The following is a 49,207-nucleotide window of genomic DNA, read 5'->3' on the forward strand; positions in this document are numbered from 1 at the left end:
GCACATTTCTTTGGTTATCTCCCTTAAAATAGTAACTTTGCAATAATCAAGCACATACACGTGTGATAAATATTAGTTAACTAAATCTTGAACAATAATGGATAAATACAGTTGCTATATGCCCCAGTGCCCACGCCGTGAGAGTTGCACGCTTTGGCACATCGCCCAACAGGAGATAGCGGAGGAATACGTATTTCTAAGCGTGACAAATCCCCTACTCATTGAGCAGGCTGGCGGCTATTCGCAATGCCCGAAGTATTATGAATGGAAGTTGAGACGCTTTGCTCGTGGTATGCGTTGGCGTTATGGGACGCTCACGGGCAATGCAGAGGCGGAGATTCATGAGCGGTTGAAGGACGCTTTTGGCTTTACGCAAATAGGGAGAATGCGCCGTGGCGATGTGGTTATATCGCCTGAGGAGCAAGCACAAATACGTGAGATATTTGAAGAGGTAGCCCCTGGTGCAGAACCAGAATTTATAGCTTTCGAGGAACATTATATTAAGCCTCCACGCCGCAAGTAAGGGCTGCGGAGTATTGTCCCCACGCTGGAACACGGATGTTCCCACACTGGAACTTTCATGTTCCAACGCCGGAACATGAATATTCCGCCGCTGGGAACATTTCAATTCTAATGGATGGTGACGACCGACAGACGTACTTGGTGAGGTCTACCCTACCCTTATTATAGACGAACCGCAGAGCATACTAGATGCCGACAGAAAGAATAAGACAAGGCAGCTCCCACGCTGTTCGATCCAATTCTCACCTTATTAATTATATAGTACCACGAACAACAAAGTATACTGGATGCCGACAGAAAGAATAAGACAAGGCAGCTCCCACGCTGTTCAATCCAATTCTCACCTTGTTATATAGTACCAAGAACCGCAGAGTATGCTAGATGCCGACAGAAAGAATAAGACAAGGCTGGTCTCACGCTGTTTAATCCAATTCCCACCTTATTATATAGTACCACGAACCGCAGAGTATGCTGGATGCCGATAGAAAGAATAAGACAAGGCAGGTTCCACGCTGTTCAATCCAATTCTCACCTTATTATATAGTACCAAGAACCGCAGAGCGATGTTTACAACCAGGTGTATCATCTCGATGCGATAAATGTCTTCAACAACCGACTGGTGAAGAAAATTGAGATGAAGGGTGTGAAACAGGTTGGTACGACCTCAACAAATAGTTATCTTTACCTCTATATCTTGTCAAAGAAGAAAAGCAGGACACCACGTGCCCGTATCAACTTTGACGCTACAAATAAGACAAGTTTGTGCATTCAATCCAGCTAAATTAGGAAATAACAAAGCTATCTTCCACCTTTTATACACATATATTGAAAAAAAAATGTCTATTTGTTTTGTAGTTAAAGAAATTATTCTTAACTTTGCACTCGCTTTCGACAAGGAAGCAGGTTGACTACAAAGTAACCTTCTGGAGAGATGGTAGAGTGGTCGATTACAACGGTCTTGAAAACCGTCGTACCGAGAGGTACCGGGGGTTCGAATCCCTCTCTCTCCGCAAACAAGGGTGTAAATCAACGGGTTATGTGATTTACACCCTTTATTACACCCGAATTTTCCATTACCTAAGAAAACTTATAGCATTTCCTTTATTACAATATCCGTTTGTTTTTGTGAAAGTAATAATTATCACATATACAATTATGATTTACGGATATATCAGAGTTAGCAGCGATAAGCAAACAGTAGAGAATCAACGCTTCGAGATTAGTAACTTTTGTAAACATCAAAATCTTTCAATTGACGATTGGATAGAGGAAACTATCAGTGGCACAAAAAACTATAGCAAGCGAGAACTTGGCAGATTACTTAAAAAGGTAAGAAAGGACGATATTATCATTTGCAGTGAATTGTCCCGCCTGGGTCGTAACCTTTTTATGATTATGGAAATTCTGAACATTTGTATGAGTAAGGAGTGTCGTGTGTGGACAATTAAGGACAACTATCGTTTAGGTGATGATATCCAGAGTAAGGTGCTTGCCTTTGCTTTCGGCTTATCAGCAGAGATTGAACGTAATCTTATTAGCCAGCGCACAAAGGAGGCATTGGCACGAAAACGATCAGAAGGAGTGGTCCTCGGACGTCCGAAAGGTAGAAGAAGTTCGCCAGATAAGTATAAATTATCAGGCAAAGAGATTCTTATATCAGAACTCTTAAAAAACGGTATATCTCATCGAAAGATAGCAAAGATTTGCAAGGTAGATAGGAATACCCTTAGCCGTTTTATAACATTGAAGTGTTTGGCTGTAAACTAAGGAGGTATTAAAGGAAAGTTGAACATCTTTGAGACACCCGAGATTGACGAGAATAATCTACCACCAGCTCATAAGCTGGTGCGTCGTGCACCACGCTTAGAGGGTGATTGCCTTGTTGTTCCACTAACAGAAAGCAGTTTGGACGATATCATCGAAGATGAAATGCTACATTTAAGTGTTACTGATGAGGTCGTTGCTTTACTGCAAAAATCAATTGATGAGCAAACGACAGCAGAAGATATGTTCAAGGAGGTTTTTACTGTACGCCTTGAATCGCCTACTCGAACAATGACCTTCGAGGTAGCAGAGATGGGGTATGGGACCTATCAATTAGAAGATGGTTCATCTTTGACAGCTATCAATCGGTACATGGAGGAAATCAATTACTTTGATATGGTCTTCAGGCTAAAGAAGTAAACTTCTGCTATAATAGATGGATAGAAGTCATGAAAAAGAATAGAACTCTTGTGTGAACGTTTGATATCATACGAACATACAGTCTATGAACATCTATGTTGTCAAATAGTCACGTGACTTCTTCCACCTGTTTCAAATTTAATATTAGACTGCATTTGTTAGATTTGTATCTCTATTATAGTGTCTTCTGACTCCACTATTACGTCTTATTTTGCGAGACACTGTACTTGGACTTACATTTATTGTTTGGCAATCTCTTTTTGTTTCGTTCTATTTTGGAGCAGCACAGAAATTGTGAACCTTTGCTCCGAGGTTAATTGTTTGATAAACTAAGAACTGTCGAGAATAAACTCGACCAGCTACTTGTCCTGCAAGAGCAATCCGTCGATACAACTGTCCGTCCACCTTTGAAACCGGAATATCTGGATATCATAGATGTTTCTAGAATCTTGAAAGTTGAGCAAAAGACTATCTATAACTGGGTTTGGGCGGGTAAGATCCCATTTCTCAAAGCTAATGGTAGGCTGCTATTTCTTCGTGAAGAGATTGATAGTATACTGCGTAAGCGAGAGTGTAGGTAAATTCTCTCAAAAATTAGATTCTTTCAATATTCTTCTATTGTTCACTATTATTGAACAAAATTAATTTATTGAACAAAATATTTGGTGTCTTCGTGTTTGTTCATTATCTTTGCAGTGTTCAATATTGTTGAACAAGTAATAAAGAATGAACAAGTATGGGAGAAGTACATATTATAGAACAGGCAGTAAGTGCAATGAAGCAACAATGGGGAGAAAGTGGACTCAATATCACCTATGATTTAACTCCACAAAGTAATCCTATACTTAAGGGACGAGTTAACATTATAGGAATAGACTTTCCTTGTCTTGTAGAAAACGAGGTGAATAGTATCAACATTGGCCGCATTCAGGATTTGATAAAGGGGTGTGCTGAACTACAAAAGATACCTATTTTGCTTATAGCACGATATGTTCAACCAGGTGTTTATAACATTTTACGAACGGCAGGCATTAATTTTGTAGACACTGTTGGTAACTATCAAATCCTATATACAAAAGGTAAGAAGCTGATTTTTCAACTTTCTCACACAGGTGAAAAAGCACCTATAGCGCTTAACAAGGCTTATCCAATCTTTCAAGAAGCGGGCTTAAAAGTCATTTTTTATTTGTTGCAAGATGTAAACAATGTGGGTAAAACTTTTAGGGAAATCAAAGAACAGTGCGATGTTTCGTTAGGTACTATAAAAAATGTACTTGATGAATTAGAAGCTCGAAAGTTTGTATTGACTGCTAAAAGAAAGCGTATACTGAAAGACAAACGCAGGTTGCTTGATCTATGGGTGGAAAACTATCATCATGTTCTTAAGCCAAAACTTTTGGTGAAGCATTTTGCCTTTCGAGATGAACAGTCTAAAGCACAATGGGATAAAATAGTGTTGCCCGAAGGAATATGCTGGGGTGGAGAATGTGCTGCTTATCAAGTAAACGGATATTTAACTCCACAAAAGTTTGAAATATATACCGATGTAGCTTGGGGTAATCTGATGAAAACAGGTGCCATGCGTGCTACAGAAGGAGAAATTACAATGTATCAGAAGTTTTGGAAAGGCAGTACAATGCCAATAATTCTTATTTATGCAGACTTATTAGGTGATGGCAATAGTCGTTCGATAGAAGCTGCAAACAAAATATTGAATGATGAGCTTTCAAATTTCAAGTAATAAGATAGACAATCCACTTTTGGTTGAACTATTAAGAACCGCCAGCGAATGTTTTAAAGAGGTAGGACAAGACTTCTTTGTTATTGGTGCAACTGCACGTGATATACTGATACAGCAATTAGTAGGCATAAGCTCTGGTCGAAAAACGAGAGATTTAGATTTAGCTATTGCTATTCCTAATTGGGAAGCCTTTGACGAAATAAAGCAGATGCTTTTGGCGCATGGTTTCACTAAGGATGAGAAAATGTATCAACGCTTCTATTATGGGGTTTATGAAATGGATATTGTTCCTTACGGAGATGTTGCAAAAGAAGATGGATATATTTATTGGCCACCAGAAGAAGATATTGCCATGTCTGTAAAAGGTTATGAGGAAGTACTAAAAGATGCTATAACCATAAGTATTGATAATGAATTTGACATCAAGCTAGCATCACTTCACGGACTTTTTATCCTAAAATTTAATGCTTGGTTAGATCGTAACCTGCAAACAAATAAAGATGCTGATGATATGGGGTTTATCATTGAGAACTACTTCATAGCCAACTTAAATAGGAGTGTGTACCAAGAAGTTTTTGAATGGGACGATTTTGATGAGTTTATTGTCGGTGCATATTGGCTTGCCAATGACATTGTAGGTTTTCTCCCCATAAAGTATTTATCCTATTATGAAAAATGCCTACAAAAGGAAATCGCAAAAGAAGAGGATAGTAGGCTTCTTCAACAAATACTGGACAGTAACTCAGTTCTTCAGTATGAGCAAGTTTTATATGCATTCCAAAAAATGATAGAAGTTTTTAATAAGTTTACCCGATGAAAATATGTATTGCTTTTCAAAGCATAGCTGCTAACGAAATGAATGGAGACTTTATTCTTCAGAAGAAAATAGCAGGCGGAACTTTGGTTTTACTTGCTGATGGTATGGGAGGATTAGATTTTCCTGAACAGGCATCGAAAATCGTTTGTGAAGCAATCCTTGATTACTTTGAAAGTTACAATGCGTCTGATCCCTCAAAGATTATTCAAGAGAGCTTAGAATATGCCGATAAAACCTTAGGCAAGGCATGCTACCAAAGAAAGTGTAAGATGGGTACTGCCCTCACGCTTGTGTATCTGACGGATAGCTTTCTCTATTATACTTCATTGGGGGATGTTCGTCTATATCATGAACACATTAATGGGACAATCACACTGCTGACGTCCGATGATGTAATCAACATTGGAGGTGAGAGTTACCTTACGGTCTGTATTAATGGAAGAGGGTACAGAACTCCAATAGAAGTATATCAAATGTCAGTACAAACAGGAGATCGCTTCATACTTTGTAGCGATGGCTTTTACAAACAATATGATGTAAGTGAGTACTTGCAACAGAGAACTTCACCACCTTTACAATGCACGGAAGATGACTGTTCTGTGGTTGATATTAATATAAAATAAAATGTTAGATTTCGACAGCAATATATATACTACCGAAATCTAATCTTCTATATATTGGAGAATTAGTGCCTCCATTTTGGACGAAAACCTTGTGAACGACCATCCTCACTGTCTTCATGTATCTTAGATTGTTTATTATTTATTTGGTTAGGTAGTCCACTTATGGATATGGAATTGTCTTGTTCTATATCTCCTTTTGCCTCTTTATTGGTAGAAATTGTCAATGCAATCTTTCTGTCCAATTCTGCAGCTTCACTTTTAAGTGAGCGAAGCTCGTCCTCTTTTTTCCAAGAACTGTTGGCAATGTTGGTGTAAACATCTTTATTGGCTACAACCTTTGCCATTTCCTTCTCATGCGACTCTATTACCTTTGGAATACGCTCCAAGGCATTAACGAAGTTCTGACACGCAAGTTTCGGGTCTGTTGCCAACTTGCCATTATTGTAAGTGTAGTAGATTGACTCCTGTCCTTTCACAAAAAAGCGATTCACCGAACAGTCAAACAAGTCTTTTGAAGTGCTCTCTGTCTTGACCATGATGGAAAACCCATAAATCTCACCGATTTTGTTGTACTCGCCTTTGGTGCGTGCTTTTTCGTCTATCTCCTGCAGACGGGCAGCAATGGCCTTGATATCGGTGCTGTCTTCTACACCTTTGATTGTCAGTTTATTTATAGGTGTACCTTCATCATCACGCTCCACACGCTGCTCAAATAGAGTGAGGTCAGATTGTGCCTCCTTGATTTTGTCCGTATGGAAGGATACAGAACTTTCAATCTCTGCCAACTTCCCCGTTGCGGCATCACGCTCACGGAGAAAGTTCTTACGTTCTGATTCCAAGGTGGTAATCTTCTTATCCAATCTTGCTTTCTCTAAAAGGTCGGTATTACCCGAAAGCACTGCTACGTATTCTCAGAAGTTCATGCCGCTGTCCTCATCCATCGATCCCTCATCAATGGTACGACTGCCAAGCGTATTCGTCTTCAGCTGATTGATGAACAGCTGCTTGTTGTGTAGCAGGTTAAACTTATAATTGTCCAGCGACCGCTCTACGGGGTAGAAATAAAGTCGTCCTACATACCATATTCTTAAATAAAAAGGATGCGTTAAGGATTTTTCTTTCTAAAGCAAAGAACTCAACTCATCCATCGAACAACCTGCATTCATAAAAATATTAAAGACATAATCCCAGTCACTACTATCCGTATTTACAGCAAACCAAAAACAACTCTTGAATACCAAATGCAGTATACTTCTATCTCCAACCAAAGTAAGCCTTTTTGATATTGAAGTTTCCTCTAAAAGGTGGTTATTCACTCTGTCTTCTACAAACTTTTCTGTAAAACCTAAGTCAATCGCTATCACGATTAAAGCTTGCATAGCTTTTGCATAGAATGATGTTCCTTTTGCTTTCTGTACACAATAACACTGAACATCTAATAATGCAAGTCTACTATCAGAACTAATATTTCTCCAGCGTTCTCCAACTTTAGGTGGATAAGGCTCTTCATCTATATTTCCAATCCGTAATGAAGAATCAAAATCGTTAGTTTTAAGTTCTTCTTGTTTTTCCACCAGTCTAATATATTTAATGCACTCTGATTCCAGCTTATTTATTTCTTCTTCAGAATAAACGGCTGTATAAGTTTCATTCTTTTTATAAAAAGCAAGAGGAGATTTATGTACATCAGGCTCAAACATAAAAGTATAACCTTGCGCTTTAAGTTCGAGCAAAGTCGACATTGGAGTACTATTATAAAAATTTTTTAAGTTAGTCGTACTTTTGAAATATGAACCAACAGGCCACTCTCTTCTCTTTCCTGTTCCACTTTCAATATATTGATTCTTCTCTGCCAATTCTTTAGATTCTTTCATTAGTTCATTATGCTTATGTGCAATATAAACGAAGAGAATTACAGCTGCAACTATGATAAAAATTAAATATCCCATTATAATTTGTTTTAAATATATTTTAGTTGTTAAAAGTCATTGTCCTTCAAAGCACAATCAAACCTTATATCTTCACAAATCTGCTCAATTACAGGAGTACACTCATGTTTCAAAGCTAATATATCTGTAACTTCAGGTAAATGTTGATTAAGTTCATGTATGAAGTTATCATACTCTCTCATAAGATTGTCTTCCACTAAATGGTAATTATGTGTTATTTCTGCCTGACAAACAGTTTTACAGAAAAGTAAAAGCTGATTACCTGCATGCTTTCGTGCAGCATCTGGCAAATAATGAGCAATATCCGATATAATAAAAAAAGCAACAAATTTGATGTATTATTGAGTAAATGTGCAATGGCTGTATACCTTTTTATCAATCCTATCAAGAGTTCATGACGATTTCCGTATTATGATACAAATCTTACTATTAACTATTAACAAGATTAAAGCATTTAAACTTGGTAAAGAGTCGCCCGTATTAGTAAAGCTGATGATGCAGACCATCTATCAGAATGACAGACGCAGCATTAAGCACATCGGTACACAGCAGTTCGGTATGAAGTTCCTGCTTCGTGTTCTGTACGCCCATAACGGTTTGCTGTTTTTCTACATTCGTATGGAAAACGGCACGAATATGCCGTACTCAGTGGACTTTATCACGTTTAAGGTGGTGGATAAGAAGATGGCAAAGCGCACTGCTATACAAGAGCAGGTATTGCAGCCGCTTCGTGCCTATCATCAGGTGATGCAAGTGTGGGGTATGAACAGTGAACATGCAGTGTTTGCGCTCGAGCAGTTTTCTCTTGCAGAAGACAAGCAGCTTGAAGTGACGCTCTATGAAAGAAATGGCGGTCGTACGCTGACTTTTCATGTAACGGCAGAAGACCTGCAGCTGGCAAAGAACTGCGTACACCTATGGCTTGTAAAACCTTGGCTTCATCTTCACGTTTGCTAAGCATATAATTGACAACTCCACTGAAGTTTGTTCCTTTGATAATTTTTGCAATCATGGTTTCAAGCGTTTCATAAGTTCGTGAATAAGTTGTTTCAGAGCTTTCAGATCTTCATTGAGTGCAGAGATTCCGAAAGCATTGAGTCGATGGGCAATCTGATTAAGATTGTTTGCCATGCCTGACACCGTGCGAATGAGTTGCATCTCTTCGGGTTTGATGTGTGCCTTAACTTCTGCTTTTGCAATGAGCCGACGCAGAAACTCGGTACGAGTGATGGAGGCTTCTCTCGCTTTGCCCAACAAAGTATAGTACTCCATCGTATTAAGCCGAAGAAGCACTTGATATTTCCGCTTCTCTGATAATGTCTTGGTGGGTCGCCCACCTTTATTCTTCTGTTCCATATTTTTATTTTTTGATGAGACCAACGGGATTTTTACCTCCCAATGGTGGGAGCAAGTAGGTTTTGAGATACTCAAAACACAAACTTGCTTCCCAGATAAACTCTATCTTCTGATACCACGCTTCGTGGTCGGTAATAATGTCAGCTTCTTTTTGATTTTGGATTGAGCAACGAGCCATTCGTTGAGGTCTTTATACTCTTGGTAGCGTACAGAACCGTCTATAATGTGTGGACAAAACTGCTTCAAAATTTCAAACGATTTTCGCCCCGCATCGTCACTGTCCAGAAAACTCTCCACTTGTTTGTAGCCTTTTATCTTCTCTTGAATATGTGGCAAAAGAGCCAGAGAATTGAGAACAATAGCATCACAAGTTGAGGATGAATTTAGTGTTTGCCACGAGAGAAAATCCATGAAGCCCTCAAAGATTTGCAAATGGTTTGTACCCTTACTGACAGTTGTAATGGCTTTCGGAGCTATACAACCTTTTAAAATAAGGACTACGGATTTCCCATCCGCCAGCATCGTTTGCAAAGCCAATAGCATAGTATGTCCGATTGGTATTATTGTATCGAATTTCAGAACAGAATCTATTGGCGATGCTGAGAGGTATTCCTCGTTCTGCGATGTAACGTAACAAATAAGGATTGGTAAGCGATTGCACAGATATGATTTCTAATTTGTGCTTAGAGGCTTTTCTTTCACCGCCAAAAGAAAAATCTTGTTGCACTATTTGTTTTGAACTGGTTAGAAGTTCAATGGCTTCGTTCATGGTACAATGCTGTAAAATACATACAAGGTCTATAATATCTCCATGTTCGCCAGTTCCGAAGTCATACCATTGGTTGCGCTCTGTATTTACTTTGAATGATGGCGTACCTTCGTTGCGTAGCGGAGAGCAGTACCAATAGTGAATGCCTTGTACTCGCGTAGGGGTATAGCACTGCTGTTGCAAATAATCTGTAATTGGGATTTGCTTGATATGTTGTATATCCATTGTGATTTTGTTTTGATGTTTGAAATGAATGATGGTCAACCTTTTTCTTTTGGAGGCTGGTTGATTTTTGTTTGGTCAGTTGGTCGTACACTATAGGCACCCTTTTGCGACCGACCAAACTTGTTTCTCTTTGGTCGGGTTGGTTCAGGTATATATAGCCTGCGTCCGACCGACCAAAGGTTTTAGGGCTGATAATCTTTGTTGAGCCGATATTTCCCTCGCTCTTCTTTTATCAGCAAACCTTTGTTGAGCAGAAATAGCAGAAGTTCTTTGAGTTTAGTTTGCCCATACGCTTGTCCTACAACCTCTGCATAAGCCTTTTTGAGTGCTGCAATGATTTCTCCATAGGACAAGACTTCACTTGTAACAAAGGTTTGCTTCAAAGCGTTTCTATGTTCCGTGTCGCTTAGTTCATGATAGGAATAGCGGTGAGACTTGCACTCATTGTCCGAATACGAGTGGTCTATTTCGGGAACACACATCCCATCTTCCATTTCCTTGAGCTGAAAAGCAAATTTGTCAAAAGGCTTGGAACGAATAATGGCAGGAGCAACGATGCTTCGCTCGGGCAGCGTGTTGTCCTTTGTGACTTGTAGGACAGTTTCTGCCTTGTTGTTAAGTTCGGTGCCAATATGTCCTCGTGCATTGTCGTCGCCTTTGTTGAGGTGAAGCACGGTTTGAATGTGGATGTTTTGCTCGCTCGTCCACTGCATCAGGTCACCCACCAATTTAGTCGCCTCCGTTGAGTTATTGATATCAAGCATTAAATCACGAATACCGTCAATGACCACCAAGCCCACGTTGGGTGTATGGTAGATGGCGTAGCGGATTATTTCTCTGCGCTCATTTGGGTCGGCAATGGCTCTGAGGTGGCTGAACTTCAAATGCTCTGGCTCTCTATCAGTCGGCAATCCTGCCAATCGCAGAATGCGTTGCATCACGAGTTGGCAATGATAAGGGCTTTGCTCAGTGTCAATGTAGAGGATAGTGCGCTTGCTCTCGGGAAATGACGCCCGATACTCCAGAACTTGCCCATTGACAAGGGCTGCTGCAACGATGGCACTCACATTGAAAGTTTTCTTTGCTTTGGCTTTACCTGTTAACACACTGAAGTTGCCCAATGTGCCAATTATGGCTTCACCTGCTTGCAGTACAACTGGAGGAAGCGCAAACTCGTCCGTAACATGGATAAGCGATGCTTGCCAAATGTTTTCATAGTTAGTTGTATTCATCCTCGCCCTCCCGTCTTTCGTCCTGCCAGTTCCAGCGCAAGGTCGGCATCCACAATAATCTTGCGACCGATTTGTGTAATGGCACGATTGATTTTGCCACTCTGTTTGATACGGTTGGCTGTGGGCAAGCTGCATCCAAAAAGACATGCTATACCAGCCAATCCATACACATATCGTTTTTCTTCTTTGGAGGAAGAAGCCTTTGTTAATTCCCTGCTCGTGGATATATTACCGTGTTGTGCAAGGAAAAGCAATTCTTCACCAGTCATCTGCCAAACAGGCTTGTCTCGTAATTCATTTATCGTCATAATTCAATTGTTTTGAAATGAATAACTCACCCTTGCGCATAGGACATTCAGTCAGCTCTGAAAGTACAAAAGTAGAGGGCTTTTGATGTTATTCCAAGAGACTGGGATATAGCGGGAAGTATAGGAAAATGTAAGGAAATCAACAACTATCAAAAACGCTCAATACATACTCAAAAAGTGGATGGTTTCGGACAAAGGCATATTCATTTCCAATCATCATTAACTACTTAATAAATTACTTTTGGGTCTTCACACAAGAAAAAATCATTTGAATTGCATTAAAGCTCTATTTTTCTTCGTTTTATTCATTATAAGTTCATATCTTTGTAACTAATATTGAGATATACAATCATCTAATGGGACAGAAGAAAGAACATAGCAACCTCATTAAGGAACATTTGAAGAAGCGAGGTATCACCCAAACATGGCTCGCCAAAGAGTTGGGTATGAGTTTCAGCATCACCAACGCCTACGTTTGTAACCGCAAGCAGCCTAATCTTGCTACCATCTTCAAGGTAGCAGACCTGCTCGGCGTGTCCCCCAAAGAATTAGTGAAATAGGAGTTTATGAAAACAACAATATAGATATTCTCAGTGCAATTTCTAAAACTATATTAGAAGTAAACATGAATAATCTATATACGAATAAGAATATATGAATACAATTCAGCAGCCCAATTCCCACATCTTTACCAACAGGAATGGGAATACGCTAATGAAAGAATTTGAGGGTGTATTACAGCACAATCCTCAAATCAGAAACCTTGATGCTGTTGTAGGCTTTCTTCGTGCATCTGGCTACTTCTCCTTACGCCCTTTCCTTGATAATATTGGAAAGGTGAGAGTACTGATAGGCATAGATGTAGACAAATATATCGCTAAAGCGGCACAGCAAGGAAAACTATTTTTTGGCGCAGAAGAAGAGGTTAAAGAAGAGTATCTCAGAAAGATAAGAACTGACATAGAAACTTCCAACTATCGTAAGGATATAGAAGATGGAATGTATTTAATGGTACAAGACCTTCTTGACAAAAAACTTGAATTACGCGCTCATCCTTCTAAAAAGATTCATGCAAAGATATATGTGCTATATCCCGATAATTTTAATCAGTACTCTCAAAGTATGGCCATTACAGGTTCAAGTAATTTATCAGGGAATGGATTAGGAATAACACAGGACAAGCAATATGAGTTCAATGTAAAGTTGGACCGATATGATGATGTGAAATTTGCAAAAGATGAATTCGAGCAGTTATGGAAAGAAGCTGAAGGTTGTGAAATAACTTCTGAAGATATAAAAGCAGCCATTGACAGGACCTATCTTAAAGGGGATGTTCCTCCTTATGATCTTTACATTAAGATGCTAATGGAGTATTATGCTGACCGTGTACTTGAGACCGACAGTACTGATCCCTTTGATATGCCAGAGGGCTATACGAAATATGATTATCAGATGGATGCCGTCATAGAAGGCTATCAAAAGCTTATTCGCTACGATGGATTCTTTCTCTCGGATGTGGTTGGCTTGGGTAAGACCATTGTTGCAACCATGATTGCAAAGAAATTCCTTATAGAGAATGGTTATGAGCACACCAAGATTCTTGTAGTATACCCTCCAGCAGTAGAACAGAACTGGAAGTCTACTTTCAAAGATTTTGGTATAGACAAATACGCCAAGTTCATTACAAACGGTAGCTTAAGCAAGGTTCTTGATGAAGAGGATTATAATTATTGGAATGCAGAAGAATATGATCTCATACTTGTAGATGAGGCTCATAAATTCCGTAGTCATACCACATCAGCTTTTGAGCAACTTCAAGAAATTTGCAAGATGCCACGCTTAGAAGCAGGTAATATTCCTGGTTACAAAAAGAAGGTCATGCTTATTTCCGCAACTCCTATGAACAATTCTCCAGCTGATATCTATACGGAGATATTACTTTTCCAAGACCCTCGTCATTGTACCATTGATGGAGTTAGCAACCTTACTGCATTCTTTTCTCCATTGATAAAAGAATTCAAGAGACTACGAAAAAATAACAATACAAGTATTGAGGATTTTAAACGATTAGCAGAGAAGGTAAGAGACCGTATCATTAAACCATTAACTGTGCGTCGTACCCGAACAGATATAGAAAGTATACCCCGATACAACAAGGATGTGAATGGATTTCCTAAAGTTGAACATCCAATTGAGAACCAGTATGAGCTAAATGAGCATTTAGCCAATCTCTTTGAACAGGCTATACAGATTCTTGATAAGCAGCTTACCTATGCACGTTATCAAGCTATTGCATACTTAAAACCAGAAGTAGCAAATGGTCTTTATGACAATGCAGAGTTGATAAGCCGTAGCCTTGCAGGTATTCGAAAGAATGGACTTGTAAAGCGTTTGGAAAGTAGTTTCTACGCATTTCAAGTTTCTATAGAGAATTTCCATCAAGCCAATCAGAATATGATTGACATGTTTGATAATGACAAGGTCTATATTGCACCAGACCTTGACATCAATCTGCTATTGGAGTCTGGATTATCCGAAGAAGAAATCGAAGAGAAACTTAACGCTAAAGCTTCTAACAATCCTAAGAACGCAATCTTTCATGCTGCTGATTTCCGTCCAGAGTTTATTGATATGTTACATAATGATCAAGCTATTCTTGAACAAATGTTAGCTGACTGGAAAGATATTTCTGATGAAGATGATTCTAAGTTTGCCAAGTTTAATGAGTTACTAAAACATGAACTTTTCAGAAGTGATCGAAACCCAGAGAAAAAGTTAGTTGTGTTCTCTGAGTCAGTTGATACTGTTGACTATCTAAAACGTAGAATCAATCGTAAGGACGTATTAGTAATCTCTGCACAGAATCGCAATAAACAATTTAAGACAATACGTGAGAACTTTGATGCTAACTACAAGCAGAAGTTCAACGAGTATAATATCATCCTGACGACAGACGTACTGGCAGAAGGTGTCAACTTACATCGTTCTAATGTGATTGTGAATTATGATACGCCGTGGAATTCGACAAGGCTGATGCAGCGTATTGGTCGTGTTAATCGTATTGGTTCTGCCTCAAAGCATATCTATAACTATGTTTTCTACCCTTCAAGGGAAGGTAATAAACAAATTAATCTGAACCAGATTGCATTAAGCAAAATCCAATCATTTCATAGTACATTTGGCGAGGACAATCAAATTTATTCTCAAGAAGAAATTATAGACCGTAACCTAAGTAAATTATTTGAAGAAGGAGTGAACGAGCAAAAGAAAGATATTAACAAGGAACTACCTTTCTATGAAGAGCTTCGTACTCTCTTTAAGACGAACCGACAGGAATACAACCGTATTGCTAAGATATCCTTGCGCAGTCGAACAGGGCGAGAGTCTAAAACTATTAATGGTGTTACGCTATCTGAAGACACACTGGTATTCTTAAAGACAAACTTCCGAAAAGTGTTCTTCCTTGTGTCGGAAAATGCTCAAGAAATTTCCGTTCTTGATGCACTTAATTACTTCAAAGCAACTAAGGATGAGAAACCTGTTACTCGTATAAGCAACCATCACAAGCATGTGGAGAAAGCCTTGACAAAGTTCCGTACTATTCAAGACGAGGAAATCCGTATACAAGAAACCTCGCAGAAAGATCTCTCTAATCTGGGTGCTCAGGTTAGTACGGCTATCAATCTGTTGAACAACTTTATGAATGAGATTGGAGACAATGACCTTTACATCAAAGTTGCACATCTGAAAACATTGGTAGAGCGTGGTGTTATCACCTATATTGCCAAGCGTTTACAACGTATCCAGAAAAACCTTCGACGTACTGGCGGTAAAGCTCGAATGACACATGATGAGGCCTTCAGCGAAATCATCACAATGGCGCAAAAGTATGCCCCTTATTATATTGCAGAAGAAACAATGTTGAATCAACAAGAAACAGACGCAGAAATTATACTTTCCGAAAGTTTCCAATAAATCAAATATCGAACAATGAATTACAAAGAGATTATTGAATCAAAATATAACCGTGAATCATGGCAGCAACTGCTTCATGACATATTCCTGAACAAGGTTACTTTTCATAATAGTCCAGGAAAGGTTCATGTAAGCAGTCATTTGGCTAAAGAAGCATTAAACTTGGGTTACATAAAATTGTCAGATGGTTTGACTATTGCCATTTACGAAGTAGAACTTGCAGACAATGTAGACATTGAGCGTAATCGGCGTGGCATTCGTGATATGCTCACCACGGACTGGCGCACCAATCATGCAGGTGCTTTTATGTTCTGCTATCGCAAGAATGAAAGCATACTACGTTTCTCCTATGTAAGCGAGACTTGGGGCTTCAACAAACAGGGAGAATATGAAAAAATATCTACTGATACAAAACGTTATACCTATTTGCTTGGAGAAGGACGTGGATGCCACACAGCTATAAAGCAGTTTGGCAAGTTGAAAGAAAGTAAGCAAGCTTTAACTGACATCACCGAAGCCTTTTCTGTTGAGACACTCACCAAACAATTCTACAAAGACTTGTTTGAGTGGTATCAGTGGGCTATAGACGACTCTACTCAGGTAACCTTCCCTAATAATATAACTACGGAAGATGATGATAGGGACGATGTAGAAAAGAAGGTTATACGTATGATAACCCGTATTATGTTTGTATGGTTTATCAAACAGAAGGAATTGGTACCAAACCGAATCTTTGATATTGAATATCTTTCAACAATACTGAAAGAGTTCGACCCATATAGCACGACTGTTGGAAACTACTACAATGCCATCCTTCAGAATCTTTTCTTTGCTACCTTGAATTGTGCCATTGAGGACGAGAAGGGCAATACACGTAAATTTGCCACTTCAACTAAACGAGATGTCAAGACATTATATAGATACGCTGAAATGTTCTCTATCAGCGAACAGGAAATTGTCAACCTCTTCTCAGAAGTTCCGTTCTTGAATGGAGGCCTCTTTGAGTGTTTAGATAAGACACGCTATATTGATGGTGTTGAACAATGCTATAATTTTGATGGGTTCAGTCGTAATGATGCTCGTTTTGCGGATGGTCGATACAAGCATCGTGCTGTAGTTCCGAACATTCTTTTCTTTGAACCAGAGAAAGGATTGCTCTCCATTCTGAGCCGATATAACTTTACTATTGAGGAGAACTCACCTGAGGAACAGCAGGTAGCACTTGACCCTGAACTATTAGGTAAAGTCTTCGAAAACTTGTTGGGTGCCTATAACCCAGAAACAAAAGAGACGGCACGCAACCAAAGTGGCTCATTCTATACACCACGTGAGATAGTCAATTATATGGTTGATGAAAGTCTCATTGCCTATTTGGGAAACAATGACTTTGTTCGTTCACTTTTCTCTTATGATTTCACTTTTGACAAAGCAAAGAGTAATGAATATCTAAAGATTGCTGACAAACTAAAGGCTGTCAAGATACTTGACCCTGCTTGTGGCTCTGGTGCTTTTCCTATGGGACTGCTCAACAGAATGATTGACATCCTTGAACGAATATCACCTAATGAAGATATTTATGAACTCAAACTGTCTGTTATAGAGAACTGCCTATACGGCAGTGATATACAGAGTATTGCAGCACAGATAACAAAACTGCGCTTCTTCATTTCCTTAATATGTAATTGTGAGAAAGATGCCTCTAAACCAAACTTCGGCATCCCAACATTGCCTAACCTTGAAACTAATTTTGTTTCAGCAAACTCACTTATTGCAAAGAAGAAGGAAGACCGTCAGTTAAACCTCTTTAAAAGTGAAGAGATAGAGTCAATAAAGAAAGAATTACATCAGATACGTCATCTACATTTTTCTGCTAAGTCGACTTCTACAAAACATCGCTTAAGAGAGAAGGATTTAGACTTACGCAAAAAACTAATAGAACTTTTATCTGATGAGAATAATTTTGCATCTGATGATGCCAAACAACTTGCAGAATGGAATCCATACGACCAAAATGCAGTTAGTCCGTTCTTTGATCCTGAATGGATGTTTGGCGTTAATAATGGATTCGATATTGTTATTGGCAATCCGCCATACATACAACTTCAAAACAATGGTGGAGAATTAGCGAAACTGTATGAAGGGTGTGGATATTCCACCTTTGACCGTAAAGGTGATATCTATTGTCTGTTCTATGAACGTGGATGGCAGCTATTGAAGAAGGATGGGCACTTATGCTATATTACGTCCAACAAATGGATGCGTGCAGGATATGGAGAGAAGACAAGAGACTTCTTTGCAAATAAGACAAACCCATTGCTACTTATAGACTTTGCTGGAGTGAAGATCTTTGAGAGTGCTACTGTTGACACAAATATCTTACTTTTCTCAAGGTCTAATAACCAGCATAAAACAACCTGTGCCATTACCAATAAGCAGAATAAAGATAGCGTAAAGAATTTGAGCGATTTTGTGCGGCAACAAGATACCATTTGTGACTTCTCAACATCGGATAGTTGGGTAATCTTGTCACCTATCGAGCAAAGCATCAAACGTAAGATAGAAGCAGTCGGTACACCATTAAAAGATTGGGATATCCAAATCAACTATGGCATAAAGACAGGATGTAACGAGGCTTTTATAATATCGACAGAGAAAAGGAAAGAAATCCTTGATAACTGTCAAACTGAGGACGAACGTAAAAGAACAGCTGAACTTATTCGACCAATTCTGCGCGGCAGGGATATAAAGAGATATGGCTATGTGGACAATGGATTATTCTTAATCAACACCCACAATGGCATTAGAAACAAACTCCCACGCATTGACATCAACGATTATCCTGCTGTAAAGACACATTTAGACCAATATTGGGACAGAATCTCCACTCGTGCGGATAAAGGTGACACTCCATATAATCTTCGTAACTGCGCTTATTTGGAGGATTTTTCTAAGCCAAAAGTTGTATACATGGAAATACAAACCGATAATCCAGAAGAAGGTTACCCATTCCCATGCTATTCTTATGATGACAATAGGTGTATTGTCTTAAATACTGCATACATAATGAGTAGTGAAACTACAGACCCAAGATATGTACTTGGTATACTTAACTCAAGACTAGGAAAGTTCCTTGTAAAGCTGTATGTAATCCAATTGCAAGAAAGGCAATTCAGGATGTTGTCTCAATATGTTATGAATTTTCCTATAGCACATCCAACAAAAGAACAAGAAAACGAAATGATACACCTTGTACAAGATGTATTAGTACACCAATCTTTGGCATCAGAAAAAAGAATTGATAACCTTGCATTTCAAATATACGGTCTTACAGAAATAGAGATTAAATCACTTATTAGCAGGTAGATTCAAAACTACCTGCTAATGGCTTAATCAAAGGTTTAAGGATTCCAAATAACTTATTTCTTCAATATCTAACCCATATATTGCATATATGCGCTCAGAAAGAATTCGCTTCAAGTTACTATTGGCTGGAGTACTGAGTAACTGTTCAACAATTTCTACAACCTCCTCATTTATGGTGGAGGGAATAGGAAAGAGTATAATGTTTTGTGCCCCAACTTGAGCATCACCGACTCCTGTTTTATTCATATTAGTAATTTCACTGTACCATATTAGGGGTGACGAATTTAAGAATCCTAAGATGTGTGCTAGATGATTGCCTGTTAGTAGATAGCAAGCATTGTTCAGCATTATACCATTGTTGTCTATTGCAAAAGCCAACCGGCTTCCAATAATCTTCCAAATAATTTTTGGCTTAGAAAAATCCTCCGATTTTGCGTGGCAGGGATATTAAGAGATATAGGTATGAGTGGGCTGAATTATGGCTTATTGCCACTTTCCCCTCACGCCATTACAATATTGATGAATACCCAGCTATCAAACAATATCTGCTTTCTTTCGGTATTGAAAGGTTGGAGCAAACAGGCAAAACGCATATTGTAAATGGTGAGAAAGTGAAAGCCCGAAAGAGAACCAGCAATAAGTGGTTTGAGACACAAGATAGCATTAGTTATTGGGTCGAATAAGTTCAGCCGTTCTTTTACGTTCGTCCTCAGTTTGACAGTTATTAAGGATTTCTTTCCTTTTCTCTGTCGATATTATAAAAGCCTCATTACAGCCAGTTTTAATGCCATAATTAATTTGGATATCCCAATCCTTTAATGGTGTTCCCACTGCCTCTATCTTGCGTTTGATACTTTGCTCAATAGGTGACAGTATTACCCAACTATCTGATGTGGAGAAATCGCACGCTGTATGCTGCTGCTGTACAAAATCGCTCTAATAGGTTCATCAAAGATATAGGCATCCTCTATATGCCATTGATGTTTCACTGGTACTGCCCAGACCGAAGTAGAGTCGTCGCAATCTCCATTTACTGTTACATAACCAATGATTGCTGAGTACTCCAGGTCTTCATACTCAGGGAAATTACCGAACATTTGTTCGTTCTCTATTTCATTGTTTACGTTAAAGATGGTGCGATCAGCGAAATTCTTTGGAGCTTTCGTCGATGAGACATGTATCAAGATGCGGCCCTTATAGTTGGGAGCCCACGTTCTGTTCTCTATGTCTTTCAGCCCGCTCACTAATAATGAGGCCCATGGCTGTCTTACGGATAATGTTTTCATCTTCTCAAGTATTTAATAGATAAGGATTCTACAGTAACGACACAACGCCTATTCCTCGTCGTCTGTGATTTCTACTGCTGCCTGTGCATTCCGAGCCTCATCAAACTTCGCCTTCATCGTTGGGTTATTAGTTGTGAGTCTACGAATGGTCAATTTCTCGGTATCCTTAGTAGCAAGGCGCAGGTTGTTTTCACTACTAACCAACTCCGCACGCACCTTTTGCAGTTTAGATATGGTAGCGTCTATATCCCTAATCGCATCATCAAACTTTCTTGTATAGAGCTCATAATGTCTACTAAACTTTTCTTTGAAGTCCTCCATCTTTGCCTCAAAGTTCGTTACATCCACCTCCTTACTCTGTGCTAAGATGAGTTGCTTCTTGTATTCCAAAGCGTTCTTCGATGCCTGCACCAACAGTGTGATGAAAGTCACAAAGAATTGTGGGCGAATAACATACATCTTCGGATAGACATGACTCTTATTTACGATACCACTGTTATATAGCTCACTGTCTGCCTCCAACAAACTGACCAACACGGCATACTCACATCCCTTCTTCTTTCTATCCTCATCTAACTTCTTCAAGAAGTCTTCGTTCTTATGTTTGGTGGCAGTAGTATCCATCTCGTTCTTCATCTCAAACATGATAGATAGGTATTCTGTCCCATCCTCACTATCTCGGAAGATGAAATCACCCTTCGTACCATCACTGGCATCATTGTCTTTTTCAAAATAAGCATTAGGCATCAGTGGACGCAGATAACGTTCGAACTCATCACTACAATGCTGCTCTAACGTCTCACCGACCATCTTTGTAGACATCTTCGACTTCAGTTCCTTGTAATAGTCTATCTGCTCTTGCTTCATCCGCAACTCTCTCTCATGTTGCTTCTGCAAGTCTGCTTCATGTAGCTGAGCCTTACTCCTCTCCTGCTCTATCTCGTTCTGCAGCATCACAATCTTGTTTTCTTTCTCTTGTGCTGCCTGCTGCGCCTTGTTACGCTCATCCATCACAGCCAACTGCAGTTTGTCACCACTCTGGCTGATCTCAGACTTTAACTCACTGATCGTCTTTTCCTTTTCAGCGAGTGCAATCTTCATTTCACTTGTCTTCTGCGACTCTATCCCTTCTAACCGTGCTTTAAGTTTAGCTATCTCCTCATTCATCTCCGACTTCTGTCGAGACAGCTCACTCTCTTTCTCACCTTTTAGTCGCTCTATCTCAGCCACCTTCTGACCTAATTCCTTCTCCTTTTCCGACAACTTATTTTGGAATGTCTGCTCGGTCTTCGTCGTAACCAACGCCAATTCTGCCTTGTTACGCTCGTCCATCTCAGTCATTCTTCTCTTCACCTCAGCTTCGATTTCCTTAGTCTTAACCTGGTTCAATATAGAAGCATAGTCGGCCTCATCCACCTTGAAGATATTTCCACACTTAGGGCATTTTAGTTCTTTCATAATCCTATTCTTTAAAGTTATTATTTATGTTACGTGTGCAAAGGTAATACACATGAGTGCAACCTTTCTGCATAGATAAAGATTTCTGCTTACCTTTATTATCTTTTTTATATATATAATGGAACGTCAATTAAATTGTAGGAACTTTCCTGTAACCACTTGCTTAGTACCATTCATATATATGATAACATGCAAGTTAGTCTTACTATAGCTTACTATCTGTTCGGAGTTTCTGTCCATCTGCAGCCTACTGTCAATCATCTTCTTCCTGAACCATTGCGCTCTTTGCAACAGTTCAGAAAGAAGACATCATATCACCATCAACGCCTACTTATCATCTGGACCGTCTTCTGCAACCCGACTATAACTTACAGCGTCGTTCTCTGGCAACTCATAAAGCGGACAATCTCTTCTTGCTTCCATGTCATGACCCACACTCTCAAGGTCGGTGATGGAGAATGCTGTCACATAGAGATACAGTGCCACAACAACTTTTATTGCGGCATCGACATCTGCAGCTGTATTGACAGGTGCATTATGCGCTTCATTGTTACGCCAATCTCTCAACATCTGCAAATAAGAAGAGAACTTCTTCCCATCTTCATCTGTAGCGTATTTCAGTTTCCATAGACACCTAAAGGCATGGACAGCATCTGCCAACATGGCGTCTCTTCCACCTTGTCCTTCTATCTCATCATCATTTATCAGATAGTATAATTTCTTTAAGTAAGATTCATACTTCTGAACCAACGAGTTAAAGAGAGAATACCTCATGACTGCATTTGGATGAGGGTCAGTAAAGATATTGTTTAGTCCTTCCTTTAGTAGGTCGTTGATACCATCTAACTTAGGTAGACTTACCGTGTTCAGTACAAAGAAGAAACAATCCACAATCTCTGGTAGTGCTCTCATCTTCTTGCAGACACCCACAAACTCTGGTTGCATCATTGCTATTATCTTGTCCTTCAGCACAGCCTCATCATAGATAAGATTTCTTGATGCTGATATCTGTAAGCCCAGATTATCCAGAATCTTATTAATCAACATCTGTTCAAGACCTTTCTCCTTCTCAAGTAATTCCTTAAGGTGGAAATACTTCTCTATTTGGTCTACGATGGTATCATCAAACTTCTGCCTACAGATATTCACCAACACATCACGAGAGTTATTGGCACGGATAGCATCGGCAAGCTCTGGGTTTCTCATCAGTTCTTCCAATATCTGTTTGATGATTTTATCATTCTCATTCAGAATACCCACAAACGGACTATTCACCATATTGAGTATTTCTGCAATGGTCTTCTTCTCGTCCTCTTGCTTCAATCCCACTTCACCAATACGGCTCGATTTTAGTTCTGTTGGTTCATCCTCTAACTTTATGCTTCCTTCGTAGGAGAGCTGTATGCGTAGTTTGTCAAGGTCTATCATGCTCGCTAACTCCATTGGTAGCGTCTCTTTCGTATAAGGCAAATACTTATAGAACACCTTACAGAACACATAGAATTTCTCCAAGTCGGGGTCGGTGAAGTCTATAACTTGTGCTAAGAAGCCATACTGTCTTACAAACCGATTAACCAACTTACGATACCTGTCTTTCTCTTCATCTGTTAAAGGGGCTACCCTCTCTCTCACAATGTCTAACAGGATTGACGGCACACTTGACACCTTCTTTGGGTCTATCAGTCGTTCGCATACCTCATTTACTTCCTCTTCACTGAACAAGTTCCATTGCTCTACATCCTCTTTCATCGTGTAGACACGCTGCGGGTCAATTTCTCCACTCAGTGTTGTAACGGTATAATACTGATTGAACGCTTTACGGACTGACTCTGTATCATTACGGAAATCTACTACCAACGTGTCTTCTTTATAAGGCCAATAAGTACGATTAAGACGTGAGAGCGTCTGTATACATTGTATGCCTCCCAACGAGCGATCAACAAACATTGTGTGCAGTAGCTTCTGATCGAAGCCTGTCTGGAACTTCTCTGCCACTATCAATATCTTATAATCGTCTTCCTTGAACTTCTCTGCAATGGCATTGTCTGTCACACCATCATCATTCATGTTGGCTTCTGTACATTTCTTACCGCTGCTGTCGGTCACCTCTCCTGAGAAAGCCACAAGGGTCTTTATCTCTCCTTTGTATTCCTCTGCGATAATCCTATCGATAATCTGTTTGTAGTCGGCAGCTGACTGTCGTGAGTCGCACACCACCATTGCCTTTGCCTGATGGTTTATCTTATTGATGGTGAACTTCATGAACTGGTCGACCATCATACTTGCCTTGCGCGACTTGATATACATATCTTTCCCCAACATTGCAGCTATCACCTTCAATGCCTTCTTCTTCTCAAACTGCACTTCAGCATCCTTGTCGGGGTCTTTCTCTATCAACTCAAACATCGTTTTATAGCTGATGTAGTTCTGTGTGACGTCAAGGATAAACTTCTCGTCGATGGCTTGTTTCATAGAGTAAAGGTCGTGGGCTTCCTTCCCATCCTTACCATATAGGGCATAGGTCTTATCCTTTGGCGTTGCGGTGAAAGCAAAATAAGAGATGTGCTTCATCATCTTACGGTAGTTCTGCTGCTGTGCCATCAACGCATCCAACGGACTTTCATAGTCGTCTGGGTTATAGTCTTCTATCTGGGCTAAGTCTTCCTGCGTCGAGAGTGCATTTACTAAGTCCTTTGCAGCCTCATTGCCTACTGCCGTGTGAGCCTCGTCAATGATGACGGCATACCGCTTCTGCTGTTCATGCTTCAGATAGTCTAAGGCGTATGCAAACTTCTGTACTGTAGAGATAATAATTCTGTTCTTGCCATTCAGTGCATCAGCCAAGGTCTTTGAACGCTTACGAATATCCATCACCGTACCAAGCGTTGTCTCGAAGTTAACAACGTCTTCTGCCATATTACGGTTTAGCACAATGCGGTCGGTCACCATGATGATACTATCAAAGACTGCTGCACCATTTGCGTCAATCATGTTCGTAAACTGATGTGCCAGCCATGCCATGGTCTTCGTCTTTCCACTTCCTGCCGAGTGTTGTATGAGGTAGTTATGTCCTACTCCCTCTTCTTCAACCAACCGACGCAGTTTGTGTACAGCTCTTAGTTGATGATAACGTGGAAAGATTACCACCGTGCGCCTCTTCATCTCCTTTGTGTTGCGGTCTTCATAACTTTCATCATAGCGTTTGATGAAGTGTAACAGTAGGTCGAGCAGGGAGTCGGCTTGCAGAATGTCTCTCCACATATAAGCTGTTGGATAGTCGCCTTCTATCGTCGGATTCACTGTCTCACGGTTGAAAGGCAGGAAGGTTGTTCCCTCTCCGTTCAGTTTGGTAGTCATAAAGACATACTGGTTATCCATCACAAAGTGCACCAGACAGTTTCTTAACATTCGGTTCTCGGCATTGCGTTGCGTGCGATACTGGGCTATACCGTGCGTGTAGTTCTGCCCTGTTCCTTCATTCTTTAGCTCGAAGGTGAAGAGGGGTATACCATTCAAGAGGATACACAGGTCCAGTTCGTTACCACTGTCAGCTCCCATGGAGTAGCGCATCTGGCGCACCACACTAAACCGATTGGCACGATAAAGTCTGTAGTTTTCTGTTCCTTCGCCTTCCAACGTAGGCTTAAACTGGCAGAACTTCACCTTCGCCCCACTCACCGTGAAGCCCTTGCGCATGATGTTCAAGATACTCTCTCCACGGTCTAATCGCTTGTTATACTCACGGATAACCGTCTCTGTCTCTCGCCCCGCAAAGTGTTGCGACAGCTTCTTCCACACGATGGGTTGTGCTCGTAAGAACTGTTCTAACATCTCGGCATCGCACAAGCGTTCGATGTCAAACTGTGCACTACTGCGCTGATTGTATAGGTCGCTATTTGCAAGATAGTTTGCAATATGCGCCTCAAAGGTTGTTTCGCTTAAAGGATTTAGCATATTTTGTTGTTGTTTATTGTCAATGTTTCGTTTCTCTTTCTTGTGTATATAACGTCTGCTACAGTTCTACTTTCATTAGGCAAAGGTCCACCCTTCTGACAGTTTCATACTTATGAAACTCAAGTTTCAGTCTACTGATATTAGAGTTTCAGTCAAGTGAAACTCAAGTTGCAGCCGAGTGAGACCTAAGTTGTAGCCCTTAGAACTGTCCTTAAACCCTTTCCAAGGGCTTTGCTCATTACGTGGTAAGCCCCTGTTTGGTTCTTACTCGGCATGTTGTCAGTTATCAGTTACCTTCCTTTTGCCCGTAACCACCTCCGTAATCAAGCTCTGCTTATACTCTTGTAGAAGGTCTATTTGGTGTTGGGCGTTGGAGATAGAGGTATCTATGGTAGCACATTTGTGGTCGAGGTAAGAGGCGATAGCGGCTTGCTCTTCTGCCATTGCTAAAGGAACTTTAATCTCATCAATAGTAGTTTTTGTTAACTGATTGATGGTTGTTGTAGAGAAATAGCCCTTGTATTGACCTATTGCTGTTTGAAAGAGATAGAATCCATACTTCTTTTCAATATTAGGAATATATCTCATCATAAAAGCTCCAAATGTCGCATTAAGTTCTTTATCAACAAAAGCAGATTTCCCTACTAATGCTGCACTACCATTCCTCGAACAGATTATAATATCACCCTTATTCACCAATAAATCTCTTGAAACTTTACTAACATAGACATTATCCTCAAAGGACAAGGAGGAATTCTGAATATTAGATGAACGTAATACCAAGATACCATTATCTACAACATCCTTAGGAGAATATGTCAAGCCATTACCAAACGTACCTGTAAACTTTAAAGGCATCACCTCCCAATGCTTTGGCACATCTCCTATCCACTCAACTCCCGACTGTTTCATTTCGACATTAGGGTTCAGTCCTTTCGTTACAGCATGAGTGATAACACTCTGTTTCAGTTCTTGGAGTAGAGCAATACGCTTTTGTTGAATAGAAATGAGGTTATCTATCTTTGCACAGTGTGTATCAAGATAGGTTGCAATAAAGACTTGTTCGTAATAAGGTGGCACAGGAAGAGTCTGTAATTCTAAATTTGATTGACTTAATTTAGGTTGTGCAGAACCTGTAATAAAAGTTGAGTAATCAGCAGCCTCTAATGTGTAGTACATATATCCATAATCGACATTCTTCATAGGTTTTAATATATGTGCGTGGTTATTTACCCAAAACTTTCCTTCTGCCTTATATATTAATGGTAGATTCCTAAATACGAGATTAGCTCCATCCTCTCCTATTAAGAGAACCCTATCATCAACATTATAATAATCAATCTTGTCTATTACACCAGATGCACCATAGTATTCATATTGAGGATTAGTTCGTTCTCTTTTATCCGCAGATATTGGTTCGCGAAGATTATCCAAATTATAAAACAACCATTTTAGCTGCTTCACCTCCCAATGCTTCGGCACATCCCCAATCCATGCCACTCCACTATCCTTATACTCATCGTATTTTTTCATACGTCTTAGTCCTCCTTTAGCTGTGAGAGTTCGTTGTTGAGTGCACTGTCTAATGTTGCCAATTCTGAAAGGATTTCTTCGCTACTGCGCAAAGGGCGATACTTATAAAAAAGTCGGGTGAAAGGGAACTCACAACCTACCTTGTCTTTATCACGCTCCATCCACGCATCGGGCGCAAAAGGTAGCACCTCACGACGGAAGTAGTCGTCGATATCTTCCTTCATTGGTATCTTCTCGGTATCGTTCAGATTGGTATCAGCAACCCGCTCACCACTGTTCTTAATAGGGTCGTCGAACACTTCGGGGGCATCCTCTGCTACTCTGCCAAACACATCACGCAACTGTTTCTTCTGTGCCTTGGTAGTCTTCACGTGATTCTCTTTCAAGAACACAAAGAACTCGTGGTCGCTACGCTGCTCGTCCACACCGTCTATTGCTGCCACCTCTTGCAAGATAAGGTTCTTCTTGTCGTCTGCCTTAAAGTCATCGTTACTGCATAAAGCCTCATACGTAGCACGGATATTACTAAACCACAGGCGCAACGGACGTCGTACTGCCACGTTGGTATAAAGGAAGTCATCGTAGTCCATGAGCTTCGCAATCTCTAAGTGTTCCGTCTCGCCTGTCTTGTCGTAGACAATGTCACGGCAGCAAGGCTCGTAAGCCTTATAGATACTAATGATGTCGTGCGTTCCCTCCTCGCTTATCTCAAATCGTTTCTTACCTAAGTTCTTCTGAAGTAAGGTGGTAAACTCGCTATGGGCAGCATCAACAAAGAGCACTTTGCGATAGCGTTCAGCTGGTCGTTTGTTATCAAGTATCCACAGATAGGTGGTGATGTCAGTACCGTAGAAGAGATTCTTAGGCAGGGCTATGATAGCATCGAGCAAGTTACGGTCGAGCAACATCTTACGAATATTGCTCCATCCCGTCCCTGCATCACCATTAAAGAGGGGCGATCCATTGAGAACAATGCCTATGCGTGACCCAGCTTCACTATCCATCTTAGCGATCATGTGCTGCAGGAAGAGCAATGAACCATCCGACGTAGAAGGCAGTCCCGCCTCGAAACGTCCGCCAGGACGGTTGTCTTGCATCACTATACTCTTTACCTTTGTGTCCTTACCCCAGTCTACACCAAAGGGAGGGTTAGCCAACATGAAGTTAAAATGCTTACCAAAGAGCTTGTCATCAGCCAAGGTGTCGCCCTGATAGAGCTGCTGATCAAGGTTCTGATCGTCGCCTTTCATGAGTAGGTCCGCCTTACAGATAGCGTATGTCTTCTGGCTAAGTTCCTGTCCATAAAGGAACACTTGTAGATGCTTGTTCTGTGCCATCTCTTGTAGATGCTCGCGCCCTACGGTGAGCATACCACCCGTACCACAACAGGGATCATAAATGGTGAAAGCCCTACCAGGGACAAACAGCTCTTCTTCCTTCCCCGACATGGTCAGTGCCACCAAGAGTTTAACAATCTCACGTGGCGTATAGAACTGACCAGCCTTCGTGTTCGTTGACTCCTTCGAACGACGGATAACAATCTCGAAGATTGTTCCCATCATCGCATTACTCACCCTGTCTGGATGCAAGTCGGCTTTCTCAACAAACTGAAGGACAACGGCAAAGAGCTTATTGCCACGCTCAAGACGAGCGTATATCTTCGATAGGTCGACAATGCCACTGTCGCCATCTTCGTGTACAAAGTTAGCAAGAATGTCCTTCACATTGGATGTAAAGCCCTCTATATAGGTCTTAAAGGCATCGCCAATCTGGTCGGGAGAGTTAAGTAACTTCTTTAGTGAAAGACCTGACATATTAAAGAAAGTAAGTCCATTCTGCCTCATCAACGACTGTAACTTATACTTTCTCATCTCCTCTGGAGTTTCGTTTAGCGTGTTGAGTATCGTCTCGTACTTATCCTCAAGCACACAATCAAGTCTTCGGAGCAGGGTGAAAGGTAAGATAACATCCTCCACCTCAGAATCATCATAGTAGTTACGAATAACCTCTTTGATGTCCCATATCACATTAGCTAATTCTTGTTCTGTCATATATATTTGTTCTTTTATTTCTTATCTGATGCAAAGTTAATGATTATCTGTGCAGTCTTCGTGCATTGATAGATATTTCTGCAAATTATCTTTTAGCTTGTCTCTTATCTCGTTGCGTAACCATTCGGGGGAGAGCACCTCAACATCGGGGATGAAGGAGAGGATTTGTTGGGATAATTCACGGTTGGGTTTCACATGGATACTGACTGTGTTGGGCTCGGACAACACACGCTGTGAGGAGTGGATGGGCTTCGAAAGGACGTATGGGAAACGCTGGGGCGAGAATCGCAAGACGACCTCTTCGGTGGCTACATCACCGTAAGGAACCGACACACCGATGACGTCATCGAAGTAAGATGCGAAATCGGTTGTGGCGTTCTCAACGAAGGGTTTAGTGCTACTGGCGTAGCTTTCGATACGGTCTAAGGCGTAGCTTTCTATCCTCCCCTTCTCATCATTCAGCCCAAAGAGGAACCAACGACCATTGTATTGCTTGACATAATAGGGATAGACCACGATGTTTCGCTTCTCACCCCAGTAGGATTGATAAGCTATCTCGAGCGTCTGATGATTGATTGTAGCATCGATAATGCCTGCCAAATGCTCTAATCCTTTGAGCATATCATTCTGTTCGAAGGCGATAAGGTTCTCGGAGTTGGCTTTAACCCCGAAGCGATATTCCAAGTTAGAGATGACTTCTTCCAGCCAAGCATTGGTTGGTATGCCACGATAACGGCTGAGCATATCGATCGTTGAACGGAGGTTAGCCACCTCCTCTGTGGTCAGCTCGTTATTAAAGATAGAATAGTCGGGATCAGAATAATGATAATAACACTTCTTTCCGTCGTATTGCCGTGCGCGGATCGGTGCATGATAAGGGCTCAAACGCAGGTTGGCAATGTCCTCACGTATCTGTCTCAGACTGATGTTATAGCCCAACTTCTCACTAACAAAGTCGACTAAATCATCTATATTAAACCTCCGATGCTTATTACTGAAACACTGATCCAAGATTTGATAGCGCAGGTAGGCATTCTTGTTTACTGGCATTGCAATGATAATTATTGGTAGAGTAACTTTTACTTTGCTTAGTTATATTACCCACAAAGTTAAGTTTTTTTAATGAAGAATCATCCTTTTTCCGCTATAAATCCTTGTTCAAGGATGAACAATGTTTTTTCATCAAAATCAAAGTTATAGGTTAGCAAAACAACTGACCTATTTGAGTTATTACTCCATTGTTCCACTCGTCTTGCCTCATGCCTTATCTCCCCTTTCTCAAAGAGAATCCTTTTGTGCGTATGTGTAACCTACCCATTGGGATTACATAGGTTACGGTAGAGAACTCGTTATAGGTTAAGATTCTTCTTGGTCACATAGAATAAAGATAACCTAAAAGGCAGAACTCCTTACTTGGAGTTCTGCCTTAAATTATATCTATCCGAAGTTGTCGTACATGATTGCATCCTGATCAACACCGATGCTGTCAAGATAATCAGTAACAGTCTTGATAAGCATTGGAGGTCCACAGAGGTAGTACTCACAATCCTCTGGTGCCTCGTGATCCTTTAGATACTCATCACGGATACAGTTTACTGCAAAACCAGTGTAATACTTCACACCAGCCTCATCAGCCTTAGGGTCTGGACGGTCAAGAGAGAGGTGGAAATGGAAGTTAGGATATTCCTTCTCAAGCTCCCAGAAGTCCTCAAGGAAGAATGCCTCACTGAGTGAACGCGCACCATAGAAGAAGTGCATCTCACGATCGCAAGTGTGGAGGGTCTTTGTCATGTGCATAATCTGCGCACGCAAAGGAGCCATACCAGCACCACCACCAATCCAAATCATCTCCTTACCAGAAGTGAAGTTAGGATGGAAGTCGCCATAAGGACCGCTCATCATCACCTTATCACCCTCCTTAAGAGAGAAGATGTAAGTAGAACCGATACCAGTTGGTACGTTCTGGAAACCAACCTGCGGACGTGGCAGGAATGGAGGTGTTGCAATACGAACAGTCAATGTGATGATATCACCCTCAGCTGGATAGTTCGCCATAGAGTAAGCACGAACAGTTGGCTCAGGGTTCTTTCCCTTCAGAGAAAGAAGGTTAAACTGCTTCCAAGGACCGAGGTATTCCTCACCGATATCGTTCTTATCGAAGTCCTTATCATAGTCGATACAGTCGTAGGCAGGGATAGAAATCTGTGCATAAGAGCCAGGGATGAAGTCCATGTGTTCGCCTGGAGGCAAGGCAACCTTGAACTCCTTGATAAAGCTGGACACGTTCTTGTTAGAGATAACAGTACACTCCCACTCCTTAACGCCCATGACAGACTCAGGAACCTTGAGTGACATATCACCCTTCACCTTACATTGACATCCGAGACGCCAATGATCTTTAACATCCTTACGGCTAAAGTGAGGACGCTCTGAATCGAGAATCTCACCGCCACCTTCTACTACCTGCAACTTACACTGGCCACAGCTACCCTTACCACCACAAGCAGAAGGGAGGAACACACCGTTCTCATTCAGCGTAGACAGAACTGAGCTACCCTGATCGACGGTCATCTCCTTATCATCGTTAATTGTTATCTTTACCTTTCCGCTTGGACTGAGATACTTCTTAGACACAAGCAAGAGAATCACCAACACAAGGATGGTGATAAGGAATACCACAATACTTATTGTTATGAATTGTCCCATTGTTTACTTAGATTTTAAGACCTGAGAAGCACATCATTGCCATTGCCATCAGTCCTACTGTAATAAATGTGATGCCAAGACCCTGCAAAGGCTTTGGTACATCAGAATATTCCATCTTCTCACGAATAGCACCCATTGCCACGATAGCCAATGTCCAGCCAAGACCAGAACCTGTACCATAGACAAGTGCGTCCCATACAGTACCAATATACTGTGTGCTTGCTGGATCAAGACCGATACGCTGCTGCATAAAGAGTGAAGCACCCATGATAGCACAGTTAACGGCAATCAGCGGAAGGAAGATACCCAACGCACCATAAAGTGAAGGTGAGAACTTCTCAACAGCCATCTCCACAATCTGTACGATACCAGCAATGACAGCGATAAAGAGAATGAAACTAAGATAAGTAAGGTCAACACCCTCTGCAAGACAGTCTGGACCGAGGACCTTAGTCAGCAAAAGATAGTTGATTGGTGTGGTAACAAGCAACACGAATGTTACGGCCACACCAAGACCCAATGAAGTCTTTACGCTCTTAGATACCGCAAGGTATGAACACATACCGAGGAAGAACGCAAATATCATATTGTCCACAAAGATGGACCGGAAGAATAAACTAATAAGATGTTCCATAATTACTTCTTGTCTTCTTTATAGAAATATGCACGATGAACCCAAATAACACAACCGAGAAGGATGAGTGCCATTGCTGGCATTGACATCATTCCGTTGTCCATATAACCTGCATCATAGAGGCTTTGTGGGAGAATCTTGAAACCGAGCAATGAGCCACGACCAAAGAACTCACGAACAGCACCTACAACAACAAGTATCATAGCGTAACCCAAACCGTTGCCGACACCATCAAGGAAACTTGGCCAAGGCTTGTTTGTCATAGCAAAAGCCTCAAGACGTCCCATAAGGATACAGTTGGTAATGATAAGTCCTACGTAAACAGAAAGCTCTACACTCACGTCGTAAGCTACAGCCTTGAGAATCTGACTAACAACTGTTACCAGAGCAGCAACAACCACCAACTGTACGATAATACGAATACGGTTAGGGATTGTGTTACGGATAAGTGAAATAATAACATTAGAGAATGCCGTGATAATGGTAACGGCAAGTCCCATAACAATCGCCGGCTTCAGCTGTGAAGTTACGGCAAGGGCAGAACAGATACCGAGCACCTGGACCATAATTGGGTTGTCCAGATTCAGCGGATTGCTGAACACCTCTCTATTTTGTTTTGAGAATAAATCCATATTCTTATTGTTCTAAAGATTAGAATATTATTTGCTGTTCAGGAATTTAACATAAGGCTGAAGTCCACCCTTGTCTGCATGGAACATCTCTGTTACACCATTACTGGTAAGTGTTGCACCTGTTACGGCATCTACCTGCGTAGATGGGTCTTCGATTTTCTTTTCAACAGCAAGTGCTATCTTCTGAGTATCGTTTCCACTAAAGAGATGCTTACCCTTGAACAAATCCTGCCATGCCTTGTTGTCTTTGATTTCAGCACCGAGACCAGCAGTCTCACTCTCGTGGTTAAAGTAAGCACCAAAGACGGTTCTCTTATCACCATTGATAGCAATGAAACCATTGATAGGTCCCCAAAGACCATTACCATAAACAGGGATAACATACTTATCCTCACCGTTCACCTTGCAACGGAACAAAGCGAGTTTGCCTTCCTTGGCATCCTTACTATTCAACTTAAAGCCGGCATCAACGCCACCCTGCTTTCCAGCCTCAACGACCTTACCATCTGCATTGATGATGTCATCTGCCACGATAATCTGCTTCCAAAGCTTAACAGCCTCCTCATTGCTCATATCACGATTCTGATTGAGTGCAAAGAGAATCTGCTTCTGCTGATCAAGCTGTACATTAGCATCCTGCATTGGCTTCAATGCTTGGAATACGAATGCAAGCAAAAAGGCTACAATCAACACGAGGATGACAGAATAGATAATTGTATAAGAATTACTATTTGTTTTCATTTCTTCGTCCTCCTTATTTATTTAGCACGCTTTGCGCGCTTGCTGATGTTTGACTGAACTACACAGTAGTCGATGAGTGGGGCGAACATATTACCAAAGAGGATGGCAAGCATCATACCCTCTGGATAACCTGGGTTCAACACACGGATGATGATAGCCATCGCACCGATGAAGAAACCATATACCCACTTACCTGTCTCTGTACGTGCTGAGGTTACTGGGTCGGTTGCCATGAATACTGCACCGAAGCAGAAACCACCTAAGACGAGGTGTTCATACCACTGAATTGGTGTTGCACCAGTTGAATGGAAGATAAGTCCCATCACGGTTCCACCAAGGAATACGCTCAACATTGTCTTCCAGCTGGCGATGTTTGTCCAAAGAAGGATTACAGCACCGATAGCGATAGCGATGACAGATGTCTCACCCACAGAACCAGGGATAAGACCTAATACCATATCACATACAGATGCATTCACACTTGTTCCCTGTGCAATCTCACCCAATGGGGTTGCCATAGTGAAACCGTCAGGCAAGGTATAGCCGAGACCTAAGATAGAATCCTTTGCTACCCAGATGCTATCACCTGTCATCTTACTTGGATAAGAGAAGAAGAGGAAGGCACGTGCAGCCAAGGCAACGTTAAAGATATTCATACCTGTTCCACCGAAGATTTCCTTCGTGAAGATGACAGCAAAGGCTACTGCAAGCACAAGAATCCAAAGTGGTGTGGTTACAGGAATAATCAATGGTATCAGAATACCTGACACAAGATAACCTTCTTGAATCTCCTCACCTTTCCACTGTGCCCAAGCAAACTCAATACCTAAGCCGACAATGTAAGACACAAGAATCTTTGGCAACAGGGCAAGCATACCATAGAGGAACATTCCCCAGCAGGTAGCATCAGCCAACTTACCAGCTGCTAAAGCGTTCTGATAGCCGATATTGTACATACCGAAGAGCATCGCTGGTACCAATGAAAGTACCACCAAACTCATAATTCGCTTCGAGTCAATTGCATCATGGATAGAAGTTCCGCTCTTTGATGTCTCGTTAGGAACATAAAGGAACGTCTCGAAACCATCGTAGACACTCTTGAAAGCGTGAAGCTTTCCGCCCTCCTCAAAGTTTGGGCGTATCTTATCGAGATAATTTCTTAAACTCATAATACTTTTATTATAGGGTTCTTAAAGTCCAAAAAATCAGTTTCCAAATTGTTACAAAGCTTTTGTAATGCTATTACAAGTTAGCTGTAATGTTATTACAAGCCTTTTGTAATGTTACTACAAAGCATTTGTAATGCACTCATCAAGCATGGTTTACATCCTTTTACGTCTATAACAGCTGATGGGATTATCATTAATAACACGTTGAGAAACCTTATTTAAAACTATAGTTAAAGTTATTGTGGGCTTTTGACCCCTATGCATTCTCTTTTCTAAGGATATCTAATCCCTCACGAACAATCTTCTGCAATGGTAATTTTGAACTATCGACAAACTCTGCAAGAGCGAAGTCTTCAGGACTTACTTCATAAATACCCAATTCTTCTTGACGGTCAATATTACCTGAGATAATTGATTTTACGAGATACTCACCATAGATATCCATGGGTAAGACCTTATCATACTCTCCGCTCATAATCATGTGACGTTCACCACCTTTTATACGAGCATCAAGGTCATAAGTCTTCTTTCCTTGCAACCAAGTGAAGTAACTACGTGAGGTTGAGAAATCTTTGAAACGAGGAAGCATCCAACCGAAGATTTCATGTACATCATCACCCTCTGGAATCAATGTTACCTCAGAAGTATGTGCTCCAAGTACAGCCTCTTCAGACGCAACAACACCTGTAAGAGGATTACCATTTAGAACTCTCACATGGCAACCATCAGCAATATTATCTGCCAAAATATCCTTCAAAGGAGTACCTACAAGAGCATCAACATATCCCGTCTGTTTCACCTTACTACCTGCAATGGCTACACGACGCATAAGAGAAACCTTACCAGTGTTGAATAATCGGCCAAAGAAAATAACAGCAGTAGGATCTACTGTCCACACGATTTCGCCCTTATTAACAGGAGAAATATTGTTCACTTGCACACCAACATTACCAGCTGGACATGGCCCATCAAAGACATTTACGTTAACATCCTTAGCGTTCACTAAAGCATTAGCTGATTGTTTCGCGCCAATACCGAGATAAACAGTTGCTATCTTAGACAGCGCTGTTAAACCCGTTTGGAAGTCCTTCTCCTGTCCTTTCAATTCAAATTCAAAGTCGCCCTGCAATGGTTTATCACGAAGAGCAGAAACAAAGATCGCCTTTGGTTCCGTGTCTGGTCGAGTTGAAACAGCATAAGGTAACTGATTGATATAACCAAACAAACCCGCTTTTAACAAAGAACTTTTCACCTCTTCAGCAGATAAGTTATCTACTTGCTTAACACCGAAGTCTGTAAATTCTTGTTGATTATCAGCTTCGATTTTCACACGCAGCACTTTACGTCTCGCTCCACGTTCAATGGCCGAAACTATACCGCTCACAGGTGAAGCAAAACCTACATCAGGGCAACCCTTGTCCACAAACAGTGAGTCGCCAGCTCGAACATGTTCACCCTCACGAACTACAACTTTCGGCGTTAAACCTATAAAATCATCCGGCACCAATGCGTACTCCTTAGATGATTTTACAGACAACATCTGCTCTTGTGCACGTCCTGTAAGGTTAATGTCTAAGCCCTTTCGTAACTTAATTACATTTGCCATAACAATTATATAAATGCGATATTATCTTATTTCATTCATGAATATTGTGCAAATGTAGCAAAATTTAAGGAGATTAGGAACATTTATATGTATTTATTTCAGCGCAAAATGTTTTTTTAGTAGTTTTGCAAATGCATTGAAGAAGCTTAGAACCACTTTCCGATGGATTATATGGACTTTAGTTAGTCTTTATATTGTCTTGATTGTATTGTTGCACATCCCAACAATACAAACTTTTGTTGCGCATAGAGTAGCAGATGCTGCTTCAACAAAGCTAGGAACAGAAGTTCGTATTGGGCGTATAGACCTCGGCGTTTTAAATAGGTTTATCCTCGATGATATTCTTATTTATGATCAAAATAAAAAGAAGATGGTTTCGGTCTCTCGTATTGGCGCAAAAATTGATATTATGCCATTACTCCGTAGTGGAGATATTAATATCTCTTCTGCACAGATTTTTGGATTAGACGCCAACTTATACAAAAAAGATAAGGATGCCAAGCCTAACTTTCAATTTGTCTTAGATTCTTTAGCTTCTAAGGATAATAGTAAGAAAACCCCATTACACCTAGCCATTAATAGCCTTGTCATCCGTAATGGCAAAATTAAATATGACATATTAGATGCACCCCAAACGCCCAATAAGTTCAACATTAACCATCTTTTGTTAAGCAGTATATCCTCACACATCATTGTGAACAAGCTGGATAATAACTCTCTTTGGGCTAATCTCAAATCCTTATCCTTTAACGATGCTTCTGGAATAAGCGTCAAACAACTTACATTTGAAACAAAGATAGACCAACACCAAGGTTTTATCAATGATTTTAGCCTCATATTACCTAATAGCCATGTGAAGTTAAAACAATTATCTACTCATTACCAATTAGAAAATAAGAAACTAATAAATAAAAGTTTAAAATATTCTATTAAAGGATTTAAGGCAGACTTAACTCCTTCTGATTTTGCACCTTTCACAGATGACTTGAGAAGCCTTCATACAAACTATTCCACTGTTTTGGAGGCAAAAGGCACATACGATGATGTCAGAATTGGACTTTTATCCATAAAGAATGAAGATTTATCAACATTATTACACGCTAAAGGTTGGGTTAATAATTTACACCATAGACCTAATTGGAAATTCTCTCTTAATCCGATAACAATAAACAATGCGACATTAAAAACCATTGCAAAACTTCTACATCAAGCAATCCCTTCAACACTTAACAATCTTGGTGATATTTACTATAAAGGTTCCGTATCCTCTATTGGAGGAAATCTTAATGCACATGGAACATTAAGAAGTAGTGCTGGAGAAGTACGATTAACAGCCAATGTTTATGGTAAAAACATTCGCGCGAAAGTAAATACATCTAACTTTAATCTTGGGCGAGTACTAGCTAATCCTGACTTTGGAACGATTAGTACAAATATCTTCGTTGATGGGAAAACTAACCTTTCATATATATTAGCAAAGGGTGACATCTTTTCTTTTGAATATAAAGGATATAACTATAAAAATGTTCATCTCAACAGCTTATATAAGGAGGATGCCTTTATAGGAGATTTATCTATCAATGATCCTAATGGAAAGTTAGCGATTAAAGGAAAAGCCTATAACATCTTAGCATTCATCAAAAAGAGAGAAAGATTGTCGGCAGATATATCTATCAATGCACAAGGAGTTAATCTTGCCGCATTACATTTGACCAACACACTAGGCAATAGAACGTTTTCATTTAAAAGCCAAATTAAAGGGTCTGGTTCTAATATTAACAATATAATAGGAACGTTGGATGTCTCTCAGTTCATGCTCAATGGAGACAAAGAAAATATAAATCTTGACCACATCAATGTGGTCATGAACAATGGACTTATTACCAAATCTTTAAAAGCAAAGACCGACTTTGGAGAGATTGATATTAATGGACAATATAATTACCAATCACTTCCTCAGAGTATTATCTCCGCATTAGGACATTATCTTCCAAGTATTGTCAACCAGCATCCCAACTACCACATGGTAAAGGATCGGAATGCTTATACGTTCTCTTTGAAGCTTAATAATACGCAATTAATCAATCAATTACTTAAGACTTCTATCATTTCTCCCTACCCCATTGTAGCTAGCGGTGCTATAAATGAAGGACGAAATGAAATAAAGTTATCTCTTGATGCAGCAGATCTTACCTATGCTGGGCAACAATTACAAAACTTATCTATTGATATTTCTACGCTTTCAGAAGGTCTATTAGTTCGATTATCTGGAGAAAGAAAGGGTGCTAAAGGACCACACATTATAGTTAAAGCAGAAGGACTCATTAAGAACAATACAATTAGCTCAGATGTAAATTTCCAAATTCCTGGGCACACTGCATTGTCTGGAGATATCAATAGTATTGTGGAATTTACTCATCACAATGGTGATTTGGAGACACAATTACACTTCAACCCTTCTAAGATTAATATTGATACTATCACATTAAATGTTCTTCCATCTGACTTATCTTATAGGCGAAACAACCTTAACATCAGTCATTTTGAAATATCTAATCGCAACCAACATCTTATTGCGAATGGTGTTACGTCAGGTAATATGAACGATTCCATCACTATAAAGTTCAAAGAAATAGACGTACCCTATATTCTAGACCTTGCTAATTTCCATAGCGTAGAGTTTTCTGGTACAGCCTCTGGCACAGCCTCTATCAAATCTTTCTTCCATCAACCTAAGATGGAAGCTAACCTCGAAGTGCACAATTTCAAGTTTGAGAAGGGAGATATGGGAACACTCTACGCCAATGTAAACTACGATAAGGAAGGTAAAATCGGTATAGATGCACATGCGGATACTAACGATGGGGCATTAACAGAAATCAAAGGATATGTGGATATAAAAAATAGTTATATCAACCTTCCTATTTACGCACACAACACACATTTATCATTCCTCAAGACCTTCTGTGATTCTTTCATGGATAAAATAAAACTTAGAGCTAACGGGTGGTGCAAGGTTGTTGGTCCGCTAAGCGATGTAAATCTTGAGGGTGATATGGAGGCTAATGGCAATGTTTATATCAAACCGACAGGGACAACATACGATTTAATGCGGGGACGCATACGCATCATACCAAATGAAATCATCTTTGCCAACGACACTATTACTGATTCTTATGGGCATATCGGCATTGTTACAGGAGGGTTACATCACAATAGTTTGAGGCACCTAACCTATGATATAAATGTCGAAGCACAGAATCTTCTTGCTTACAACTTCCCCAAACATCTGGGCAAAGAGTCTTTCTGGGGCATCGTATATGCTACAGGTAATTGTCACATAAAGGGTGGTCCAGGCACAACGACATTGGATGTTGAAATGAAGCCTTGCAAGAATACATTCATTACTTACAATGCCGCTACAACCAATGACGCTGGAACAAACAACTTTATCCATTGGTTAAATACACCAAAGGACAGTATAGAAAGTATCTCTTCAGAGACCAATGAGACACTATCAGTACCGACAAAGATGGTTTCATCACCACGTCATATATCAAAATCGGGATTTGCAAACATACCTAGTGACTTGCACATGAATTTCATCTTGAAGACTAACCCTAACCTAACATTAGGCGTCTTAATGGATGAAACGACTGGTGATAACATCAAACTTAATGGTTCTGGTATTATTCGAGCCACCTACTATAATAAGGGAGCATTCCAGCTCTTTGGTAATTATAATGTAGATTACGGACAATATAACCTCACCATCCAGAATATTATTAAGAAGCAGTTCATATTCCAACAAGGTTCTACTATCGCTTTTGGTGGCGATCCATTCAACGCAGCATTAGATTTGAAAGGTGTCTACACAATTAACTCCGTACCATTGAGCGATTTGGGACTTGGCAATTCTTTCAGCTCAAACAACACGAAAGTGAATTGCCTTCTAGATATAAATGGCACGCCTGGTGCACCTTCCGTCAGCTTCGGACTCGATCTCCCGACCCTATCTTCAGATGCACAACAAATGGTACGTTCTGTATTAAACTCTGAACAAGAACTGAACCAGCAGGTACTTTACTTACTTGCAGTCGGACGCTTCTACCCACAGAGTAACAATAATAGTACCGCACAAGGCAATAGAACTCCAAGTGGCGCTTCGCTCGCTATGCAAAGTCTTTTATCAGGAACTCTCTCTCAGCAAATAAACACAGTGTTGTCCAATGTGATAAACACCAACAACTGGAACTTCGGAGCAAATATTGCTACAGGTAATGAGGGATTCGATAATGCTGAATATGAAGGAACATTATCAGGTAGCATGCTTAACAACCGACTCTTATTCAACGGACAATTCGGTTATCGTGATAATGTAGCGAAGAATAATTCCTCCTTTATCGGAGACTTTGATATTCGTTATCTCTTATCACCTAATGGAAATATTGCATTCCGATTCTATAATCAGACAAATGACCGATACTTCACACGCAATTCTCTCACAACACAAGGAATAGGTCTTATCTTGAAGAAAGACTTCAATAAGCTAAGTGATATTTGGAAGAAGAAGAAGAAAAAGACAAAAAAACGTAGTCAAAAACTCTGATATTCAGAATATTATTAGTAACTTTGCACCGATTTGGGTGTATTATACCCATTTCATACAAGGTAATATAAAGTCAAACTTTATTAATTAAATTATTTTTTAAACACTTTATGACAAATTTCAAAGACGTCCAGAATGTACAGCCTTTAGCTGACTTCAACTGGGATGAGTTCGAAAATGGTTCACAATCCGTAGCTAGTAAGGATGACCTTACAAAGGCTTACAACGAAACTCTTAACAAGATCCAGGAACACCAAGTAGTTGAAGGTACTGTTATTTCAGTTGACAAGAAGGAAGTAGTTGTTAACATCGGCTACAAGAGCGATGGTATTATCCCTGCTTCTGAATTCCGTTACAACCCAGATCTCAAACCTGGTGATAAGGTAGAGGTTTATGTAGAGAGCCAAGAAGACAAGCGTGGTCAGCTTGTTCTTTCTCACAAGAAAGCCCGTCTCCAGAAGAGCTGGGAGAATATCAACAAGGCTTTGGAAAACGATGAAGTTATCCAGGGTTACATCAAGAGCCGCACTAAGGGTGGTATGATTGTTGACGTATTCGGTATTGAGGCATTCCTTCCAGGCAGCCAGATTGACGTTCATCCTATACGTGACTACGACGTATTCGTTGGTAAGACAATGGAGTTCAAGGTCGTTAAGATCAACCAAGAGTTCCGTAATGTAGTCGTATCACACAAGGCACTTATCGAGGCAGAGCTTGAAGCTCAACGTAAGGAGATTATCTCTCACTTGGAGAAAGGTCAGATCCTCGAGGGTACCGTTAAGAACATCACCTCTTATGGTGTATTCGTTGACCTCGGTGGTGTTGACGGACTCGTACACATCACAGACCTATCTTGGGGTCGCGTAAGTGATCCTCATGAGGTTGTTGCTCTCGACCAGAAGATTAACGTTGTTATCCTCGACTTCGATGAGGAGAAGAAGCGTATCGCTCTCGGTCTCAAGCAGCTCACTCAGCACCCTTGGGATTCTTTGGATCCTAACCTCAAGGTTGGCGACCACGTTAAGGGTAAGGTAGTTGTTATGGCTGACTACGGTGCATTCGTAGAGATTCAGCCAGGCGTAGAGGGCTTGATCCACGTTTCAGAGATGAGCTGGAGCCAGCACTTGCGTTCTGCACAGGAGTTCATGAAGGTTGGTGACGAGGTTGAGGCAGTTATCCTCACACTCGACCGCGACGAGCGTAAGATGTCTCTCGGTATCAAGCAGCTCAAGGAAGACCCATGGGAGGCTATCGAGGTTAAGTATCCAGTAGGCTCTAAGCACACTGCAAAGGTTCGCAACTTCACTAACTTCGGTATCTTCGTAGAGCTCGAGGAAGGTGTTGACGGTCTTATCCACATCAGCGACCTCTCTTGGACTAAGAAGGTTAAGCACCCATCTGAGTTCACATCACAGGGTTCTGAGATTGAGGTTGTTGTTCTCGAAATCGATAAGGAGAATCGTCGCTTGAGCCTCGGCCACAAGCAGCTCGAGTCTAATCCTTGGGATGAGTACGAGGCAATCTACACTCCAGGTTCAATCCACGAGGGTAAGATTACCGAGTCTATGGACAAGGGTGCTGTTATCACTCTCAGCGAGGGTGGTGAGGGCTTCGCTACTCCAAAGCACCTTGTTAAGCAGGACGGTACACAGGCTCAGCTTGGTGAGGTTCTCCCATTCATGGTAATCGAATTCGTTAAGGACACTAAGCGCATCATCCTCTCTCACTCTCGTACATTCGAGGAGGTGAAGGAAGAGCCACGTCGCCAGCGTCCAGCAGCTCCAGGCAAGCCAAAGGGTGACGCTGCTGCTATCAACAACGTTGCTGCAGGTACATCTCTCGGTGACCTCGGTGTTCTCGCTGACTTGAAGAAGAAGATGGAAGGTGGCAAGTAATTTGCGCACTAAAATCTAACATAAATAAAAAGAGTATCAAGTTTTCTTGGTACTCTTTTTTTATTCTCTTAGCTCTTTTTTGATTAGAACACCTATTCATATATAGGACTATCGTAATTGCATATCGGCTGTGCACTACAACGGAGCCTTATCTTTACCAATCTTGTTCTTATGTGAAACGAAAAGAATGTACGCTCACAAATACCAGCTCACTCCCTAATTGTTAATTAAGAAACTGCTTGAAACTTTCCATTAAATTCAGTATCTTTGCAAAAAAAACAAAATGCAGGAAAATAACAATCAAACTTTATGGCAGATAATTAAGAGTTATTTCAATGTCTTACCTGACAAAGACGGCGAAAAATATGTTATTAAACAAATAACTAATGGCATCAACTTTCAAGGTTCTAATCTCTGGATACTTATCTTTGCCGTATTTATTGCATCCTTAGGCTTAAATGTCAATTCAACAGCAGTAATTATTGGTGCTATGCTCATCTCTCCACTGATGGGACCAATCATCGGTATGGGATTAGCTCTTGGAATTGCTGACTTGGACTTGTTCAAACAGTCCATAAAAAACTATTTGGTAAGTACGTTCATTAGCGTTGTTACTGCAGCAATCTACTTTACACTTTCACCTATCACGGATGCTCAATCCGAACTCTTAGCACGCACATCGCCTACACTTTATGACGTATTGATAGCTCTTTTTGGTGGTGCTGCTGGATTCTTAGCTATGTCAACAAAAGGAAGAAACAACGTGGTGCCGGGTGTTGCCATTGCCACAGCCTTAATGCCACCCCTTTGTACAGCAGGTTATGGACTTGCCGTACAAAACACATCCTACTTCCTTGGGGCATTTTACCTTTATTTCATCAATACTGTTTTCATTGCTTTTACAACCTGTCTTGGTGTACGCTTTCTGCATTTTCATAGAAAGCAGTTTATCAATCGTGAACAAATGAGACGAGTAAATTTTTACATCGTCAGCATTATCATTATCACAATTATCCCTGCAAGCTACATGACATGGAACATCATTAAGCAAAGTGTATTTGAAAATAACATAGAGAATTTCGTTACAAAGGAACTTAATTATAGCGGAACAAACATTCTCTCACACCAATACGACCTAAAAACCAAAACCCTCCATGTGGTAGCGGTGGGCAATCCGATATCAACTGATTCGATAGCTAAAGCACAAAAAACGATGACTAATTATCAGCTTGATGGCTACGTACTAAAGGTGATACAAGGATCTAACTCTGATAGCTTATTACTCCTACAGCACAAGAATAAAGGTCAGTTGATGGTAGGAGAAAAAAATACGGCTGAATGGCAAGAACTTGCATATAACAACGATGTGCTAAAGAAGGAACTAACTTCTTATACACGTTATCCAGTACTTGCTAACGACATGAAAGAAGAACTTAAAGTCGTATGCCCCTCGGCTAAGAGTATTATGCTTTCAAAAGCATCTGAGTCTTTCGTTGATTCTGCTTCAATTAAAAATCATATCGTGGCTATAGTCAAAACAAACAAGCCTCTTGCCAAAGACAACAGAAAACAGCTATATGACTGGCTTAAAGTGAAAGTAAAATCCGACAGCCTTGAATTAATTATTTTACCATAATAGTAGTATTATGCAAGAGTAAAAAATACCAAACCATCACGGGTTTGGTTTTTTTTATACTTACATACATAAACAAAAACTTTAAAATTGAATGTAGAAGATAGTTATATAGACTTGACTTTTTTTGTAAAAATTGTATTGCTATCAAGTAAACATTGTTTTTAAAAGCACTGATAGTGATTTTTATTAATATATAAAATATTATCACAATAACCATGGAAAATGTTATTCTTTATAAAATTACCACACAATTCTCACATCAATATTGCTTATATCAAATTTACTTGTTATATTTACAACGACGGCATATTTTAAACTAATTAAAACATATCTAAGACTATGTCGAAAATTGGAAGCATTTTATTAGGAGTAGCAGCTGGAACAGTTGCAGGTATAGGTGTACTTTTTGTACTTGACAAGGATAAAACCTTATGTAAAAAAGAATTCTATAGGCGATAAAGTTGATGAACTAAAAGACCAAATAGATAGTCTTACAAGAAAAATGCGTGATAAATCAATGGAGTTAAAAGGCACTTTAGAAGAAAAGGTTGACAATCTTTTATCAGATTCAGACAGTAAACCTGAAGACCTTGTTAAACTATTAGAAAAGAAATTAGCGTCATTGAAAGAAAAAGTTAAGAAATAACTTAGTCAATTAGTGCCCTTAAAATAAATTACTTTGCAGATAACAATATAGAGTAAACACGCATTAGCTAAACGCTATATTAGTTACACATAGTAAATCATAGAAGAAAGGTCATAGATAGTTCTGCGTAAATTCCATTATCAAAAAGAGTCAACAACTTATCTTAAAGCACACAACAGATTTCAAAAAAAACATTACAAACTCAATAGACTATCTCACTTTAAAAGAAAGGAAAATTCATCCTTTTAGCATCTTTACAACAATCTGTTTATCAAGTTATTACAAAATAGCAGCGTAAGATAATTATAAAAATATATCTGTCTGAAAATAAAGAAGTTACCTTGCTGATGCAACAAAACTGGTAACGATTTAGAAACGAGCGAGCTACTTGGCTTCGCTGTTTTCTGCCTAACAAAGAACGCTTGTTATTCTGTCTGCAAAGATAATATTTTGTTACCGAAGAACAAGCGTTTTGGATGAAATATACCTATAATTTTTATCTTTCTATCAACTATATGAGATTATAGAATCTGTTACAAACCGAAATTAGAAACAGATCGTTTTATCATAAAAGCGAAAAAATAAATATTTTTTTGGCACCATAATTGCTATTTTGCTTTTAAATATGCTGTTATTGCACCGTAGCGGAATCGGAAGGACACCGTAAGCAAAACTATCAACTAAAAATTATTGATATGAGAAAAGAAATTCATATCGTTTCTAATCCAGACGGAGGGTGGGACGCAAAGCGACCAAATGCAGACAGAGCCTCAAAACACTTTGAAACAAAGAAGGAGGCAATGGACTGGGGACGTGATCTTGCCAAGAAAGAAGGGGCAGAACTTATTCCTCATGGAAAGGATGGTAAGATTCAGAATCCTAATAGTTATGGTAATGACTCTTGCCCTCCAAAAGACAGGAAACATTAACGTCATCTAAGAAGACAGGGAGTGTCAAATTGGCACTCCCTACTAGTTTATCACCATGAAACAAAAGAGCCTATCAACTGCATCATAGTCTTCGTCCTCTCTTTTTCTTGTTAGTTTGGAATCTGAGCTTGCGTTGCCATGCTGCTTCTGCATAATCTTCGCAATGTGCTGCTGGGGTTATCATTCCGCCCAGTCCCTCCACCAAATCATCGGCTGTGCTAATGGCTGTATCTGCCACTTCTCTTACAATCTGTGAGATTTGTAGAGAATCCTTAGTTGGTTGTGGACTGTATGAACGGCTTGGGGGTACGAGCTGATAGTCTGAATTCTTTGCATCTGTATGCTCTGCCGAATTATGTATTTCTTGAGCAGGTGCATTGGTCTTGACTTTCTGACTTGCCTCGAAATTCTTCTGCAAGGAACGATAACCAAACACCCTGCCGACTTCCGAAGCCTTGAACGTATGTTCTCCGTATGAGAACTTTAAGCCATAAACATTACCTTGCTTGTTCTTCATACGCTCTATAATAATGCCGTTTTTGTTCAATTCATAAAGGAACATGGAGTGTCCCGTGATACCTGTTCCTTTGTACTTGTCAAGCAGGGCATAACAAACATTCTGTACTTGATGCTTTGTTTGCTCTCTCGTAGGATTGGCTTTTGCCTTTTGGTATTTCCTTTCCGCCTTAACCTCTTTTGCAATAGTCAAACCTTTCTCTCTGCTTATTTCCTCCGCCACTCTCGCTGCCCTGTTGCTCACAAAAGTGGTATCATAGACTTCTCCATAAAGGCTGATACGGTTGGCAATGATGTGAATGTGTCTATTATCGGTGTCCTTGTGCGTTACCGCCACCCATTGATGGTTGTCAAGTCCCATTCGCTTGGCAAACAAATGGGCTATCCGCATCAGTTCGGACACGGGCAGTCTTTCCTCGTCTTGTGGTGCGATACCTATTTCGATACGGAGAAACTTGTTCCTGCAACGGCTGTTATAGTCGCTGACCACTTTCATTTCCTCATAGATAGTCTTTGGATCTCTGCTGCAAAGATTGTGGAAGGCAAGCCGATAGCCGAGCTTGCCCTCTCTGAAGATATAGTCCAGAGCCGTGCTGCCATGCGCTATCGCCTTACATTTTCCTATCATCTCTTGTTAGATTTAAGACCTTATATATCTCATCGTTCACATGAAAATGGGGGTCGTAAAATCGCTTAAATGCCTCTTTGGCACATAGCGAAAGGTTCTGTGTAATATGTACCCATCTCTCATCTTTTACTTTGATGAGGTTAGAAATCTGCCCGTAGAACCGTCCTGTATGCTGAAGTATACAAATGGCTTCCCTTTCATTGTCGGTCATCTTGGGAACGGCTGCCACCTCTCCACTTAGGAGTATCTCACGGCAGTAATCGGAGAACTTACGCCCCGCACTTTCCGCCTTTGACTTAATACGCTGCTTTTCCTCTAAGGTGCATCTTACCTTGATGAACTCTGTCTTATTCATCTTCTGCTCTTCTTTATTCTGTTGCTGCCATTTAGCAGTCTTTCCTTTGCGTCTGTTCATATAAGCCTCTTTGAAAGTTAATCATTATAGATGATTCATTGTCTCTTAATTCTTGAATGCTGACCGATGAGAACGGAGTGATTACGGTCTAATCTCCCCGACAGTCCGACGAGGGGAGCAAGAGCAGTTTGTGGGTACAAACTGACGTCTTGCAATGCTACCGAACAAACCATTTACGCTTAAAACGTTTTATAGCTTAAAAACGAATGCCGTGCATTCTATGACTAACTGCGTTCGTGGCATTCTCATAGAGAACTACGCCGAAGAAGAAAAGGTAGACCCTTTTAGCAAAAAAGGTAGACCTATTTGCTCGAAAAGGTAGACCTATTTTGAAGAAAGGGTAGACCTTTTTCCAGAAAACCGTCTACCTTTTCTTACGGCTTACAGTCTTCTCCATTTCTCTATGTCTTCACCATATTCCTCCAGATGCTGACGCACGATGTTCTCAACAAAGCTTGAAAGGTTGCTGCCCCTGTCGCCTAATCTACGCACAATAAAGTCGGCACGTTCCTGTGTCTCCCTGCTCAGATAGACAGCCTTACGATTGTTTAACTTAGTCGGCACAAGATAGGCTTGCTTGTAGGCTTCGAGTGTTTTCTTTCTCATCTTGGCACTGATACGTCTTTGAACAGTTGCACTCTCAGTGTTCCGTGCAGGGTCGGAGTGCATGGTATTCTCTGTGTCCTGCTTGTTTGTTGGTCTTTCTCTTTCAGGAACCGCAGTCGCTTCTTGTGAAGTAGATTCGTCCTCTGCTTCATCTTCCACGCCCAAGAACCATGAAAGGTCTTTGTCGCTCATCATAGTTTTCTTTTCCATTTCTATTTCATTTTAAGTTTGACTTGTTTTGATTTCTTGTTTTGTCCTGTAATTGATATGTGTGTCTGTTCCTGCGCTTTCCGTTTCTGCTGCTCACGGGCACGGCTGACATGATATTCGTTGAGATCCTTGAAGTCTTTGTAATGTATGTTCATGTCCTCAACATGGAAGCCTGCCTTTATGAAATCTTGAACAGCCCTCCGTCCTGCTTCGTCATTGTCAAGGAAGGAACGGATATGGGTGAGGTGTCGGTCATTCAAATAGCGGATAGTCCTTGCCACGT

40 protein-coding genes, 1 tRNA gene and 6 pseudogenes are annotated in these 49,207 nt (G+C 40.4%); 19 read left to right on the top strand and 28 right to left on the bottom strand.

Annotation, left to right across the window (positions count from 1 at the left end):
* Window positions 1-97: 97 nt before the first annotated feature.
* The 5 genes from F0475_RS03045 (at window position 98) to F0475_RS03065 (ending at window position 2,706) form a co-directional block, all read left to right on the top strand.
* The gene (locus tag F0475_RS03045; protein WP_155715309.1) at window positions 98-523 is read left to right on the top strand and encodes a DUF6078 family protein; all 426 of its coding nucleotides are present in this window, start codon (window positions 98-100) and stop codon (window positions 521-523) included.
* A 618-nt stretch (window positions 524-1,141) separates the two neighbouring features.
* Window positions 1,142-1,303 (top strand): hypothetical protein, encoded by a 162-nt coding sequence (locus tag F0475_RS03050; RefSeq protein WP_155715310.1) that lies wholly within the window; start codon window positions 1,142-1,144, stop codon window positions 1,301-1,303.
* A gap of 144 nt (window positions 1,304-1,447) precedes the next feature.
* Window positions 1,448-1,532 (top strand) — tRNA-Ser (locus tag F0475_RS03055).
* Between the two features lie 145 nt (window positions 1,533-1,677).
* Entirely contained in the window at window positions 1,678-2,289 is a 612-nt protein-coding gene (locus F0475_RS03060) for a master DNA invertase Mpi family serine-type recombinase (RefSeq protein ID WP_155715311.1), read from the top strand.
* An 18-nt stretch (window positions 2,290-2,307) separates the two neighbouring features.
* Complete coding sequence (locus F0475_RS03065) at window positions 2,308-2,706, top strand: hypothetical protein (protein ID WP_155715312.1); 399 nt, start codon at window positions 2,308-2,310, stop codon at window positions 2,704-2,706.
* Window positions 2,707-2,853: 147 nt separating this feature from the next.
* Here the strand turns inward: F0475_RS03065 and F0475_RS12015 are convergent.
* Window positions 2,854-3,032: pseudogene (locus tag F0475_RS12015) on the bottom strand (helix-turn-helix domain-containing protein); the annotation flags it as partial.
* Between F0475_RS12015 and F0475_RS03075 the strand changes: the two are divergent.
* From F0475_RS03075 to F0475_RS03090, 4 genes are all read left to right on the top strand, one after another.
* On the top strand, window positions 3,024-3,287 hold the full coding sequence (locus tag F0475_RS03075) for a helix-turn-helix domain-containing protein (protein WP_155715313.1): 264 nt from the start codon (window positions 3,024-3,026) through the stop codon (window positions 3,285-3,287). The pseudogene F0475_RS12015 and the gene F0475_RS03075 overlap by 9 nt on opposite strands.
* Before the next feature lie 155 nt (window positions 3,288-3,442).
* Entirely contained in the window at window positions 3,443-4,447 is a 1,005-nt protein-coding gene (locus F0475_RS03080; protein ID WP_155715314.1) for a type IV toxin-antitoxin system AbiEi family antitoxin, read from the top strand.
* Window positions 4,425-5,264, top strand: coding sequence for a nucleotidyl transferase AbiEii/AbiGii toxin family protein (locus tag F0475_RS03085; RefSeq protein WP_155715349.1), 840 nt, complete (start codon window positions 4,425-4,427; stop codon window positions 5,262-5,264). The genes F0475_RS03080 and F0475_RS03085 overlap by 23 nt, the downstream gene beginning before the upstream one ends.
* The gene (locus tag F0475_RS03090) at window positions 5,261-5,887 is read left to right on the top strand and encodes a PP2C family protein-serine/threonine phosphatase (protein WP_009435339.1); all 627 of its coding nucleotides are present in this window, start codon (window positions 5,261-5,263) and stop codon (window positions 5,885-5,887) included. The genes F0475_RS03085 and F0475_RS03090 overlap by 4 nt, the downstream gene beginning before the upstream one ends.
* A gap of 62 nt (window positions 5,888-5,949) precedes the next feature.
* Here the strand turns inward: F0475_RS03090 and F0475_RS03095 are convergent.
* Together F0475_RS03095 and F0475_RS03100 are read right to left on the bottom strand one after the other, a co-directional pair.
* Window positions 5,950-6,945: pseudogene (locus F0475_RS03095) on the bottom strand (helicase); the annotation flags it as partial.
* Between the two features lie 63 nt (window positions 6,946-7,008).
* Window positions 7,009-7,836: a hypothetical protein gene (locus tag F0475_RS03100; protein ID WP_155715315.1), complete on the bottom strand. Its 828-nt coding sequence runs from the start codon at window positions 7,834-7,836 to the stop codon at window positions 7,009-7,011.
* Window positions 7,837-8,247: 411 nt separating this feature from the next.
* Between F0475_RS03100 and traN the strand changes: the two genes are divergently transcribed.
* The gene (gene traN, locus F0475_RS03105; RefSeq protein ID WP_394349993.1) at window positions 8,248-8,793 is read left to right on the top strand and encodes a conjugative transposon protein TraN; all 546 of its coding nucleotides are present in this window, start codon (window positions 8,248-8,250) and stop codon (window positions 8,791-8,793) included.
* A 51-nt stretch (window positions 8,794-8,844) separates the two neighbouring features.
* Here the strand turns inward: traN and F0475_RS03110 are convergent, their stop codons facing one another.
* From F0475_RS03110 to F0475_RS03125, 5 genes and pseudogenes are all read right to left on the bottom strand, one after another.
* On the bottom strand, window positions 8,845-9,192 hold the full coding sequence (locus F0475_RS03110) for a plasmid mobilization protein (protein ID WP_155715316.1): 348 nt from the start codon (window positions 9,190-9,192) through the stop codon (window positions 8,845-8,847).
* A gap of 4 nt (window positions 9,193-9,196) precedes the next feature.
* Window positions 9,197-9,370, bottom strand: a complete 174-nt coding sequence (locus F0475_RS11710) for a hypothetical protein (protein ID WP_199879777.1) — start codon at window positions 9,368-9,370, stop codon at window positions 9,197-9,199.
* Window positions 9,295-10,186 (bottom strand): annotated as a pseudogene (locus F0475_RS03115) (CHC2 zinc finger domain-containing protein). Before F0475_RS03115 ends, F0475_RS11710 begins: the two are co-directional and overlap by 76 nt.
* Before the next feature lie 182 nt (window positions 10,187-10,368).
* Window positions 10,369-11,418, bottom strand: coding sequence for an AAA family ATPase (locus tag F0475_RS03120; protein WP_155715317.1), 1,050 nt, complete (start codon window positions 11,416-11,418; stop codon window positions 10,369-10,371).
* Window positions 11,415-11,726, bottom strand: coding sequence for a DUF3853 family protein (locus tag F0475_RS03125; RefSeq protein ID WP_155715318.1), 312 nt, complete (start codon window positions 11,724-11,726; stop codon window positions 11,415-11,417). Before F0475_RS03125 ends, F0475_RS03120 begins: the two co-directional genes overlap by 4 nt.
* 356 nt (window positions 11,727-12,082) lie before the next feature.
* On the opposite strand from F0475_RS03125, the gene F0475_RS03130 reads away from it, so the two are divergent.
* The 3 genes from F0475_RS03130 to F0475_RS03140 all read left to right on the top strand — a co-directional run bounded on the left by F0475_RS03130 (window position 12,083) and on the right by F0475_RS03140 (window position 19,064).
* Window positions 12,083-12,286 (top strand): helix-turn-helix domain-containing protein, encoded by a 204-nt coding sequence (locus F0475_RS03130; protein WP_005845940.1) that lies wholly within the window; start codon window positions 12,083-12,085, stop codon window positions 12,284-12,286.
* Window positions 12,287-12,380: 94 nt separating this feature from the next.
* Window positions 12,381-15,701 (top strand): helicase-related protein, encoded by a 3,321-nt coding sequence (locus F0475_RS03135; RefSeq protein WP_155715319.1) that lies wholly within the window; start codon window positions 12,381-12,383, stop codon window positions 15,699-15,701.
* A gap of 15 nt (window positions 15,702-15,716) precedes the next feature.
* Window positions 15,717-19,064, top strand: coding sequence for an Eco57I restriction-modification methylase domain-containing protein (locus tag F0475_RS03140; RefSeq protein WP_155715320.1), 3,348 nt, complete (start codon window positions 15,717-15,719; stop codon window positions 19,062-19,064).
* Between the two features lie 27 nt (window positions 19,065-19,091).
* Here F0475_RS03140 and F0475_RS11810 read toward each other — a convergent pair whose 3' ends face one another.
* Window positions 19,092-19,310 (bottom strand): hypothetical protein, encoded by a 219-nt coding sequence (locus tag F0475_RS11810; protein WP_234422938.1) that lies wholly within the window; start codon window positions 19,308-19,310, stop codon window positions 19,092-19,094.
* A gap of 66 nt (window positions 19,311-19,376) precedes the next feature.
* Window positions 19,377-19,442, bottom strand: a pseudogene (locus F0475_RS12020) (hypothetical protein); the annotation flags it as partial.
* A 47-nt stretch (window positions 19,443-19,489) separates the two neighbouring features.
* Here F0475_RS12020 and F0475_RS03150 point away from each other — a divergent pair.
* A pseudogene (locus F0475_RS03150) lies at window positions 19,490-19,738 on the top strand (TaqI-like C-terminal specificity domain-containing protein); the annotation flags it as partial.
* On the opposite strand, the pseudogene F0475_RS12030 reads toward F0475_RS03150, so the two are convergent.
* From F0475_RS12030 to F0475_RS03210, 14 genes and pseudogenes are all read right to left on the bottom strand, one after another.
* Window positions 19,737-19,940: pseudogene (locus F0475_RS12030) on the bottom strand (TaqI-like C-terminal specificity domain-containing protein); the annotation flags it as partial. The pseudogenes F0475_RS03150 and F0475_RS12030 sit on opposite strands and share 2 nt — an antisense overlap.
* Entirely contained in the window at window positions 19,940-20,350 is a 411-nt protein-coding gene (locus F0475_RS03155; protein ID WP_155715321.1) for an ASCH domain-containing protein, read from the bottom strand. The gene F0475_RS03155 and the pseudogene F0475_RS12030, both read right to left, overlap by 1 nt.
* Window positions 20,351-20,398: 48 nt before the next feature.
* Window positions 20,399-21,808 (bottom strand): DUF2130 domain-containing protein, encoded by a 1,410-nt coding sequence (locus tag F0475_RS03160; RefSeq protein WP_155715322.1) that lies wholly within the window; start codon window positions 21,806-21,808, stop codon window positions 20,399-20,401.
* Window positions 21,809-21,934: 126 nt separating this feature from the next.
* Window positions 21,935-22,069 carry a hypothetical protein gene (locus F0475_RS11920; RefSeq protein WP_262885070.1) on the bottom strand — a complete coding sequence of 45 codons (135 nt, stop codon included), beginning with the start codon at window positions 22,067-22,069 and terminating at the stop codon, window positions 21,935-21,937.
* Between the two features lie 66 nt (window positions 22,070-22,135).
* Window positions 22,136-25,762, bottom strand: a complete 3,627-nt coding sequence (locus F0475_RS03165; protein WP_155715323.1) for a type I restriction endonuclease subunit R — start codon at window positions 25,760-25,762, stop codon at window positions 22,136-22,138.
* 279 nt (window positions 25,763-26,041) lie between these two features.
* Window positions 26,042-27,295, bottom strand: a complete 1,254-nt coding sequence (locus F0475_RS03170; RefSeq protein ID WP_155715324.1) for a restriction endonuclease subunit S — start codon at window positions 27,293-27,295, stop codon at window positions 26,042-26,044.
* A 5-nt stretch (window positions 27,296-27,300) separates the two neighbouring features.
* The gene (locus F0475_RS03175) at window positions 27,301-29,346 is read right to left on the bottom strand and encodes a type I restriction-modification system subunit M (protein WP_155715325.1); all 2,046 of its coding nucleotides are present in this window, start codon (window positions 29,344-29,346) and stop codon (window positions 27,301-27,303) included.
* A 36-nt stretch (window positions 29,347-29,382) separates the two neighbouring features.
* Window positions 29,383-30,396: a helix-turn-helix transcriptional regulator gene (locus F0475_RS03180; RefSeq protein ID WP_155715326.1), complete on the bottom strand. Its 1,014-nt coding sequence runs from the start codon at window positions 30,394-30,396 to the stop codon at window positions 29,383-29,385.
* 387 nt (window positions 30,397-30,783) lie between these two features.
* Window positions 30,784-32,052, bottom strand: coding sequence for an NADH:ubiquinone reductase (Na(+)-transporting) subunit F (gene nqrF, locus F0475_RS03185; RefSeq protein WP_155715327.1), 1,269 nt, complete (start codon window positions 32,050-32,052; stop codon window positions 30,784-30,786).
* A gap of 7 nt (window positions 32,053-32,059) precedes the next feature.
* Complete coding sequence (gene nqrE, locus F0475_RS03190; RefSeq protein WP_004360385.1) at window positions 32,060-32,686, bottom strand: NADH:ubiquinone reductase (Na(+)-transporting) subunit E; 627 nt, start codon at window positions 32,684-32,686, stop codon at window positions 32,060-32,062.
* Window positions 32,687-32,688: 2 nt separating this feature from the next.
* The gene (locus F0475_RS03195; protein WP_004360386.1) at window positions 32,689-33,318 is read right to left on the bottom strand and encodes an NADH:ubiquinone reductase (Na(+)-transporting) subunit D; all 630 of its coding nucleotides are present in this window, start codon (window positions 33,316-33,318) and stop codon (window positions 32,689-32,691) included.
* A gap of 27 nt (window positions 33,319-33,345) precedes the next feature.
* The gene (gene nqrC / locus F0475_RS03200) at window positions 33,346-34,059 is read right to left on the bottom strand and encodes an NADH:ubiquinone reductase (Na(+)-transporting) subunit C (RefSeq protein WP_155715328.1); all 714 of its coding nucleotides are present in this window, start codon (window positions 34,057-34,059) and stop codon (window positions 33,346-33,348) included.
* A 17-nt stretch (window positions 34,060-34,076) separates the two neighbouring features.
* Window positions 34,077-35,228 (bottom strand): NADH:ubiquinone reductase (Na(+)-transporting) subunit B, encoded by a 1,152-nt coding sequence (locus tag F0475_RS03205; RefSeq protein WP_036923861.1) that lies wholly within the window; start codon window positions 35,226-35,228, stop codon window positions 34,077-34,079.
* Between the two features lie 256 nt (window positions 35,229-35,484).
* A complete protein-coding gene (locus F0475_RS03210) occupies window positions 35,485-36,834 on the bottom strand; it encodes a Na(+)-translocating NADH-quinone reductase subunit A (RefSeq protein ID WP_009434659.1) in 1,350 nt (449 codons plus the stop codon).
* Window positions 36,835-36,970: 136 nt separating this feature from the next.
* Between F0475_RS03210 and F0475_RS03215 the strand changes: the two genes are divergently transcribed.
* From F0475_RS03215 to F0475_RS03235, 5 genes are all read left to right on the top strand, one after another.
* Window positions 36,971-41,443 carry a translocation/assembly module TamB domain-containing protein gene (locus F0475_RS03215; RefSeq protein WP_155715329.1) on the top strand — a complete coding sequence of 1,491 codons (4,473 nt, stop codon included), beginning with the start codon at window positions 36,971-36,973 and terminating at the stop codon, window positions 41,441-41,443.
* Window positions 41,444-41,553: 110 nt separating this feature from the next.
* Window positions 41,554-43,338 (top strand): 30S ribosomal protein S1, encoded by a 1,785-nt coding sequence (gene rpsA / locus F0475_RS03220; protein ID WP_155715330.1) that lies wholly within the window; start codon window positions 41,554-41,556, stop codon window positions 43,336-43,338.
* Between the two features lie 283 nt (window positions 43,339-43,621).
* The gene (locus F0475_RS03225; RefSeq protein ID WP_155715331.1) at window positions 43,622-44,974 is read left to right on the top strand and encodes a TIGR00341 family protein; all 1,353 of its coding nucleotides are present in this window, start codon (window positions 43,622-43,624) and stop codon (window positions 44,972-44,974) included.
* A 412-nt stretch (window positions 44,975-45,386) separates the two neighbouring features.
* Entirely contained in the window at window positions 45,387-45,620 is a 234-nt protein-coding gene (locus F0475_RS03230; RefSeq protein WP_234422940.1) for a YtxH domain-containing protein, read from the top strand.
* A 695-nt stretch (window positions 45,621-46,315) separates the two neighbouring features.
* Entirely contained in the window at window positions 46,316-46,549 is a 234-nt protein-coding gene (locus F0475_RS03235) for a DUF2188 domain-containing protein (RefSeq protein ID WP_099836866.1), read from the top strand.
* A gap of 82 nt (window positions 46,550-46,631) precedes the next feature.
* Here the strand turns inward: F0475_RS03235 and F0475_RS03240 are convergent, their stop codons facing one another.
* The 4 genes from F0475_RS03240 to F0475_RS03255 form a co-directional block, all read right to left on the bottom strand.
* Window positions 46,632-47,693, bottom strand: a complete 1,062-nt coding sequence (locus F0475_RS03240; RefSeq protein WP_155715332.1) for a relaxase/mobilization nuclease domain-containing protein — start codon at window positions 47,691-47,693, stop codon at window positions 46,632-46,634.
* Window positions 47,677-48,108: a plasmid mobilization protein gene (locus F0475_RS03245; protein WP_155715333.1), complete on the bottom strand. Its 432-nt coding sequence runs from the start codon at window positions 48,106-48,108 to the stop codon at window positions 47,677-47,679. Before F0475_RS03245 ends, F0475_RS03240 begins: the two co-directional genes overlap by 17 nt.
* Window positions 48,109-48,489: 381 nt before the next feature.
* On the bottom strand, window positions 48,490-48,924 hold the full coding sequence (locus F0475_RS03250; protein ID WP_155715334.1) for a DUF3408 domain-containing protein: 435 nt from the start codon (window positions 48,922-48,924) through the stop codon (window positions 48,490-48,492).
* 2 nt (window positions 48,925-48,926) lie between these two features.
* On the bottom strand, window positions 48,927-49,207 hold a 281-nt coding region (locus F0475_RS03255; RefSeq protein WP_199879775.1), incomplete at its 5' end, for a toprim domain-containing protein.

This window comes from Prevotella vespertina, assembly GCF_009728485.1.
Classification (GTDB): Bacteria; Bacteroidota; Bacteroidia; order Bacteroidales; family Bacteroidaceae; genus Prevotella; species Prevotella vespertina.

Excerpts from the sequence above, each read along its gene's own strand:
- nqrF (WP_155715327.1), bottom strand. The coding sequence starts at position 32,052 with ATGGGACAATTCATAACAATAAGTATTGTGGTATTCCTTATCACCATC.
- F0475_RS03235 (WP_099836866.1), top strand. The coding sequence starts at position 46,316 with ATGAGAAAAGAAATTCATATCGTTTCTAATCCAGACGGAGGGTGGGAC.
- F0475_RS03195 (WP_004360386.1), bottom strand. The coding sequence starts at position 33,318 with ATGGATTTATTCTCAAAACAAAATAGAGAGGTGTTCAGCAATCCGCTG.
- F0475_RS03155 (WP_155715321.1), bottom strand. The coding sequence starts at position 20,350 with ATGAAAACATTATCCGTAAGACAGCCATGGGCCTCATTATTAGTGAGC.
- F0475_RS03165 (WP_155715323.1), bottom strand. The coding sequence starts at position 25,762 with ATGCTAAATCCTTTAAGCGAAACAACCTTTGAGGCGCATATTGCAAAC.
- F0475_RS03180 (WP_155715326.1), bottom strand. The coding sequence starts at position 30,396 with ATGCCAGTAAACAAGAATGCCTACCTGCGCTATCAAATCTTGGATCAG.
- F0475_RS03090 (WP_009435339.1), top strand. The coding sequence starts at position 5,261 with ATGAAAATATGTATTGCTTTTCAAAGCATAGCTGCTAACGAAATGAAT.
- F0475_RS03120 (WP_155715317.1), bottom strand. The coding sequence starts at position 11,418 with ATGAATACAACTAACTATGAAAACATTTGGCAAGCATCGCTTATCCAT.
- traN (WP_394349993.1), top strand. The coding sequence starts at position 8,248 with ATGATACAAATCTTACTATTAACTATTAACAAGATTAAAGCATTTAAA.
- F0475_RS03245 (WP_155715333.1), bottom strand. The coding sequence starts at position 48,108 with ATGAACAGACGCAAAGGAAAGACTGCTAAATGGCAGCAACAGAATAAA.
- F0475_RS03110 (WP_155715316.1), bottom strand. The coding sequence starts at position 9,192 with ATGGAACAGAAGAATAAAGGTGGGCGACCCACCAAGACATTATCAGAG.
- F0475_RS03085 (WP_155715349.1), top strand. The coding sequence starts at position 4,425 with ATGAGCTTTCAAATTTCAAGTAATAAGATAGACAATCCACTTTTGGTT.
- nqrC (WP_155715328.1), bottom strand. The coding sequence starts at position 34,059 with ATGAAAACAAATAGTAATTCTTATACAATTATCTATTCTGTCATCCTC.
- F0475_RS03225 (WP_155715331.1), top strand. The coding sequence starts at position 43,622 with ATGCAGGAAAATAACAATCAAACTTTATGGCAGATAATTAAGAGTTAT.
- F0475_RS03130 (WP_005845940.1), top strand. The coding sequence starts at position 12,083 with ATGGGACAGAAGAAAGAACATAGCAACCTCATTAAGGAACATTTGAAG.
- F0475_RS03160 (WP_155715322.1), bottom strand. The coding sequence starts at position 21,808 with ATGAAAGAACTAAAATGCCCTAAGTGTGGAAATATCTTCAAGGTGGAT.
- F0475_RS03240 (WP_155715332.1), bottom strand. The coding sequence starts at position 47,693 with ATGATAGGAAAATGTAAGGCGATAGCGCATGGCAGCACGGCTCTGGAC.
- F0475_RS03175 (WP_155715325.1), bottom strand. The coding sequence starts at position 29,346 with ATGACAGAACAAGAATTAGCTAATGTGATATGGGACATCAAAGAGGTT.
- F0475_RS03045 (WP_155715309.1), top strand. The coding sequence starts at position 98 with ATGGATAAATACAGTTGCTATATGCCCCAGTGCCCACGCCGTGAGAGT.
- F0475_RS03210 (WP_009434659.1), bottom strand. The coding sequence starts at position 36,834 with ATGGCAAATGTAATTAAGTTACGAAAGGGCTTAGACATTAACCTTACA.
- F0475_RS03135 (WP_155715319.1), top strand. The coding sequence starts at position 12,381 with ATGAATACAATTCAGCAGCCCAATTCCCACATCTTTACCAACAGGAAT.
- F0475_RS03080 (WP_155715314.1), top strand. The coding sequence starts at position 3,443 with ATGGGAGAAGTACATATTATAGAACAGGCAGTAAGTGCAATGAAGCAA.
- nqrE (WP_004360385.1), bottom strand. The coding sequence starts at position 32,686 with ATGGAACATCTTATTAGTTTATTCTTCCGGTCCATCTTTGTGGACAAT.
- F0475_RS11810 (WP_234422938.1), bottom strand. The coding sequence starts at position 19,310 with ATGAATAAAACAGGAGTCGGTGATGCTCAAGTTGGGGCACAAAACATT.
- F0475_RS03060 (WP_155715311.1), top strand. The coding sequence starts at position 1,678 with ATGATTTACGGATATATCAGAGTTAGCAGCGATAAGCAAACAGTAGAG.
- F0475_RS11710 (WP_199879777.1), bottom strand. The coding sequence starts at position 9,370 with ATGGCTCGTTGCTCAATCCAAAATCAAAAAGAAGCTGACATTATTACC.
- F0475_RS03140 (WP_155715320.1), top strand. The coding sequence starts at position 15,717 with ATGAATTACAAAGAGATTATTGAATCAAAATATAACCGTGAATCATGG.
- F0475_RS03250 (WP_155715334.1), bottom strand. The coding sequence starts at position 48,924 with ATGGAAAAGAAAACTATGATGAGCGACAAAGACCTTTCATGGTTCTTG.
- rpsA (WP_155715330.1), top strand. The coding sequence starts at position 41,554 with ATGACAAATTTCAAAGACGTCCAGAATGTACAGCCTTTAGCTGACTTC.
- F0475_RS03170 (WP_155715324.1), bottom strand. The coding sequence starts at position 27,295 with ATGAAAAAATACGATGAGTATAAGGATAGTGGAGTGGCATGGATTGGG.
- F0475_RS03125 (WP_155715318.1), bottom strand. The coding sequence starts at position 11,726 with ATGACGATAAATGAATTACGAGACAAGCCTGTTTGGCAGATGACTGGT.
- F0475_RS11920 (WP_262885070.1), bottom strand. The coding sequence starts at position 22,069 with ATGATTGACAGTAGGCTGCAGATGGACAGAAACTCCGAACAGATAGTA.
- F0475_RS03205 (WP_036923861.1), bottom strand. The coding sequence starts at position 35,228 with ATGAGTTTAAGAAATTATCTCGATAAGATACGCCCAAACTTTGAGGAG.
- F0475_RS03100 (WP_155715315.1), bottom strand. The coding sequence starts at position 7,836 with ATGGGATATTTAATTTTTATCATAGTTGCAGCTGTAATTCTCTTCGTT.